Here is a 56,002-nt window from a genome sequence, read left to right as displayed (position 1 = left end):
GTAGGCGGTCATCCCGGGCCTCCTCTTTCCGTTTCTCCGTGCGGGATCGGCTTGTCGTTCCGATCCTGCCCGCCGCCGGCCCCGGAGGCGATTACCTCCGGGGTCATCGGCGGGCGGCCGGACGGGCGGACGGGCGGGCGGGCGGGCCCGGAAGCCCCCGCCCTGTCCGTCAATGGTGCGCGACAGCAGCGGAGTTGGGCTGGAAGGTGCGCCGGTAGGCGATCGGGGAGATGCCGAGTGCGGAACGCATGTGCTGGCGCAGCGAGTTCGCGGAACCGAAGCCCGAGCGGTGGGCCACCAGGTCGACGGGGAGGTCGCTGGACTCCAGCAAATGGCGTGCCAGCTCCAGGCGTTGACCGGTGAGCCACTGCACCGGGGTCATGCCGACCTCGTCGCGGAAGCGCCGGGTGAAGGTGCGCAGGCTCATCCGGGCATGGGCGGCGAGCTCGGCCAGGGTGATCGGCTCGGTGAGGCGCTCCAGGGCCCAGGCCCGGGTGGCGGTGGTGGTGGCGACGGTGGGTTCGGGGACGGGCCGCACGATGTACTGGGCCTGCCCGCCGTCGCGCCACGGCGGGACCACGCACAGCCGCGCGGCGAGGTTGGCGACGGCGCTGCCGTGGTCGGCGCGGACCAGGTAGAGCAGCAGGTCGATGCCGGCGGCGACGCCGGCCGAGGTGAGGATGTCGCCGTCGTCCACGAAGAGGACGTCCTCGTCGAGGTCGACCCGCGGGAAGGCGCGGCGGAACTCCGGCGCGTGGATCCAGTGGGTGGTGGCGGGCCGCCCGTCGAGCAGCCCCGCGGCGGCGAGCACCTCGGAGCCGGTGCAGATCGACACGATGCGGGTGCCGGGGCGGATCCGGGCGAGGGCGTCGGCGAGGGCCCGCGGCAGCGGCTCGCCGCGCAGGAGCCCGGGCAGGGAGTGGGTGGGCGGGATGATCACGGTGTCGGCCTCGGCGAGGGCCTCGGGCCCCGCGCCGACACCGATGGTGAACCCCGCGTCGGTGGCCACGGGCAGGCCGTCCGGGGTGCAGACGGTGACCTCGTACAGGAAGCTCCCGCCCTCGCCGCGGGCGTTCCCGAAGACCCGCGAGGGCATGCCGAGCTCGAACGGGGCGACGCCTTCGAGGGCGAGTACGGCTACACGGTGCATGGCCAGATTCTGTCACATGGTGGCCAAACGGTCAGCACCATGCGGGCCCGCGCGCGGCCAAGCTGGTGCCATCGGCCGGGGAAACCGGCAGGTGAGAGCAGATCGAGAACAACCAGGGAGACATTCATGCGCGCCATCGTCGTCAGCCAATGGGGCGGACCCGAGGTACTGACCGAGACCGAGCTGGACCGGCCGGAGCCGGGCCTGGGCGAGATCCTGGTACGGGTCCACGCGGCCGGGGTGAACCCGGTCGACTGGAAGACCCGCGCCAGCGGCGCCCTCATTCCCTGGGGGCCCGTCCCGATGGTCGGCTGGGACGTGTCGGGCACGGTCGAGGCCGTTGGACCGGGTGTGACCCTGTACCGGGCCGGCGACGAGGTGTACGGGATGCCCCGCTTCCCGGAGCAGGCCGGCGGGTACGCCGAGTACGTGACCGCGCCCGCCCGGCACTTCGCCCGCAAGCCCGCCTCCCTGGATCACGTCCAGGCGGCGGCCCTGCCGCTGGCGGCCCTGACCGCCTGGCAGGCACTGGTGGACACCGCCGGGGTGTCGGCCGGACAGCGGGTGCTGGTGCACGCGGCGGCCGGCGGGGTCGGCCATCTGGCCGTGCAGATCGCCAAGGCACGCGGCGCGTACGTGATCGGCACCGCCAGCGCGGCCAAGCACGGGCTGCTGCGCGAGCTCGGCGCCGACGAGGTGATCGACTACCGGACCGCGGACTTCGAGGACGCCGTCTCCGGCGTGGACATCGTGGTCGACGCGGTCGGCGGGGAGTACACCGCACGCTCGCTGAAGGTGCTCAAGCCGGGCGGCCACCTGGTCACGCTGCCGGGCCCGGACGGCATCCCGGCCGACACGGCGGGCGTGCACGCCGCCTGGCTCCTGGTGGAGCCGGACCTCGGCGGCCTGCGGGAGATCGCCGCCCTGGCCGACCGGGGCCTGCTGCGGCCGCTGGTCGACACGGTGCTCCCGCTGGCCGAGGCCGCGAAGGCCCACGAGATCGGCGAGCGGGGCCGCACCACCGGCAAGATCGTCCTGACGGTGGTCTGACCGGGCGGCCCGGGCGGGGCGGCCCGGCTAGGCCGTGACGGGCGCGGGCGCCGTGGCCCGGGTGGTGGTGGCGATGGTGGCGGAGCCGACCACGCGGGTGCCGTCGTAGAGGACGATCGCCTGGCCGGGGGCCACACCGCGGACCGGCTCGCCGAAGCGGACGCGCAGTTCGCCCTCCACCAGCTCCGCGAAGACCTCGGTCTCGCCGCCGTGGGCGCGCAGCTGCGCGGTGTACGTGCCCGGGGCGGCGGCGGTGGAACCGCACCAGCGGGGGCGGATCGCGGTCAGCGCGGTGACGTCGAGCGCCTCCACCGGTCCCACGGTGACGGTGTTGTTCACCGGGGAGATGTCGAGGACGTAGCGCGGCTTGCCGTCGGGGGCCGGGTGGCCGATCCGCAGGCCCTTGCGCTGGCCGATGGTGAAGCCGAAGGCGCCCTCGTGGGTGCCGACCTTCTCGCCGGTCGCCTCGTCGACGATGTCGCCCTCGGCCTTGCCCAGGCGGTTCGCCAGGAAGCCCTGGGTGTCGCCGTCGGCGATGAAGCAGATGTCGTGGCTGTCGGGCTTCTTCGCGACGGCCAGGCCCCGCTCCTCGGCCTCGGCGCGGATCTCTTCCTTGGTGGTGAGGGTGTCGCCGAGCGGGAACAGCGCGTGGGCGAGCTGCTTCTCGTCGAGGACGCCGAGGACGTACGACTGGTCCTTGGCCATGTCGGAGGCCCGGTGCAGCTCGCGCGTGCCGTCCTCGTTCAGGACGACGGTGGCGTAGTGGCCGGTGCAGACGGCGTCGAAGCCGAGCGCGAGGGCCTTGTCGAGCAGCGCCGCGAACTTGATCTTCTCGTTGCAGCGCAGGCAGGGGTTCGGGGTGCGCCCGGCCTCGTACTCGGAGATGAAGTCCTCGACGACGTCCTCGCGGAAGCGCTCGGCGAGGTCCCAGACGTAGAACGGGATGCCGATGACGTCGGCGGCGCGTCGGGCGTCGCGGGAGTCCTCGATCGTGCAGCAGCCGCGGGCCCCGGTCCGGAAGGACTGCGGGTTCGCGGAGAGGGCGAGGTGGACGCCGGTCACGTCGTGCCCGGCTTCGACCGCGCGGGCGGCGGCGACGGCGGAGTCCACACCGCCGGACATGGCGGCCAGGACGCGGAGGGGGCGGGGGACGCTCGGCAGGTTCTGAGTCATAGCACCGTCCAGGGTACGGGGGAACCGCGCGGGCTCACAGCGCGTTCTCGGTGGCAGGGGGTGGATCACATGGGGAGTACGGGCGACAAGGGCGGTACGGCGGGCCAACGGCCCGGCCGGACCCGCAGGGCGGTGCTGTTCGGCGGGCTCGGGGTGGTGGCGGCCGCGGCGGTCGCCGGGCGCGATGAGATCGGGCGGGCCTGGTGGCTGGTGCCGGGGGTGTCCAAGCCGCGGAAGGAGGGCGAGCTGGACCACGCGGGGGCTTCCTGGACGGCGGCCTCTCCGGCGAACTGGCGGCTGGCGGACCGGCCCGCGGACTACCGCGTGGACCGGATCGTGGTGCATGTCACGCAGGGCGGCTTCAAGTCCTCGGTGGACGCCTTCAAGAATCCGTTCCACCGGGCGTCGGCGCACTACATAGTCGGCCAGGACGGCCACATCGAGCAGATGGTGCGCGAGCTCGACGTCGCCTTCCACTCGGGCAACCGCTCCATGAACGAGCGCAGCATCGGCATCGAGCACGTCGGCTTCATCGACCGCCCCAAGGACTTCACGGACGCGATGTACGCGGCTTCGGCGCGGCTCGCCGCCGACGTGTGCAGGCGGTACGGGATACCCGCCGACCGCAAGCACTTCCTCGGCCACTCCGAGGTACCGGGAGCCGACCACACGGACCCGGGCCCCCACTGGGACTGGGACCGCTACCTCCGCATGGTCGACGAGGCCGGCGCGGCGGCCGCCAAGACGGCCTGACGGCCTGAGGGGCTGAGGGGCTAGCTCAGCCCCGCCGTGCGGGCGCGGGCCACGGCCGGGCCGATGGCGGCGGCGACCGCGTCCACGTCGGCCTGGGTGGAGGTGTGGCCGAGGGAGAAGCGCAGGGTCCCCCGGGCCAGGCGCGGGTCGGTGCCGGTGGCCAGCAGCACGTGGCTGGGCTGCGCCACTCCGGCCGTGCAGGCGGAGCCGGTGGAGCACTCGATGCCCTGGGCGTCGAGCAGGAGCAGCAGGGAGTCCCCCTCGCAGCCGGGGAAGCTGAAGTGGGCGTTGGCGGGCAGCCGGCCGTCCGGGTCCCCGCCCAGGACCGCGTCGGGGACCTCGTGGAGCACGGCGGCGACGAGCCGGTCGCGCAGCGCGCCGATCTCGGTGGCGAACCGTTCGCGCCGCTCGGCGGCGAGGACGGCCGCCACCGCGAAGGCGGCGATGGCCGGGACGTCGAGGGTGCCGGAGCGCACGTGCCGCTCCTGGCCGCCGCCGTGCAGGACGGGTACGGGGCTCTGGTCGCGGCCGAGCAGCAACGCGCCGATCCCGTACGGCCCGCCGACCTTGTGGCCGCTCACGGTCATGGCGGCGAGACCGCTGTCGCCGAAGCGGACGTCGAGCTGCCCGAAGGCCTGGACGGCGTCGGAGTGCAGCGGGATGCCGTACTCGCGGGCCACCGCGGCCAGTTCGGCGACCGGCATGACGGTGCCGATCTCGTTGTTGGCCCACATGACGGTGGCCAGCGCGATGTCGTCGGGGCCGCGCTCGACCGCTTCGCGGAAGGCCTCGGGGTGCACGCGCCCGTAGCGGTCCACGGGCAGGTACTCGACCTGCGCCCCTTCGTGCTCGGCGAGCCAGTGCACGGCGTCGAGGACGGCGTGGTGCTCGACGGGGCTGGCGAGGACGCGGGTCCGGGCGGGATCGGCGTCGCGGCGGGCCCAGTAGAGCCCCTTGACGGCGAGGTTGTCGGCCTCCGTGCCGCCGGCGGTGAAGACCACCTCGCTCGGACGGGCCCCGAGTGCGTCGGCGAGGGCCTCGCGGGCCTCCTCGACGGTGCGGCGGGCGCGGCGGCCGGCGGCGTGCAGGGAGGACGCGTTGCCCGTGGCGGCGAACTGCGCGGTCATCGCCGCGGCGGCCTCCGGCAGCATCGGGGTCGTGGCGGCGTGGTCGAGGTAGGCCATGATCCCCCGATTCTACGAGTCCCCCGCCGCCGCGATCCCCGCCGGTGCCGTGCAGCCTCGCGGACACCGTCCGAGCCCTTGCGGCTCCGCCCCCGGAGCCGGTGCTGCGCCGCTGCGCGGGGCTGGGTCCCCTACCCGCCCTTCCACCGTTCCCCGGGCGCTGCCCGGACCCCGTTCGCCACGTGCGGCGCCGTCCCCGGGGGCCAGCCCCCGGACCCCCGCTCCTCAAACGCCGGAGGTGCTGAGATCGCCTGAGGCGCGGGGTCCGGGGCGCAGCCCCAGGGGGGTCCGGGGCGCAGCCCCGGGGAACGGGCGAAGGGCGGGTAGGGGACCCCGCCCCGCAGGGACCACCCACCCGCACCCGCCCACCGACCCCGAGCCGGACCGCCAGTGGCCCCGGCACCGACCCGCCACCGCCGGACGGAGTCCGGCGCAGCGACACGAAGCCCGCGCAGCGGTGCGAGCGGCGCGTCAGGAAGGGGAGCGGCGCGTCAGGAAGGCGCCACCCGCGGAGCGCTCGCCAGTTGGCGGGACTGGGCCACCAGGCGGTCCGTCGAGTCCCAGACCTCCGCGTCCTCCTCCAGGAAGCCCCCCGCCAGGTTCCGCGTGGTGATCGACACCCGGAGCGGACCGGGCGCCGGACGGTGGCGGATGTGGGTGGTGAGTTCCACCGTCGGGGTCCAGCCGAGCAGGCCGAGGTCGAAGGAGGTCGGCGGGAGCGCGTCGACCGCGAGGAGGAGGGAGAAGGGGTCCGCGTCGCGCCCGTCCGCGAGCTCGAACCAGGCGCGCATCTCCCCCTTGCCCGAGGGCTGCCCGACGGCCCAGCCGGCCGTCGCCGGGTCCAGGCGGAGCCGGAGCCGGTCCACGATCGCGGAGCTGCCGGGGATCGGGGCCGGGCCGGCTTCGGGGCCGAGGCAGTGCTCGTAGGCCGGGATGGCGGGCGGGAGGGCCGTGGTGTGGACGGAGTCCGGGAGCGCGGCGAGGTCCCCGTAGGAGGCCAGGACGCGGATCCGCTCGATCTCGGCGCCGTTCTCGTCGAACTGGAAGAGGGAGGCCTGTCCGGTGGAGAGCGTGCGGCCGACCCGTACGACCTCGGTGCGGATCACGGCGGGGCCGGGGACCGAGGAGGTCAGGTAGTGCGCGGACACCGTGAAGGGGTCCGGGTGCGGCAGGGCCGACGACAGGGCGCGGCCGACGAGGGCCAGCAGGTATCCGCCGTTGACGGCGGTGATGATCGTCCACCCGGCGGAGAGGTCCGCGTCGTACACACCGGGCTCGCCCGCACGGGCGGTGACGGTGGTGTCGCGGTCGAACTCGCTGTCGCCGATGGAGGCCTTGGCAGCTGCGTGTGACATGGAACGACCGTACACCGGGACCCTACTGAGCGGTAGCTTTGCCTGGTGTGGCGGCCGCTACGGCTCCTCCGCCACCGACGAGCGGCGGTTCCAGGCGAGGGGCGCGCGCAGGTGGTAGCGCATGGCCAGCAGCCGCAGGACGAAGGTGGTGACGATCGCCAGCGCCGTCGTGACGGCGTTCAGGTTGTCGAAGCTGATGAAGAGCGCCACCATCGAGGCGCCGACGAGCGCCGGCACGGCGTACATCTCGCGGTCGCGCAGCAGCGAGGGCACCTCGTTGACGAGGACGTCGCGCAGGACGCCGCCGCCGACGGCGGTGGCCACGCCGAGCGCGGCGGAGGCGGTGAGGCCCAGGCCGTACTCGTAGGCCTTGGTCGTGCCCGTCACGCAGAACAGTCCGAGCCCGGCCGCGTCGAAGACGTTGATCGCGCGGTTGATGCGCTGGACCTCGGGGTGCAGGAAGAAGACGAGCGCGGCGGCGATCAGCGGCGTGACGAAGAACCCGAGGTCGCTGAAGGCGGCGGCCGGGGTGGCGCCGATGACGATGTCGCGGAACAGGCCGCCGCCGAGGGCGGTGACGAGGGCGAGGACGACGATGCCGAAGACGTCGAAGTTCTTGCGTACGGCGAGCAGGGCGCCGGCCGTGGCGAAGACGAAGATGCCCGCGAGGTCCAGACCGTGCTGGACTCCGGGCGGGAAGAGATCGTGGAGCACGGGGTCATTCTGCCGGTCGCCTGCGGCGTGCTCGAACGTGTGTGGCGCGGCCACGGCTCCGAAGGGGCGGCACGGCCCTGCCGGGCCGGGGCCGCACCCGGTGGGGCCCCGGACCGCGGCCGGGTGCGGCGGCGCCGTCAGGGGCTCCGCCCCCGAACCCCCGCGCCTCACACGCCGGCGGGGCCGCGAGCAGTCGGCCGGCAGGAGCCGCACGACCGCCTCGCGCCGCCCGGGGCAGCCGGCCGGCACGGCCGCCTCGCGGCGCCGCGCGCCGTCGGCCGGCGCCGGCCGACGGGTGCCGGCGGGGCGGATACCACCCCACCGGCGTCTGTCAGTGCGCTCGGTCCGGCGTCCCTCAGTCCGTCGGCTTCGCCACGGTCTCCGCCGCGCCCGGCAGGGCCGGGTCGCCCGGGGCCTGGTCGGGGGCGTTCTCCGGGTGGTGGCAGGCCACCTGGTGGCCGGTCTTCAGCGCGAGGAGCGGGGGCTCCTGCGTGGTGCAGACCTGGGTCGCCTTCCAGCACCGGGTGTGGAAGCGGCAGCCGGAGGGCGGGGAGATCGGCGAGGGGACGTCGCCCTTGAGCAGGATGCGGCCGCTCTTCGCTCCGCGCCGGCGCGGGTCCGGTACCGGGACCGCCGACATCAGGGCCGTGGTGTACGGGTGCATGGGCGCCGTGTACAGGGACTTGTTGTCGGCCAGTTCGACGATCTTGCCCAGGTACATGACCGCGATGCGGTCCGAGACGTGCCGGATGACCGACAGGTCGTGGGCGATGATCACGTACGTGAGGCCGAGCTCCTCCTGGAGGTCGTCCAGCAGGTTGACCACCTGGGCCTGGATGGAGACGTCCAGGGCCGAGACCGGCTCGTCGGCGACCACGAGCTTCGGCTTCAGGGCCAGGGCGCGGGCGATGCCGATGCGCTGGCGCTGACCGCCGGAGAACTCGTGCGGGTAGCGGTTGTAGTGCTCCGGGTTGAGGCCCACCAGGGACAGGAGCCGCTGGACCTCCGCCTTGAGGCCGCCCTCGGGCTCGACGCCCTGCAGCTTGAACGGGGCGCCGACGATGGTGCCCACCGTGTGGCGCGGATTCAGCGAGCCGTACGGGTCCTGGAAGATCATCTGCACGTCGCGGCGCATCGGGCGCATGCCGGACACGCTCAGGTGCGTGATGTCCTTGCCCTCGAACTCGATCTTGCCGCCGGTCGGTTCGAGCAGCCGGGTGATCAGCCGGCCCATGGTCGACTTTCCGCAGCCGGACTCGCCGACGATGCCGAGGGTCTCGCCGGGGTGGACCTCGAAGTCGATGCCGTCGACGGCCTTCACGGCCCCGACCTGGCGGCGCAGCAGCCCCTTGGAGATGGGGAAGTGCTTGACCAGTCCGCTCACCCGCAGCAGCGGCTCCGGGGAGGCCACCGCCTGGGCCGGGACGGTGACGGTCCCGGCCTTCTCGTTCCCACTGTCATGGGGCACAGTCATGTCGCTCACAGCTTCGGCGCAATCTCTTCGGTCCAGATCCGGTCCCGCTGCTCCGGGGAGAGGTGACAGGCGGCCCAGTGCCGGCCCGCGCCCTCCGCGGCGGTGTCGACCAGGGACAGCTCGGGCCGTACGGTCCGCGTGACCTCGCCCTTGGGCAGGTCGGCGTACGGGCACCGGGGGTTGAAGGCGCAGCCGCTCGGGATGTTGATGAGGCTGGGCGGCGAACCCTTGACCGGGATGAGGCGCTCGGTCTGCTCCCGGTCGATGCGCGGCATCGAGCCGAGCAGGCCCCAGGTGTAGGGGTGCCGGGGTTCGTAGAACACCTTCTCCGCGCTGCCCCGCTCCACGCACCGGCCGCCGTACATCACGAGGAGGTCGTCGGCCATCTCGGCGACGACGCCGAGGTCGTGCGTGATCATGATGACCGCGGAGCCGAACTCCTTCTGCAGGTCCCGGATCAGGTCGAGGATCTGCGCCTGGACGGTGACGTCCAGGGCCGTCGTCGGCTCGTCCGCGATGAGCAGTTCGGGGTTGTTGACCAGCGCCATCGCGATCATCGCGCGCTGGCGCATGCCGCCGGAGAACTCGTGCGGGTAGCTGTCGACCCGCTTGTGCGGCTCGGGGATGCCCACGCGGTCGAGGAGCTCGATCGCCCGCTTGCGGGCGGCCTTCTTGTCGGCCTTGTTGTGGACCCGGTAGGCCTCGGAGATCTGCTTGCCCACGGTGAAGTAGGGGTGCATCGCCGACAGCGGGTCCTGGAAGATCATCGCGATCTCCCGGCCGCGCAGCTTGCGCACCTCCTCCTCGGGGCTGGAGAGGAGCTCCTTGCCGTCGAGCCAGATCTCGCCGGAGATCCGGGCCCGCTGGCGGCCGTACTGGCCCACCCGGTGCAGGCCCATGATGCCCAGCGAGGTCACCGACTTGCCGGAGCCCGACTCGCCGACGATGCCGAGGGTCTTGCCCTTCTCCAGCGTGAAGGAGAGCCCGTCCACGGACTTGACCAGGCCGTCTTCCGTGGGGAAGTGGACCTTGAGGTCGCGTACGTCGAGGAACGCGGTGCCGGGGGCGCCGGCGGCGACGGGCTCGTTCAGTGCGCCCGTCACGGCGGGCGTCGTCGAATCGGTCATGACAGCCTCACTCGGGGGTCGATCACCGCGTACAGGAGGTCGACGACGAGGTTGGCCGCGACGACGAAGAAGGCGGAGATCAGGGTGATGCCGAGAATGACCGGCAGATCGTGCTCGCTGATGGCACGGACGGCGCTGTAGCCGAGTCCGTGCAGCGAGAAGGTGTACTCGGTGAGGACCGCGCCGCCCATCAGCGCGCCCAGGTCGAGGCCCAGGACGGTCAGGATCGGCGTCATGGTCGAGCGCATCGCGTGCTTGCCGATGACGACGGGTTCCGTCAGCCCCTTGGCGCGCGCGGTGCGGATGTAGTCCTCGTTGAGCACTTCCAGCATGGTCGCGCGGGTGAGCCGCGCGTACATCGCCGCGTAGAGGAAGGCGAGCGAGATCCACGGCAGGACCATGCCGTTGAACCAGGTTCCCGGATCCTCGGCGAAGGTCTTCTCCGGCCGTCCGAACCAGCCGAGCTGGTCGGAGAAGAGGGCGATGGCCAGCATGCCGGTGAAGTAGATGGGGAGGGAGACGCCGGCGAGGGCGAGGCCCATCGCCGAACGGTCCAGGACCGTACCGCGCTTGAGGGCGGAGATGACGCCGGCGGCGACACCGCCGATCACCCAGAGCACGACGGCACCGGCGGCGAGCGAGAGGGTGACGGGCAGCCAGTCGGTCAGCAGCGGCCACACCTCCTGCTCGCTCTTGAAGGAGTATCCGAAGCAGGGCGCGGCGCAGTGCGTGACGTCGTTGCCGTTGGCGTACGTACGACCCGCCACCAGCCCGACGACGAACTTGCCGAACTGGACGAGGATCGGGTCGGCGAGACCCATCTTCTGCCGGATGCCCTCGATGGCGGCGGGGTCGGACTGCTTGCCGACGAAGTACAGGGCCGGGTCCGTCCCGATCATCTTCGGGAAGAGGAAGAAGATTCCGAAGGTCACCAGCGTGATGACCAACAGCATGACGATGACGGCGAAGATCCGCCGGATGAGATATGCAAGCACTGCGCTCGGCCTGACCGCGGCCCGGGAACGCCCTCTTCTGGAGAGCGTCCCCGAGCCGCCGCCGCGGCCATCACCTGCCCTTCGTGCCTAGCGGGTGTGGCACTGGAACTGAAACGGACGGTTTGTCTACTGGACGCCGAGCGAGGCGTAGTCGTAGCGGCCGTTGTACGCGTCGGAGGTGTAGACGTTGGTCAGACGGCTGCTGCGCCACGAGATCGTCTTGTCGTAGACGAAGGGCAGGTAGACCGCGGCCTCGGAGACCTTCTGGTTCATCTGCTTGTAGATGTCGCCGGCCTTGGCCGGGTCCGTCTCAGCGATGGCGTCGTCGAACAGCTTGTTGATCGCCGGGTCGTTGAGCTCGGAGAAGTTGTTGTTGCCGCTCTGCAGGATGAAGCGGCCGTCGACCAGCGGCTGGGAGAAGCCCTGACCGGTCGGGAAGTCGGCGCCCCAGCCCATGATGATGATGCCGTAGCCCTTCTCCTTGACCACCTTCGGCGAACCGATGATGCCGGAGGTCTGGGCGCCGTCGAACTGGTCGACGTCGGCCTCGATGCCGACCTGCTTCAGGGCGTTCTGCAGGGAGACGGCCGTGGCGACCTCGACCGGCTTGTTGTTGCGGACCGCGATGGTCGTCTTGAAGCCGGTCTCCTTGCCACAGGCCTTCAGCGCGGCCTTGGCCTTCTCGACGTCCGGCTTGCCGTCGTTCGTCAGCACGCCGTACGGGTCGTACTTGCCGTCGGAGCCCTTGATGCCGAGCGGGAGCATGTTGGGGGCGATGTCGCCACCGGCCTGCGGGCCGCCGCGGGCGGTCTGCAGGGACTTGTGGTCGGCCGCGTAGATGACGGCCTTGCGGCACTCGATGTTGTCGAACGGCGCGACGGTCTGCGGCATGACGGCGTACCGGATGAAGCCGGTCTGGCCGTTGTCCAGGTTGTCCTTGTGGTCCTTCAGCGCGGTGGCGCGGGCCGCCTGGCCGATGCCGGTCGCGTTGATGTCCAGATCGAACTCGCCGTTCATCAGGCGCTTGTCCATGTCGTCCGCGTTCGCCATGAACGTGACCGAGATGGAGTCCGGGAGCGCCTTGCGGATCGTGTCCGACTCGGGCTTCCAGTTCGTGTTGCGCGAGAGCTTCATGCTCTTGTTGGGCTCGTACGAGTCGATCTTGTACGGGCCGTTGGAGAAGGGCTTGAGGCCGTACTTGGCCGCAGTGTCCTTGTCCTGCTTGACCGGGCTGGCGGCCGGCATGGCCAGCATCTGCTCGAAGTCACCGTTGGGCGCGGGGAGCTTGAAGATGATGGTCTTCGCGTCCGGGGTCTCGATCTGCTTGAGGCCGAGCTTGTCCGGGCTGGTGTCCTTGTACGGGCCCTTGTACTCGGTCTTCGGGTCGAGGACCTGCATCAGGTAGACCGGGCCGCCGGAGATGACGTCCTGGGCCCAGGTGCGCTCGATGCCGTACTTCACGTCCTGGGCGGTGACGGGGGTGCCGTCCTCCCAGGTCACGTTGTCCTTGAGGGTGTACTTGTAGGTCTTGCCGCCATCGCTGATCTCCGCGTTGGCGGTGGCCAGGTCCGGGACGAGCTCGGTGCTCTTGGTGCCCGGCTCCGCCTTGAAGCTGACGAGCTGGCGGGCGTAGTAGCGGGAGAAGTCCCACATGAAGCCGTAGTAGCCGCGCTGCGGGTCCCACGAGTCGGCTTCCTGGGTACCGACGAACTTCAGCTCGCCGCCCTTCTTCGTGGAAGCGTTGGCGACCTTGCCTATGGCGGCGTTGAAGCCGCCCGAGGCGGCCGGCTTGCCCTCGTCCTTCTTGCCGTCGTCTCCGCCACAGGCGGTCGCGGACAGCATCGTCGCGAGCACGACGGCCGTGCCGGCGACGAGCCTGCGCTTGGACATGCGATGGGTAGTCACGATGCTCGCAACCCTCCGTTGTGATTCCGGTTCGAAGCCGGGTTCCGGTGTGCCCTGCGGTTCTGGCCTGCGGGTGCCCTGCGGGATGACCTGCGGGGACGGCTAACGGGAGCCCTTCGGGTCGAGGGCATCGCGGACGCCGTCGCCGAAGAGGTTGAAGGCCAGCACGGTGATGAAGATCGCCGTGCCGGGGAAGATCATGAAGAGCGGATCGTCCTCGTAGGTCCGCACGGCCGTCGAGAGGGTCTCGCCCCAGGACGGCGTGGGCGGCTTGACGCCGACGCCCAGGAAGCTGAGCGCGGCCTCGGTCAGCACGTTGGTGGGGATCATCAGCGTCGCGTAGACGGTGATCGGCGCGACCAGGTTCGGGAGCAGCTCGCGGAAGAGGATGTACATCCGGCCCGCGCCCAGGCTCCGCGCGGCTTCGACGTACTCGCGTTCGCGCAGCGAGAGGGTCTGTCCGCGGACGATGCGGCCGATGTAGGGCCAGCCGAAGAAGCCGATCACCAGGACCAGTACGGCGATCCGCAGCCCCGATCCCTCGAAGCCCCAGAGCTTGGCCGGGACGACCGAGACCAGCGCGATGATGAAGAGCAGCTGCGGGAAGGCGAGCAGCAGGTCCATGACGCGGCTGATGGCCGCGTCGACCCAGCCGCCGAAGTAGCCGGCGACGATGCCGAAGAAGGTGCCCAGCGAGACCGCCACGAAGGCGGACAGGAAGGCCACCAGCAGCGAGATGCGGGCGCCGTAGACGATGCGGCTGAAGACGTCGCGGCCGTTGACCGGCTCGACGCCCAGCAGGAAGTCGCCGCTCATGCCGCCGTAGTTGCCGGCCGGCAGACCCAGCAGCGGGTCCAGCATGTCTTCGTGCAGTTCCTCCGGGGGGTGGCCGAACGCGCTGACGATCAGCGGCGCGAAGAGTGCGACGAGGATCAGCAGGAGCACGACGAAACCGCCGGCCAGCGCGACCTTGTCGCGCTTGAGCCGCATCCAGGCGATGCGGCCGGGCGAGCGGCCTTCGATGGCCTTGGCGGGGACGTCGGCTACGGACACGGGTGCGGGTGTCTCCGCGCTCATGTCGTGCAGTGGTGCCGTCATCGTGGTGGGGACCCCTCTCGGCCGACGGGTGGGCCGGCCCATGCCCGCCGCTGTGGCGGCGTTGGTGCGGAGTGGCGCTCGGAGTGCGAGGTACGGATGCGTTCCGCGGAACCGCGGAACGGGGTGGTGCTGGTACTGGTGCTGGTGATGCGCGTGGTGCTGTGCGAAACAACAGGCGAAGTTCCCGTGAGCGGATCGCCTTTGGAGGACTCACCCGCTCTTGGGTGGGGAGTCTTCATCGGGCGCTCGATCAGCCGCCAGACCCGCAGGTGAATGGATGCGCAACCGTGATCTGAGGGTCGAGTTCCCGTTATCCGGACTTCGCTGTCACCTGAGCGGAGCAAGACGTCCTGTTCGGTACGGAATCGGACATGGCGCCCAACTCGGCCTACGAGCATGCCTATTGGGCGTACATCAGCGTCGAAATCAGGACAACGCAAAGGCCGCGCGGAACGGGCGTTCCGTGCGGCCTTCGGTGGCTGAATGCCGATGTCTCAGTAGGCGGGCGCCTGTCCCTCGCGGTCGTAGAAGGGCCTGGTCTGCGCCCGGAGCCACATCGCCACCGGGTCGTGCTCGTCCGCCAGCGCGACCGTGCACACCGGCACCCCCTCGGGGACCGCGCCGACGGACTGGCGCATCATTTCCCGCACCGATTCCAGGGCGTGCGCGGAGGCGTCGTACAGGTCGAGCCCGACGGCGAGGTACGGGGACCCCAGCGCGGGCTGCACCCAGGCGCGGCGCAGCGAGCGGACGGCGGGCGTGCGGTGCGCGTGCTGCGTGAGCAGTCCGTAGAACTGCGGCAGCTCGATGGCGGGCTCGGACAGCCGCAGCGGGCCGGCCGGCATCCGCTCCAGCCCGGTGGCGATCCGGCGGAGGTCTGCCCAGGGCAGGCCGACGCCGCCGCCCTGGGCGTGCGGATTGAGCCACAGCCCCCAGCGGTCGGGGTAGAGGGCGCGGGCGATGTCCCGGCCGGTGACCACCTCGTACCCGCGGTTCCAGCCGCTGGCGGCCAGTTCCTGCGGGGAGGTCACGCAGGGCGCGTACCCGAGGCCCTCGACCTCCATGCCGCCGTACTGGGCCTCCGGGGAGCCGGGCCGGCCCTGCCAGAGGAGCATCCACAGCCGTCCCTCGGCCAGGGCGTGCAGGAGAGACTCGTAGCTCTCGTAGCGCCCGGGAGTCACCTGGCGCAGCATGTGCTCGACCTGCCCGACCGCGGCCGTGCCTGACGCACTCACCCGGTACCCCTCTTCGTCTGTTCGTCCGCCCGTCGTCCACGCGTGTCGGCCACCAGCTTAAGCGTCACTACGGCAGGTAGAAGGGGCGTACGCGCGTGACGATGAAGTCGACGACCGGGTCGTCGGCGGCGTCGAGCAGGATCAACTGCACCGGCCAGGGCGGCGGTACGCGGGTCAGGGCGCGGCCGAGCGCGTCCATCGGGGCGTTTCGCATCCCGGGCTCCCATCCCAGCAGGTGGACGCCGACGTAGAGTTCCGGCGCGCCGCCCTCGACGCTGGCGAGGCAGCGGTGCGCGGAGGCGACGACCCCGGTGGCGCGGAACTCCTCCGCGGCGGCGCTCAGGAACTCGACCGGGTCCTCCTGCCAGTCGGGCTCGTAGAGCCGGACCCGGCCACCGCCGGCCGGCCCGTCGAGCGGGCTGCGGCCGGTGCGGCACAGTTCGGCGACGGCCTGCGGGGGCAGCGGCACGCCGACGGATCCCTCCGGGTTGACCGCGACGCCGAGCTGCGGGGGCAGGCCCCGGGCGAAGTCCGCGGCGGGGGCGACGGCGAAGTCCATGCCGGGGCCGACGCAGGCGCGGAACTGCTCCTCGGAGCTGTAGACGGGCACGTAGGCGGCGCCGTCGATGTCCATCGTGGGCAGGCTCAGGCTGTTCACCCCGCCCGGCAGCGGGATCCACAGATCGCTCCGCCCGAGGACCTCCAGGATCCGCCCCCCGGCGTCCGCCTGTCCGAGCGCCGCCCCGAGCACCTGCTCCAGCTCGTTACCCGGCCACATGTACGTCTCCACTCGCTTGCCTTGGTCTCGGCCCGGGGTTCCCGGCCCGAGCGTCCCGAGATTAACGGGCGCCTGCGACACCCCCGCCGGGGGCCGCCCGCACGGCGGCCCGGACTGCCTTCCTCGTACGGCTTCCTCGTACGGCGCCCCCGCGTGCCCGTACGAACCGCGCCGCTAGCGGAAGCCGATCGACGTCAGCCGCGACGCCGCCGGGCGGTCCAGCAGGGTCACCGACGCGCAGCCGGCCGGCGGGCGGCCCGCCTCGGCCTCGCGCAGCAGCCGGGCCACGGCGCCGCGGTGCCGGGCGAAGGCGTACGCCGACACCCCCCGGCCCCGCGCGGCCTGCCCGGCCCGGGCCTCCTCGGGGGTGGTGTCCAGCAGCACCAGGTGCAGCACGCGGCCGCGCCGCCGGGCCGCGGAGGCCAGCAGCGCCCGGACCCAGCTCTGCGTACCGCAGTCGTGGACGACGGCCGGGGCCCCGGAGCGCAGCACCCGCCACAGGCCCCAGTAGTGGGCGATCCGGACCGCGGGCCGGTACACCGCGTAGGGCAGGGCGGCCGGCATCCGGCGCTCCCACCGCTCGCGGGCGTCCTGGGAGTCGATGCCGCCGCCCTCCGCGGCCCGCTTGATCAGGGTGCTCTTGCCGCCGCCGGGCAGTCCGGAGACCACCACGACGTCCCCCGCGGCGAACCGGAGCCGCCGGGGGCCCTCGGCCCCGCGCAGGTCCCGTACCGCCCCGGGCTCCGCCGGCGTCCCCGCCGCCGGATCCCGTACGGCCCCGCGCTGCGGCGGCACGCCGGCCACCGCGTCCTCGACGGCCGCGGTGCCCGTCGCCGCCAGTACTCCGAATCTCCGCACAGTGCTCGCCTCCCCTCCCCCGCCCCGGGCCGCCCGGACCCGTTCCCCCTGAGTGTAAAGAGACGGTAATCCGGGGCCCCCGGTTCCGCTCCGGGCCCGCTCCGGCTCCGTTCCCCGCCCGCTCCCGGTCCGCCCCACCTGCCGCCCCCCTCCCCCATTCGGCCGCACCTCGTGCAATGATGTGCGCCATCTGGACACCTAACTGCATACCGGCCGCTTGAATCCGCGCGGGAGAGTCCCGGCACGCCGCAAGGCGGTGCCCGGGCGCCGAAGGAGCAAGTACCTCCCTTGAATCTCTCAGGCCCCGTACCGCGTGGATGAGGCAGATCTGAAAAGCGAGCCGCGCAGGCGCCCCTGAGGGCCCCGGCGACGGTTCCACCCAAGGTGCAAGTCGATGGCCTCCCCTGGAAGCGGGGAACTCTCGGCGAACCTCTCAGGTTCCGATGACAGATGGGGAGGAACTCCTCCTCGTCATGTCATGCCCTGGGACCCGGGAGCCACACCCATGAGCACTGCCCCCCGCCTGACCGCCCTCGATGCGCTGCACCGTTCCCTCGGTGCGACCATGACCGATTTCGCGGGCTGGGACATGCCCCTGCGGTACGGGAGCGAGCGCGACGAGCACAACGCCGTCCGCACCAGCGCCGGACTCTTCGACCTCTCCCACATGGGCGAGATCACCCTGACCGGCCCGGAGGCCGTCAAGGTCCTGGACTACGCGCTGGTCGGCAACATCTCCACCGTCGGCGTCGGCCGTGCCCGCTACACGCACATCTGCCAGGAGGACGGCGGGATCCTCGACGACCTGATCGTCTACCGCCTGGGCGAGACCGAGTTCATGGTCGTCGCGAACGCCTCCAACGCGCAGGTGGTCCTGGACGCGATCACCGAGCGCGCCGCCGGCTTCGACGCCGAGGTCCGCGACGACCGCGACGCGTACGCGCTGCTCGCGGTGCAGGGTCCGCAGTCCCCCGGCATCCTCGCCTCCCTCACCGACGCCGACCTGGACGGGCTGAAGTACTACGCCGGCCTGCCCGGCACGGTCGCCGGGGTGCCCGCGCTGATCGCGCGTACCGGCTACACCGGTGAGGACGGCTTCGAGCTGTTCGTCTCGCCCGAGCACGCCGTGGAGCTGTGGCAGGCGCTGACCAAGGCGGGCGAGGGCGTCGGCCTGGTCCCGGCCGGCCTGTCCTGCCGCGACACCCTGCGCCTGGAAGCGGGCATGCCGCTGTACGGGCACGAGCTGACCACCTCCCTCACCCCGTTCGACGCGGGTCTGGGCCGGGTCGTGAAGTTCGAGAAGGAGGGCGACTTCGTCGGCCGCGCCGCCCTGGAGGCCGCCGCCGAGCGCGCCGCCTCCAAGGCGCCGCGCAAGCTGGTCGGCCTGATCGCCGAGGGCCGCCGCGTTCCGCGCGCCGGCTTCGCCGTGACCTTCGACGGCCAGGTCGTCGGCGAGGTCACCTCGGGCGCCCCGTCACCGACGCTGGGCAAGCCGATCGCGATGGCCTACGTCGACGCGGCGCACGCCGCGCCCGGCACCTCCGGCGTCGGCGTGGACATTCGCGGTACGCATGAGGCGTACGAGGTCGTGGCCCTGCCGTTCTACAAGCGGCAGAAGTAGCCCCGTACCGCACTCGTACCGCGCCTGACCGCCGGCCGGGGCTTCGCGCCGGTCCCGCACGACCACCGTTCGTATCCACTCCCCCGCATCCAGGAGAATCAGGTCATGAGCAACCCCCAGCAGCTGCGTTTCAGCAAGGAGCACGAGTGGCTGTCGGACGCCGTCGACGGCGTCTCGACGGTCGGCATCACGGAGTTCGCGGCCAACGCGCTCGGTGACGTCGTCTACGCCCAGCTTCCCGCCGTCGGCGACACCGTGACCGCGGGCGAGACCTGCGGCGAGCTGGAGTCGACCAAGTCGGTCAGCGACCTGTACTCCCCCGTCACCGGCGAGATCACCGAGTTCAACCAGGACGTCGTCGACGACCCGGCGCTCGTGAACTCGGCTCCGTTCGAGGGCGGCTGGCTCTTCAAGGTACGCGTCACGGAGGAGCCGGCCGACCTGCTCTCCGAGGACGAGTACGCCAAGCTCACCGCCGGCAACTGACCCAGGGAACCCTGATGTCTGTACTGAACACTCCCCTCCACGAGCTCGACCCGGACGTCGCCGCCGCCGTCGACGCCGAACTCGTGCGCCAGCAGTCCACCCTGGAAATGATCGCGTCGGAGAACTTCGCTCCGGTCGCCGTCATGGAGGCCCAGGGCTCGGTCCTGACCAACAAGTACGCCGAGGGCTACCCCGGCCGCCGCTACTACGGCGGCTGTGAGCACGTCGACGTGGTCGAGCAGATCGCGATCGACCGCATCAAGGCGCTCTTCGGCGCCGAGGCCGCGAACGTGCAGCCCCACTCGGGCGCGCAGGCCAACGCGGCCGCGATGTTCGCGCTGATCAAGCCGGGCGACACGATCATGGGCCTGAACCTGGCCCACGGCGGTCACCTGACCCACGGCATGAAGATCAACTTCTCCGGCAAGCTCTACAACGTGGTCCCGTACCACGTCGACGAGACCGGCGAGGTCGACATGGCCGAGGTCGAGCGCCTCGCCAAGGAGTCCAAGCCGCAGCTGATCGTCGCGGGCTGGTCCGCCTACCCGCGCCAGCTCGACTTCGCCGCCTTCCGCCGCATCGCGGACGAGGTCGGCGCGTACCTGATGGTCGACATGGCGCACTTCGCCGGCCTGGTCGCCGCGGGTCTGCACCCGAACCCGGTGCCGCACGCCCACGTCGTCACCACCACCACGCACAAGACCCTCGGCGGTCCGCGCGGCGGTGTCATCCTGTCGACGCAGGAGCTGGCCAAGAAGATCAACTCCGCGGTCTTCCCGGGTCAGCAGGGCGGCCCGCTGGAGCACGTGATCGCGGCCAAGGCCGTCTCCTTCCTCGTGGCGGCCTCGCCCGAGTTCAAGGAGCGCCAGGAGCGCACCCTGGAGGGTGCCAAGATCCTCGCCGCCCGTCTGGTCCAGGACGACGTCAAGGCCGTGGGCGTGGACGTCCTGACCGGCGGCACCGACGTGCACCTGGTCCTGGTCGACCTGCGCAACGCCGAGCTGGACGGCCAGCAGGCCGAGGACCGCCTCCACGAGGTCGGCATCACGGTCAACCGCAACGCCGTCCCGAACGACCCGCGGCCCCCGATGGTCACTTCGGGTCTGCGGATCGGTACGCCGGCGCTGGCCACCCGCGGTTTCGACGCCGAGGCCTTCACCGAGGTCGCCGAGATCATCGCGCAGGCGCTGAAGCCCGCCTACGACGCGGAGGACCTGAAGGCGCGCGTCTCCGCGCTCGCCGCGAAGTTCCCGCTGTACCCGTCGCTCTAGGCGCCGGCTCGAGGGGCCCGGCCTTGTTGTGCACAGGGCCGGGCCCTTTCATGACCAAAGCCCCAGGCGGATGCGACCTCTTGCCGCTGATTCATCCAATAAATGGCAAATAGGCTCCGAATAAGGAACGACCGCACCCCTGGCAGGACGGACAGCACACCCCATGGACATGAGCGCAGCGAACAAGAAGGGACTCAGTCTCTTCGCCCTGATCATGATCGGCCTCGGCTCGATCTTCGGATCGGGGTGGCTGTTCGGAGCAGGCCAGGCGGCGGCGGTCGCGGGGCCCGCGGCGATCATCGCCTGGGTCATCGGCGCCGTCTTCATCGGCATGATCGCCATGTCCTACGCGGAGGTGGGCGCGGCCTACCCGCTGCCCGGCTCGATGGCCCGCTTCGGCACCATCTCGCACGGGCCGGTCCTGGGCTTCATCACCGGCTGGGCGGTCTGGATCGCCATCGCCGCGCTGATCCCGATCGAGTCCATCGCCGGTACGCAGTACATGTCCTCCTGGAACTTCGGCTGGGCCAAGGGCCTGGTCGAGAACGGCGGCCTGACCACCTCCGGCATGGCGATGGCCCTGTTCCTGACCGTGGCCCTGTGGCTGGCCTGCTACTGGTCGGTCGCGCTGCTCGCCAAGGCGAACAACCTCCTCACCCTGGTCAAGTTCGCCATCCCCGTCCTCGCCGTGATCGCCCTGATCGCCTCCGGCTTCCACACCGGCAACTTCACCGACCACGGCGGCTTCGCGCCCAACGGCTGGTCCGCGGTCATGACCGCCGTCACCACCTCGGGCGTGGTCTTCGCCTTCAACGGCTTCCAGGCCGTCGTGAACCTCGGCGGCGCCGCCAAGAACCCCGGCCGCGCCATCCCGCTGGCCCTGGTCGGCGCCCTCTCCCTCGGCCTGGTGATCTACCTGGCCCTGCAGATCGCCTTCATCGGCGGCGTCCCGCCCGAGAAGCTCGCCGAGGCCGGCGGCTGGAACGGCATCAACTTCGCCTCGCCGTTCGCCGACCTCGCCAAGATGCTGATGCTGCACTGGGTCGTCACGATGCTCCAGTTCGGTGCCTTCATCTCCCCGTCCGGCGCCAACATCGGCAACGTCGCCTCGGCCTCGTACATGGCGCAGAACCTCGCGGACACCGGCTTCTTCCCGAAGAAGATCCGCGAGGTCCACCCGAAGTACGGCACCGCGCGTCCCGCGATGTGGCTGAACCTCGGCTTCTCGGTCCTGCTGCTGGTCACCGTCGGCCACAGCTGGGAGGCCCTGGCCAGCGTGGTCTCCGCCGCGATGGTGGTCTCGTACCTGATCGGCCCGATCGCGGTGGGCGTCTTCCGCAGGACCAAGCCCGAGCTGCCCCGCCCCTTCCGCCTGCCGGCGGCGAGCGTCCTGTGCCCGGTCACCTTCGCCTTCGCCGCCTGCGCCCTGTACTGGTCCAAGTGGCCGGACACCGGCAAGGTGGTGCTGCTCACCCTGGTGGCCGCCCCGATCGCGGCGATCGTGCTCAAGCGCAAGGGCGAGAAGAACCTGGCCGGGCAGTTCGCCCCGGCCTGGTGGATGATCGCCTTCCTGCTGTGGCTGGGCACGCTGTCGGCACTCGGCAGCAAGGAGTTCGGCGGCCACGGAATCATCCCGGGCGGCGTGGACATCGCCCTGGTGGGCGTCTCCGCCCTGGGCTTCTACTTCTGGGCCGTACGGTCCGGGGTGAAGGCCCACTACGCGGGCCTGCCGGGCCCGGACCCCGTCCTGGACGCCCCCGCCGAGGAGGCCGCCGCGGCAGCCGCACCGGAGCGCGAACTGAGCCACGCCTGAGCGTCCCCCTCCCGACCCGTCCGGCGGCCGAGCCGTTCACCTCACCGCGTTAAGCTCGGCTGCCGGACAAAATCCGCAGATCCCCACCGATCAACCCGCTCAACCCGATCAACCCGATCGCATCGCTCCACCAGCTCCTGCCCACGCTTCCCACCCACGAGCAGACATAGGAGTCCGCAACCGTGGCCATCTCCGTCTTCGATCTCTTCTCGATCGGCATCGGTCCCTCCTCCTCCCACACCGTCGGACCGATGCGCGCCGCGCGCATGTTCGTGACCCGGCTCAAGAAGGACGGCGTCCTCGCCCAGACCGCCTCGGTCCGGGCCGAGCTCTTCGGCTCGCTCGGCGCCACCGGGCACGGCCACGGCACCCCCAAGGCGGTCCTGCTGGGCCTGGAGGGCCACTCCCCCCGCACCGTGAACGTGGAGACCGCCGACGCCGAGGTCGAGCGCATCCGCACGACGGGCCGCCTGCGTCTGCTGGGCACCGAGATAGGCGATGGCCACGAGATCGCCTTCGACGAGCCGAACCAGCTGATCCTGCACCGCCGGCGCTCGCTCCCGTACCACGCGAACGGCATGACGCTCTTCGCCTACGACGAGGCCGGCACCCCGCTGCTGGAGAAGACCTACTACTCGGTCGGCGGCGGTTTCGTCGTGGACGAGGACGCGGTCGGCGAGGACCGGATCAAGCTCGACGACACCGTGCTGAAGTACCCCTTCCGCAGCGGCGACGAGATGCTGCGCCTCGCGAACGAGACCGGCCTGTCGATCTCCTCGATGATGCTGGAGAACGAGAAGGCCTGGCGCACCGAGGACGAGATCCGCGAGGGCCTGCTGGAGATCTGGCGCGTCATGCAGTCCTGCGTCGCGCGCGGCATGTCCCGCGAGGGCATCCTCCCCGGCGGCCTGCGGGTCAAGCGCCGGGCCGCCTCCACGGCGCGCCAGCTGCGCACCGAGGGCGACCCGATGATGCACCGCAGCGAGTGGGCGACCATCTACGCGATGGCGGTCAACGAGGAGAACGCGGCCGGCGGCCGGGTCGTGACGGCCCCGACGAACGGCGCCGCGGGCGTCCTGCCGGCGGTCCTGCACTACTACATGAACTTCGTGCCGGGCGCCGACGAGGACGGCGTGGTCCGCTTCCTCCTCGCGGCGGGCGCGATCGGCATGCTCTTCAAGGAGAACGCCTCGATCTCCGGCGCCGAGGTCGGCTGCCAGGGCGAGGTCGGCTCGGCCTGCTCGATGGCGGCCGGCGCGCTGGCCGAGGTCCTGGGCGGCACCCCGGAGCAGGTCGAGAACGCGGCCGAGATCGGCATGGAGCACAACCTCGGCCTGACCTGCGACCCGGTCGGCGGCCTCGTCCAGATCCCGTGCATCGAGCGCAACGGCATGGCGGCGGTCAAGGCCGTCACCGCGGCCAAGATGGCGATGCGCGGCGACGGCAGCCACAAGGTCTCCCTCGACAAGGTCATCAAGACCATGAAGGAGACGGGCGCCGACATGAAGGTCAAGTACAAGGAGACCGCCCGCGGCGGCCTCGCGGTCAACGTCATCGAATGCTGATCCCCACCGTCTGACCGGTGAAGGCCCCGACGCGCGGCGTCGGGGCCTTCGTCGTTCCCTGCGTCGTTCCCTGCGTCGGCCGTGCGCCGCTCACCGCGCCGCCTCCCGAGCCGGGCAGGTGGGTTACGCCAGTAACTTCGTTCGAGATTGGGGGGTATATGAGGTTTGGCAGGAGCTTGGTCACGCTTGAGGGGGAACAAGGCGGTCTGAGCTGGTTTCTTGATGATCACCTGCGCCAGGGTGGGGGCACGACGTCGCGTCCACACCCCCGGCGGTTCGGCCAACCGTCTTGGACCACAGCCGTTTTGCTTAACTGGAGGACTTGAAACATGGCAAGCACCCGCAGCATCCGCGTGATGACGGCCGCCGCATCGCTCCCCCTCGCCTTCGCGCTCCTCACCGGTGTCGCGCAGGCCGACAACGGGGCCGGTGCGGCCGGGACCGCGTCGAACGCGGCCCTGGCCGGCGTCCTCGGCAGCGGGGTCGGCGGCAGCAACACCGGAAACTCCTCCACCGCCCAGCAGGTCGCCTCGGGCTTCGGCGCCTCCAACCAGAACAACGGCGCCCAGGCCAACGGCTCGGGCTTCACCGCGATCGGCCAGTCCAACGCGCACGAGTCCTTCATCTACAACCCGCTCCCGTAGTTCCGGCCGGGGCCCCGCCCCGGCCGCGCACGCCCTTCCACCGAGCCCCGCCCTCCCCCCGGAGGGCGGGGCTCGGCGCGTCGGGCGAAGAGGGGCCGAGCGGCCCGGGCGAAGGGGACCTTCGGCCTCGGAAAGGCGGCCCGGGGGTGGGCTAGCTTGCCCGAGTGGGCATGTCGCGCGCGTGCGCCGGCGGGACCCACCCCGAGAGAGAGGCGCCCGCATGGCCGGCACCGAACACCGCGTCCTCGCACTCCGCCTGGAGGCCGCGCCCGCGCCCGTCCCGGTGCGGGGCGTCTTCGTGTACCGCACCGATCGGCCCTACGAGATCTCCCTCGACTTCGAGGGCGCCGGGATGCACCTCGCCCACTGGGTCTTCTCCCGGGAGCTGCTGCTCGACGGCCAGGTCTGCGCCACCGGCGAGGGCGACATCCAGGTGTGGCCGCGCTGGAAGGGCACCGAGCCGCGGGTGTTCCTGGCCTTCAGCAACGGCACGCAGTCCTGCGTGGTGTCCGCCCGGGCCAAGGACGTACAGGCGCTGTGCCGCCGGATGACCGAGCTGGTGCCGCGCGGCCAGGAACACCGGCACTACGACCTCGACGCCGAGCTGAGCGCCCTCCTTCCCAGCTGAATCCGGCGAACCCGGTGAACCCGGTGAACCCGGTGCAACCGCCGCCGTGGCGGACGCGTCCTCACGGATGACACCGTTCCCCGTCTCTCGGAATCGAGGGGACGCCATGAACCGTCCACGCCGCCGGCAGGCCGTCGCAGTGGGGGCGGGCGCACTGCTCGCCGCCGCCCTGGCCTTCGCCGCACCGGCCTCCGCCGCGGCCACCACGGCCGCCTCCACCACCAAGGCCACCCAGACTCCGCTCGTCGTCAATGCCCGCTACGGCGGCCACTGCACGTACGACCGGGTGGTCGTCGACCTCCAGGGGTCCGTCCCCGGGGTCACCGTCACCCCCGTCCCGAAGCTGGTCTACGACGGGTCCGGCAAGCCCGTCCCGCTGGCCGGGACGTACTTCCTGGAGATCCGCCTGCACCCCGCCGCCGGACACGACGACGCGGGCCGCAACGTCTACCGCGGGCCCAAGCTCGTCACGATCGGCCTGCCCAAGCTGAAGGGCCTCGCCCTGACCGGCGACTACGAGGGGTACGTCACCCTCGGCGCCGCCTTCGACACCAAGCCCGCCTACAGCTCGTTCACGCTGCACGCCCCGGAGCGCTTCGTCCTGGACGTCGCGCACCCGAACGTCTGCTGAGCGCACACCCGCCGGCGGGAGACGGGGCCCGGCTACCGGTGCTCGGGGTTCGGGAAGTCGAAGCGGCAGCCCGCGTCCCACAGGGAGCGCTGGTTGCCGTGCGCCGGCATCCCGCCGGACCGCTTGAGCAGGGCCGCCAGGTGCATGAGGTTCCAGCTCATGAAGGCCGTGTTCCGGTTGGTGAAATCGTTCTCGGGACCGCCCGATCCGGGGTCCAGGTACGAGGGCCCGGGCCCGGCCTCGCCGATCCAGCCGGCGTCGGCCTGCGGGGGGATCGCGTAGCCGAGGTGCTGGAGGCTGTAGAGGACGTTCATGGCGCAGTGCTTGACCCCGTCCTCATTGCCCGTGATCAGCGCCCCGCCCACGCGCCCGTAGTAGGCGTACTGGCCCTGGTCGTTCAGGATCGAGGAGCAGGCGTAGAGCCGCTCGATGACCTGCTTCATCACCGAGCTGTTGTCCCCGAGCCAGATCGGGCCGCACAGCACGAGGATGTCGGCGTCCATGATCTGGCTGTAGAGCACCGGCCACTGATCGCTGTCCCAGCCGTGGTCGGTCATGTCGGGCCAGACACCGGTGGCGATGTCGTGGTCGACGGCCCGGATGAGCGAGGTCCGCGCCCCGGCCGCCTCCATCACCGCGCGGCTCTTGTCGATCAGGCCCTCGGTGTTGCTGGGCTCGGGCGATCGCTTGAGCGTGCAGTTGACGTACACGGCGGTGAGGTCGGAGTAGTCGAAGGCGGGCGCGGCATCGGATTCGGCGGTCACCGCACCAGCGTCGGCGCCACGGGGCGGGGCCGCCAGCGGACCGCACCCGTCCGGGCGCGCGGCCCCCGTACGGAACGGCGCGGAGCCGCGGATCGCCCGGCCACCCGCGGCGGCGGGCCCGCGGAACTCCCCCTCGGGTCCGCGCCCTTGGGCGTCACACCGGGCGACCGGCTACGGAGCGTCACGGCCAAGCGGAATCCGGAAGGCGGCCGGCGCGATTGGGGCGGGTTGTTACCGGTCCGTGCGGCCGACTAGGGTCAGCGGGCCTTGGTGTTCGGGAAACCGGTGGGAAACCGGTGCGGCCCTCGCCACTGTGATCGGGAAGTCCGGCTCCACTCCTGCGGGAAAGCCACTGGGCTGCGCGGGAGGTTCCGCGCTGCCCGGGAAGGCGGGGCATGGACGTCAACCCGTGAGCCAGGAGACCGGCCGGGGCGCGTTGTCCATCCACGAGGTGCTGGAGAGGTCTCCCTACTCATGCATATAGCCGAGGGGTTCCTGCCCCCTTTGCACGCGGTCGCCTGGGGCGCCGCGTCCGCTCCCTTCGTCGTCCACGGCGTCCGCGCGCTCACCCGCGAGGTGAAGGCCAACCCGGAGAGCACGCTGCTGCTCGGCGCGTCCGGGGCCTTCACCTTCGTCCTGTCCGCCCTGAAGATCCCTTCGGTGACCGGCAGTTGCTCGCACCCCACGGGCACCGGACTCGGGGCGATCCTGTTCCGGCCGCCGATCATGGCGGTGCTGGGCACGATCACCCTGCTGTTCCAGGCCCTGCTGCTGGCGCACGGCGGGCTCACCACCCTCGGCGCCAACGTCTTCTCGATGGCCATCGCCGGCCCGTGGGCGGGCTACGCCGTCTACCGGCTGCTGCGGAAGGCCGGAGCCCCGCTGATGGTGACCGTGTTCTTCGGCGCCTTCTTCGCCGACCTGGTCACCTACTGCGTCACCAGCGTGCAGCTCGCGCTGGCCTTCCCCGACCCGGCCTCCGGGTTCATCGGCTCGCTCGCGAAGTTCGGGGGGATCTTCGCGGTCACGCAGATCCCGCTGGCCGTGAGCGAGGGGCTGCTGACCGTCCTGGTGATGCGGCTGCTGATGGCGTCGAGCAAGTCGGACCTGGTCCGCCTCGGCGTCGCGAAGCTGACCGGCACCCGTACCGAAGAGAGGGCGGCGGCCTGATGAGCGGGATGCCGAAGAACACGAAGATGTCCAGGAACGCCAAGATCAACGCTCTGCTGCTGCTCCTGGTGGCGGCGCTGGCCGTGCTCCCGGTCGCCCTGGGGATGGGCGACCACAAGGAGGAGCCCTTCGCCGGCGCCGACGCGCAGGCCGAGACGGCGATCACCGAGCTGAAGCCGGACTACGAGCCCTGGTTCTCCCCCCTCTACGAGCCCCCCTCCGGCGAGATCGAGTCCGCGCTGTTCGCCCTGCAGGCGGCACTGGGCGCGGGCGTGCTCGCGTACTACTTCGGCGTCCGCAAGGGCCGCCGCCAGGGAGCGGCCGCCGCCGCTGCCGCCGCCTCCCCCACCACCGCCCCGGAGGCGTAGGCGGTGCTGCCGATCGACGTGGCCGCGCACAGCAGTCGCTGGCGGGGCCGGCACCCGCTGGAGAAGGCCGTGCTCGGGATCGGGCTGACGGTCACCGCCGTGTGCCTGCCGCCCTGGCCGGGCGGGCCGCTGGTGGCCGCCGCCACCCTCGCCGTGCTGCTCGGGCCGGCCGGGGTGGCCGGCCGGCAGCTCTGGCGGGCCTTCCGGATCCCGCTCGGCTTCTGCTTCACCGGGGCGGTGCCGCTGCTGTTCGCGGTCGGCGGCCCGTCGGGGCCGGTCTCCCTGGCCCCCGACGGCCCCCGGGCCGCCGCCGAACTGCTGCTGCGCACCTCGGCGGCCTCGCTCGGACTGCTGCTGTTCGCCTTCACCACCCCGGTCTCCGACGTACTGCCCCGGCTGGTGCGGGCCGGGGTGCCGGCCCCGGTGGTGGACGTGGCGCTGGTCATGTACCGGATCGGCTTCCTGCTGCTCGACTCCATGGCCCAGGTCCGCCGGGCCCAGGCGGCCCGCCTCGGGCACACCGGCCGGGCCGCGGTGTGGCGCTCCCTCGCGGGGCTCGCCGCCACCTCCTTCGTACGGGCCTTCGACCGCGCGGCCAAGCTCCAGTCGGGGCTGGCCGGGCGCGGCTACGACGGCGCGCTGCGGGTCCTCGTCCCGGAGGCGGCCCTGTCGTGGCGCTTCCTGACGGCCACCGCCGGCCTGCTGGCGGCCCTGATCACCCTGACCCTCACCCTGAAGGGGCTCTCCTCGTGAACCCGGTGACGACCCCCCTGGTGGAACTGACCGGCGCCGGCTACGCCTACGAGGACGGCCCCGCCGTCCTGACCGGCGTCGACTTCGCCATCGCGCCGGGCCGGGCGCTGGCCCTGCTGGGCCGCAACGGCAGCGGCAAGACCACCCTGATGCGGCTGCTGAGCGGCGGCCTGCGGCCCGGCGCGGGATCGCTGCGGCTGGACGGCACGCGGGTCTCGTACGACCGGGCCGGGCTGACCCGGCTGCGCACGTCCGTGCAGCTCGTGGTGCAGGATCCCGACGACCAGCTGTTCGCGGCCTCGGTCGAGCAGGACGTGTCCTTCGGCCCGATGAACCTGGGGCTCCCCGCCCCGGAGGTCCGCGCCCGCGTGGACGCGGCCCTCGCCGCCCTGGACATCACCCCGCTCCGGGACCGCCCCACCCACCTGCTCTCCTACGGCCAGCGCAAGCGCGCGGCGATCGCGGGGGCGGTGGCGATGGCGCCGCGGGTGCTGATCCTGGACGAGCCGACGGCCGGCCTGGACCCGGACGGCCAGGAGCGCCTCCTCGACGTCCTGGCGGGCCTGCGGTCGTCCGGCACCACGGTGGTCATGGCCACCCACGACGTGGACCTGGCGGTCCGCTGGGCCGACGACGCGGCGGTCCTGACCCCGCAGGGCATCCGCTTCGGCCCGGCCGAGCCCCTCCTCTCGGACCCGGCCCTGCTCACCTCGGCGGGCCTGCGCCCGGCCTGGTCCCCGGCGGTGGCCGCGCTGCTGCGGGCCCACGGCCTGCTGGCGGCGGACGCCCCGGGCCCCCGCGATCCGCAGGCCCTGGCCGCCTGGGGGCAAATCTAGGATGGCCGCATGTCGCTGCCGCACGCCATCCTCACCGCCCTGCTCGAGAAGCCCTCGTCGGGGCTGGAGCTGACCCGGCGGTTCGACAGGTCGATCGGGTACTTCTGGTCCGCGACGCACCAGCAGATCTACCGGGAGCTCGGCCGGCTGGAGGAGGGCGGGCTGATCCGGGCGCTGCCCAGCGAGGGGCCCGTACGCGGGCAGAAGAAGGAGTACGAGGTGCTGCCCGCCGGGAGCGGGGAGCTGGCGCGGTGGGTCGGGGAGCGTCAGGATCCCAAGCCGGTGCGCGATCCGCTGCTGCTGCGGATCCGGGCGGCCGCGGTCGTGGGGCCGCAGGGGCTGGCGGCCGAGCTGCGGCGGCATCTGGAGCTGCACCGGGCCCAGCTGGCCGTGTACGAGGGCATCGAGGAGAGGGACTTCCCGGTGGGCCGGGACTCCGGCGAGGACCGGCTGCGGCGTGTCGTGCTGCACGCGGGAACCGGGCTGGAGACGTTCTGGCTGCGCTGGCTGGAGGAGGCCCTCGCCGAGGTGGAAGGCATGGCCGGCGGGGTCCCCCGGGACGTGGCCGGCGGACAGCGGCAGACCTGACGCGCGCCCCGGCCCGGCGGGGGCCGGGGGCGTCGCGGGGGCTTACTTGTTCAGGGAGGCCCAGAACTCGTCGAAGCTCAGCAGGCCGTCGTCGTTCGCGTCCTTGGCGGCGATCACGGCCTCCGCGACCGGGCCGGTGACGAACGGGTCGCCCATCGCCGCCATCGCCGAACGGAACTCGTCGGCCGTCACGAAGCCGTCACCGTTCACGTCGAACTTGCCGAACGTCGTCCGTGCGCTCTCGATGTCCGCCACTGGGTCCACCCCTTCTTGGTGCTTGTTGACCGGCTCAGGGTAGCGGCACGCCCGCCCCCCTCACGCCCCGGGTCCCGTTCGAGCGGCAGATAGAAATTCAATTACTCTTCCGTAGTGCGGAAGTGATAATTCCAGCCAACAATTCAAGCCCCCACTTGTCACGCTCCGGGACCACGGCATAACGTAGCGACATTGCCGCCACACCGGGAGCGCAGGGCTCCCAGGGACAAGCGGCAACAAGGGCGATCACACAGGTGACGATCACAGCTGACGCATCATTCGAAGTTCTGCCCTTCACCCGCACGTGCCACCACATCTGGGAAGACGGCGACCATGTGCTCATCGGAGTGAGTCCTGGAAACAGCTACTTCAGCTCCGAGCGCATATCCGACCTCGCCCGATGGGCCACGACCCGCTTCGCGCAGGTCGACTTCGTCTACGCAGACCTCCACGTGGACAGGATGTTCGCCGCCTTCGGCTACACCCGGGAACACGCGGAGAAGCGTGCGACGAAGGAAATCAAGGCAGTCCGGCGAAGGATTCTCAAGGGTGTGGAGGAATCAGGACCTCCGCACGCGGAAATCCGAGTGAGGGCACTGTCGGAGTTCCAGACGAACCCCGTCTACCAACTTCTGCACCGACGCGTGCTCCATTTCCTGGAGACCGACGACGAATTTCGCAAGGGCTGCGAGGAAATGGCCCTGCACTTTGTCGGCTCCAAGTTGCCGGAAGGTGAATCGATCACCGACGCACAGTTGCAGGTGTGTTTCGATTACATGGCAGCCGAGCTGCCGTTCTTCATCGACACCCCGAGCATCCTCGACGTGCCGTCCTCGGTGGCGGCCTACCACGTCAAGATGCCGATGACCGACGTCCTCTTCGCCCGCGGTGGGGGACTGCGCGCGACGAGGAACCAGGCCTACGCCGTGGTCCGCCCGGAGGCGGCCGGCCGGCCACGGAGCGACCCGGACCACCCGGACGCGAACCCGAACCCGCACGCGAACACGCACACCGCACCAACCGAAGGGACCGTCGATGAGCGTCGAGCAGCTTGAGGGCACCGGCCGGACCGCCGAGCCCCTCATCGACTTCCCCCTCTCGCGGCGCGGTGACGTGCTCCCCGAGGAATGCACCTGGCTGCGCGAGAAGGCGCCCGTCGCGAAGGTCCGTACCCTCACCGGGGACCCGGCCTGGCTGGTGAGCAGCTACGCGCTGGCCAAGCAGGTGCTGGAGGACGAGCGCTTCAGCCTCAAGGACACGGCCAATGCCGGCGTCCCGCGCCAGTACGCGCTGACGATCCCGCCCGAGGTCGTCAACAACATGGGCAACATCAACAGCGCCGGACTGCGCAACGCGGTCATGAAGGCGCTCAACCCGCGCCAGAAGGGCCTGCAGGACTGGCTGCGGGCCAAGGCCGGCGAGCTCATCGACCAGCTCGTCGCCGAAGGCGGGCCCGCCGACCTGCGGGCCTGTTTCGCCGATCCCTTCTCGGCGGCCATGCACTGCCAGGTGCTGGGCGTGCCGTTCGAGGACTGGCGCCGGCTGATGTCGGGGCTGGACGTCGCGTTCATGACCGCGCGCGAGCCGTTCGCCGACTCCGCGCTCAACTGGTACAAGGACGTCGGCTACTTCGAGCAGCAGCTGAAGGCGCAGCTGGCGCTGCCCGCCGAGGAGCGTACGGGGCTCCTCGGCAGGTTCGCCGAGCTGAAGGAGGCGGACCCGGAGTCGGCGCACCTGACCGACGACATGTTCGCCACCGTCGCCGTCTCGCTCTTCGGGGCCGGCGCCGTCTCCACCTCCGCGTTCCTGACCCTGGCCGTCCTGGCGCTGCTGCAGAGGCCCGAGCTCATCGGGTACCTCGGCAAGCACCCGGAGCGCATGGGCAAGGCCGTGGACGAGCTGCTCCGCTGGAACCTGTCCGTCGGCGACGGCCTGCCGCGCATCGCGCTGGCGGACATCCAGGTCGGGGACGTGCTGGTCAGGGAGGGCGAGCTGGTGCTCGTCCTGCTGGAGGGGGCCAACTTCGACCCGGAGGCCTTCGAGAACCCCGACGAGCTGGACCTGGAGCGCGAGAGCTCCCACGCCCACCTCGCCTTCGGCGCCGGCCGGCACTTCTGCCCGGCTTCCGCGCTGGGCCGGGCGCACGCCGAGATCGCGCTGGAGGTGCTGGTCGAGCGGCTGCCCGAGCTGCGTCTCGCGGTGCCGGCGGAGAACCTCGTGTGGCGGACCGGCTTCATCAAGCGGCTTCCCGAGCGGCTCCCCGTCGCCTGGTGAGGAGGCGTCGGTGAGCGGTCCACGGTGCCCCGGGAGCTGTGCGAGCTCCCGGGGCACACCCCTGTCCGCGTACGGGCGCGCTCGCGGCCTACCGGAAGATGCCGGTGTGGCCGAGGGAGTAGCGGCCGGGCTGCGGGTAGACGGCGAGGCCGTGCGGTCCGCCGCCCACCGGGATCTTCGCGAGCTGCTTGCCGGTGGTGGTGTCGATGGCGTAGACCTCGGAGTTGTACCGGCCCGAGAGCCACAGCACCTTGCCGTCGGCCGAGACACCGCCCATGTCGGGGCTGCCGCCGTCGGGCAGCTCCCACTTCTTGGTCAGCTTGTTCTGGGTGAAGTCGAAGACGGAGATCGATCCCTCACCCCGGTTGGAGACGTACATCTCCTTGGAGTCGCGGCTGACGTACAGGCCGTGGCAGCCCTTTCCGGTGGGCAGCAGCTTGGGCGTCTCGAACTTGTCGCCGCCGAGCACCCACATGCCGTGCGCCATCATGTCCGCGACGTAGAAGGTCTTTCCGTCCGGCGAGACCTTGACGTCCTGCGGCATCGCGCCCTCGAAGGGGAGTTTCTGCTGGCCGACGACCTCCATCTTCTCGGTGTCGACCTTGAGCAGTTCACCGGAGAACTCGCAGCTCACGATGAAGTAGCGGCCGTCCGCGGAGAAGTCCGCGTGATTGACGCCGAAGCAGGTCACGGGGACGGTCTTCACCCGGTCCATCGTGTGCGGGTCGCGGAAGACCAGCTCCTTGTCCATGGAGGCCATGACCACCGCGTACTTGCCGTTGGGCGTGAAGTACAGGTTGTACGGGTCGTGCACCTCGACGGGCTTGCCGGCCTCGCCGGTGGCCGGGTTGATCGGGGTGAGCGTGTGGCCCCGGTTGTTGTTGACCCAGAGGGTCTTCATGTCCCAGGAGGGGACCACGTGCTGGGGCTGGACGCCGACGGGGATGGTGTCGATGACCTTGTACGTCACCGGGTCGATGACGGACACCGTGTTGGAGGTGGTGTTCGGGACGTAGACGCGGGACGGGAAGTCCTTGACCACCGGGGAGAGCTTGTTCGGCCGGTCGGCCGCGTAGACGTCGTTCGGATCGAGGAGCGGCGGCATGCCGGCGAGGCCCGGCGGTACGGCCGGTACGGCCTTGACGGGCGCGACGGGCCCCTTCGTTCCGAGGGCCTCGGCAGGCCCCTTGTCGGCCGCTCCGCAGCCGGCGAGGGCGGCGAGGACCAGGCCGGCCAGCAACGCGGTGGCCTTCCGGGGAAGGCGGGTGGTCGTCATGGGGTCAGCAGCTCCGTGGTGGTCACCGCGCGCAGTTTGCGGCGTGCGAGTTCTTCGAGGAGGGGCGGCATCGCGTCGACCGTGTCCGCGTAGCCGAAGTGCAGGCTCACCACCGATCCGCCTTGGATCGTGCCGGTGACGGTGCGGATGACGGCCGCGGCACCGGGCGAGGTGAAGTCGAGGGAGTCCACGTCGTACGAGAGGACGTGCGGGTATCCCGCCCGCTGGGCCAGCGTGCGCACCAGGGGGGTGGCGTACTGGGTCTGGGACGGGCGGAACCAGGTGCCGATGGACCCGGTCAGCCGTTTGAGCCGGTCGGCGCAGCCGGTGATCTCGGCGTACGCCTGCTCCTCGGGCATGGTGTTGATCGCGAGGTGGCGCTGGGTGTGGTTGCCGAGCTCGTGGCCGCCGTCCAGGATCCGGCGGGCCATCTCCGGGTGGGCGTCGAGCCAGGCCCCGATGGCCAGGACGGTGACCCGGGCGCCCGCCCGCTCCGCCTCGGTGAGCACCGCCTTGGCGATGGCGGGGTCGCCGTTGCCGTGGAAGGTGAGCGCGACGCCGGTCCCGCCGCGGGGGCCGTGCGCGATCTCCACGGGCTGGCCGGGAAACCGGCGCGGGGCGGGGGCCGCCTTGACCGGGGCCGCCTTGCCCGGCGCCGCCGGTCTGTCCGGGGCGGCCTTGGCCGGGGCCGCGGGGCCGGCGGGGGCACTACAGGCGGCGGCGAGGGCGCCGGCGGCGACCGCCGCGCCGGCACGGAGAGCGGATCGGCGGTCCGGGTAGCAGAGCACCCGCCCATTTAAGGGGTGGATGCCCGTCTAGGTATTGATTGACCCCATTCGGGACCATCGGCCGAACCGGTACCACGCGGCGACTGTCCACTATGTGATCAACGATTCACTCAGAGCGGTCGATCTTTATGCACTGATTACGAGGCTCGTGGCCCATCTCACCTAAGATTTAGGTAGAAAGTCTTAGGATATGCACACTTATGTCCAACTTGGGACTTTTGGCATTTGGTCCCTCGTCTGCCATAGTCGGAATCACGGCTTCCCGTTGACCCGAGCGAAGTCCTTGCCGAGGATCACACCCCCTTCGATCCTCGGCACACCCATGAAACCCCCGCAGCGCCCCACAACGGCGACAGGGGGTTTCTGGCATTTCTAGCGGTCGGCCACCCGCATCTCGAACCAGGTGATCTTTCCGCGCGGCAGCAGGTCCGCGCCCCAGCGGTCCGAGAGCTTGTCGACGAGGAACAGCCCCCGGCCGGTGGTGTCCATCTCGTGCACCGGCATCAGGCAGGGCAGCCCGCGCGAAGGATCGCGCACCTCCACGCGGATCCAGCCGCGCCGCCTGAGCATCCGTAAACCGAAGGACCGGGCCCCCGTGTGCCGCACGGCGTTGCCCACGAGCTCCGAGACCAGCAGGACCGTGTGTTCGGCGATCTGCGGCGAGAGCCCCCACAGGCGGACGACCACGCACTGCGTGAGCCGGCGGGCGGTGCTCGCCGACTCGGGCATCGATGGCAGCGTCACTTCCGCCTCGGCCGGATTCCCGTACAACTCCAGTGCTTTGAGGCCCAGTTCGTCCTCCAGGGCCGCCGTGAGCCGTACGGCGGAAGCGCTACTGCGCTGCCGCGGCTGTTCCACACCCTCCAGACCCGCCATGGACCCATCATGGAGGGCCGGTACGGCCGTTCGGGCCGTTCCGCAGGAAAAGACCCCCCGGGATCATCGATTCCGAGGGGTCCTCCCGGCATATGCGACTGGCAATCCGGAGCCCATCGCACGCCCCTGACCTGCGGTGACACACCGCGAAGCGGTGATCACCCAGAGTGGATCACCCGGTCCCCTTAAGGCTCCCTTAAGGCCTGGCTAATCCACCCGCAGGGAGGATCCGCACGCCCGCCGGCACGCGTACGGCTCGCCTACGAGAACTTCGCCTTCCCCGGCCCCTCCTCGACGAAGCTGCGCATCCCGCGCTCGCGGTCCTCGGTGGCGAACAGGCCCGCGAACCAGCCCCGTTCGATGGTCAGCCCGGTGTCGATGTCGGTCTCCAGCCCCGCGTCCACGCACTCCTTGGCGGCGCGCAGCGCGAGGGCCGGGCCCTGCGCGAGCTTCGCGGCCCAGGCGTGCGCCTGCTCGTAGACCTCGGCGGCCGGTACGACGCGGTCGACGAGGCCGAGGGCCAGCGCCTCGTCGGCCTTGACCATGCGCCCGGTGAAGATGAGGTCCTTGGCCTTGGAGGGGCCGATCAGCCGGGACAGCCGCTGGGTGCCGCCCGCGCCGGGGATCAGGCCGAGCAGGATCTCGGGCTGGCCGAGCTTCGCGTTGTCGCCGGCGATCCGGTAGTCCGCGCACAGGGCCAGTTCGCAGCCGCCGCCCAGGGCGTAGCCGGTGACGGCCGCGACCACGGGCTTGGGGATCCGGGCCACGGCGGTGAAGGCGTCCTGCAGTCCGCGGGACCGGGCGACCATGGCCGCGTGGTCCATCGTCTGCATCTCCTTGATGTCCGCGCCGGCCGCGAACACCTTCTCGCCGCCGTAGAGGACGACGCTGCGGACGTCGGCCCGGTCGGTCGCCTCGACGGCGAGCTCGCGCAGCCGGTCCTGGGTGGCGATGTCCAGGGCGTTCATGGGCGGCCGGTCCAGCCGGATGACGCCGACGCCTTCGGAGACTTCGAGAGAGATGGTCATACGGGAAGGTTAGCGCCGGTTAACGCCGAGTGGCCCGGTGCTGTGGGTCACAGCACCGGGCCACCGGAACTACGTACGGGAGGGTGTTACTTGATCCACTCCGCCCAGTCCATGTTCCAGCCGTTGAGGCCGTTGTCGGGGGCGACGGTCTTGTCCTTGGAGTTCTTCACGACGACCACGTCACCGATGATCGACTCGTCGAAGAACCAGGCGGCGGGCTGGCTGCCGTCACCGGCGCCGCGCACGTCCTTCAGGCCCACGCAGCCGTGGCTGACGTTCTCGGAGCCGAACGTGCCGGACGAGGCCCAGTAGTTGCCGTGGACGAAGGTTCCGGAGGTGGTCAGCCGCATCGCGTGCGGAACGTCGGAGATGTCGTACTCCCCGCCGAAGCCGACGGTGGCGCCGTTCATCCGGGTCACCTTGTACTTCTCGCTGATGACCATCTGCCCGTTGTACGTGGTGTTCGCGGGGGCGCCGGCGGTGATCGGGATGTTCTTGATCTCCCCGCCGTCGCGGACCACGCTCATCCGGTGCGCGGCGGCGTCGACCGTGGTGACCTGCGAGCGGCCGACCTTGAAGGTGACCGTACGGGTCTGCTTGCCGTAGACCCCCGGGCGGCCTTCGACTCCGTCGAGCGCCAGCTTCAGGGTGACCTTGGTGCCCGCGGCCCAGTACTTCTCGGGGCGGAAGTCGAGGCGGTCGTTGCCGAACCAGTGGCCCTCGACCGGGACGGCGGGATCGGCCGTCACCGTGATCGCCTTCTCGACGGCCTCGGGGTTGGTGATGCCGCGGGAGAAGTTGATCGAGACCGGCATGCCCACGCCGACCGTCGATCCGTCCTCGGGGGTGTACTGGCCGATGAAGGTGTTGGCGGGCGTGAGGGTCGTGAAGGTGGTGTCCTTCGCGGACTCGCGGCCGGCCTCGTCCTTGGCCACCGCGTGCACCTTGTACTCGGTGGCGGAGGCGAGGTTGCGGGCGGGCTCCCAGCTCGCGCCGTCCGCGGCGAGCTTGCCCTCCACCGCGTTGCCCTTGGTGTCGGCGACCGTCACCGTGGTGAGCTTGCCGCCGGTGCTGGTTATCTTGAGGATGCCGCTCGTCGCGACCTCCTTGGCCCCGTCGTCCGGCTTGACGCTCACGACGGCCTTCGACGCCTCGGTACCGGTCGTGCCGGTCACCCCGTCTCCGCCACCGCTCCCGTCGTTGCCGCCCGCGTTTCCGCCACCGCTGCACGCGCTGGTGAACAGCAGGGCCGCGCCCAGCAGGAGGGCCGGCAGGCCGGTGCGGGCGCGGCCGCGTATCGGCTGCAGGTTCACTCTCGTTCTCCCCATGTCCCCCGCGCGCGGACAGTCGCGCGCTTATTCGCCAGGAAATCACATGGTGGATCACGAGACAGTACGGTCGTGTCACCGTTCCGTCCCAAGAGTGGTGCGGGGAGCGGGAGTCAGTCCTCCGTGCCGGGCTTGGCGCCCCAGACGTAGACGGCGTCGCCCTCGGTGAGCAGGTCCCACAGCCTCCGCGCGTCGGGGACGGTGAGGTTGACGCAGCCGGCCGAGCCGCCGTGGGCGTACAGGTCGCCGGGGCGGCCGTGCAGGGCCTGGCCCGCGTCGAAGAACTGCGCGTAGGGCATGGGCGCGTCGTCGTAGAGCGTGGACACGTGGTCCTCGCTGCGCCAGTAGATCTCGTGCCAGCCGGGACGGGTCTCCTCCTCGTCGCGTCCGGTGCGGACGGGCACGGGCGGGAAGACCACGGTGCGGCCGCGCTGCACCCACAGGAGCTGGCGCTCCAGGTCCACGCAGGTCACCCGGTGCGAACGGACCGGGCAGTCGCCGGCGGCGTTGGGGTTCGCGCGGGCGGCGACGGCGATCATGGTGCGGAAGGTGGCCAGGCCGGCGTAGCCGTCGGCGGGCCGGATCCCGTGGGCGCGCTGGAAGGTGCGGATCGCCTCGCAGTCCCCGGCGTCCTGCGTCCCGTCGGCCGCCCGGCCCACGTGGCCCTCCAGCTCGCGCTGGTAGGGGCCGGTCCCGGCGGTGCACGCCCGCGCTTCCCCGGCCGGGGACGACGCGGCCGGGCCGGGCGTGGGCGCCGGAGCCGCCGCGGCTGCCGCCGACGGCGGGGCGAGGGCGGTCACCGCGAGGAGCGCGGCCGTCGCGGCCGCCCTGCCGATCGCGCCCGTGGCGGCCGCCTGGTCCCCTGTGCGCATACGGGCCTCCTCGCGCCCGCCGGCCGGGCCGTCGGATCCGAGCCAACCGGACCCGCCCGGCCCCGTCGCGCCGGGTGGGCCGGCAGGGTCACCGGCCCACCCGGGCGGGCTACTCGGGCGGGCTACTCGGCGGGCCGCTTCGGGCTGTTGCCCTTGCCGCCCTTGTCGCCCTTGCCCTTGCCGCCCTTGCCCTTGCCGTGGTCGTCCCGCTTGTTCTCCAGGGTGATGATCACCCGGTGGTCCGGGGTGTTCCCGTCCAGGCGGAGCGGACCCGTGACCCGGTTCCGCGGCAGGACGTAGCCCTCCGGCACGGCCGTCTCGACCACGTAGTACGAGCCGTCGTCCAGGCCCGGGAACGCGCAGACCCCGTCCCGGTCGGTCGCGCAGCCCTGCGTCACCTTGCGGTCCGGGTTGATGCCCCGCGTCTGGAGGCCGGTGGTGCCGTTGGTCTCCTTCCACACCTCGAACACCGCACCGCGCAGCGGACGCTTGGTCTTCGCGTCCTTCTTCATGACCTCGATCGAGCGGTCCTCCTCGGGGTCCTCGCTCCGCTCGTCCGTGACGCCGACGACGAGGCCCGTCGTCACGTGGCGCTCGTCGAGGTCGAACGGCGTGACCGGGTCCGCCGGCAGGTCGTAGCCGGCCGGGGGCTGCGTCTCCCGCCAGTAGTACCGCTCACCGACGGGGAGCTGGACGGTGCAGCTTCCCTGTGCGTCGGTGGTGCAGGACCCGGCGAGCTGCACGTCGGGGTCCGCTCCGGTGGTCTGCAGGCCCGTGACGCCGTTGGCCTCGCGCCACAGCTCGAAGCGGGCGCCGGGCAGCAGGGCCCCGCCGTCCGCGTCGGACTTGCGCAGCACCACCTCGGCGCTGCCCGGGAGCTTCGCGTTGCTCATCTCCGCGTTCACGCCGGCGGTGGCGTTCTCCTCGGTCAGCGTCAGTTCGGCGACCGGGTCGCCGGACAGCTGGTAGCCGTCCGGGGCCTTCGTCTCGCGCCAGTAGTACGTGCCGAGCGGGACGGTGCGGGAGCAGACGCCGCTCGCCGGGGTCACGCAGTCGGCGACCTTCGTGTCCCCGCCGGGGCTGGTGAACTGGGCTCCGGGGGTGTTGTTGGTCTCCCGCCACAGCTCGTACGTGGCTCCGGCCAGCAGGTTGTCCGCGTCGTCCCGCTTGGTGACGGAGACGGCGCCCGTGACTGGGCCCGGGTTCCCGCAGTCGGGCAGGTCCCCGTCGAAGGGGTACGCGTGGAACTCCTGGCCGCCGCCCCCGCTGCTGGTGTGGACGAGCTCGCCGGTGGTGAAGAAGCGGCCGTTGGTCCCGGGCAGGGTCACGGTGGTGCGCGAGGCCTGCTCGCCGACGAGCACGCTGCCCTGGAACTGTCCGGTGCCCGCCAGCTGGACGGCGGTGGCGTCGGGGAAGTTCCACAGGAGCCGGGTGCGGTAGCCGTTCCAGGGGTCCGCGCCGGGTCCGGTGTCGACGATGCTGCCGCCGTAGGTGTTGATCGTGCGGCCGGCGCCCAGGACGTTGACCAGGACGGTGGCGCCGGCGGGGATCCGGTCGAAGCGGATGCCGATGGCGCCGCCGCTCCCGCTCACCATGTCGAAGTCCACGGTGAAGACCTGGAGCGGGGAGGTGTTGTCCCCGGTGAAGACGGTGGTGCCGTCCTGGTTGACGGCGGTGCCCGTGGCCGGGCGCGGGCTGCCGTCGACCCGGGCGTAGCACCGGCTGGCCGAGGTGAGCTGGTCGCGCAGGCCGGCGTACGGGGTGACCGCGGCCGGGTCGGACACGAGCGTGCCGGTGACCGTGCCGGGGCCCGGGGCGGTGCCCGCGTGCCGGACGACGCCGCCGTCGGAGATCAGCCGCTGGTTGGCGGCGATGGTGACGTTGCCTCCGGTGGTGAGGAAGTCCGATCCCGCCGGGGGCCTCACCAGCGAACCCGCGCCGACGACCCCGATGTTGTACCCGCCGCCGCCCGCCGCCAGGTTCTTGTTCTGGTCGAAGCTGCCGAGGACGACGACCTTGCCCTCGGCCTCGGCGGCGCGCTCGCGGACGAGGAAGTCGGCGCCGACGAAGATGTTGATGCCCTCGTCGTAGCCGTTGGGGTCGGTGCCGACCTCGATCGGCGGGAACGGGTCGGGGCAGCCGGCCCCGATGCAGGGGCCGAGCCCGCCCGGCAGCGGGGCCCGCAGGGCCGCGGCGGCCTGCCGGGGCTGTACCGGCTGCTGCCCGCCGGGGCCCGGCGCGGCCGGCGCCGCCAGGGCCGCCGGGGCTCCTGCGGCCAGTACGGCCCCGAGGGCGAGCCCCAGGGGTCCGAGGGTCCACTTCCTTGCTGACATGACGCTCCGTCCGTTGCCCGCCGCCGCGTGCGGGCGGGCCCGTACAGGCTGGCGGCGGGCTCCGGCGAGCCGGACGGACCGACACTCCCCCGCTACGGCATTCCGGTACGACAATCACTCGACTGGGGTGTCGGGTGCGGGGAACGCCGGGTGGAGGGGGACATGACGGCAGGTCAGCCGATCGCGGAGCCCGCGACCCAGGCGGGCCAGGACATGTTCCAGCCGCCCAGTCCGTTGTCCGGAGCGACCGTCTTGTCCTGCGAGTTCACGACCTCCACCACGTCGCCCACCAGGGTCCGGTCGAAGAACCAGCCGGCCGGGGTGTCGGAACCGCCGCCCTTGTTGTCGCGCAGGCCGATGCAGCCGTGGCTGACGTTGGTGGAGCCGAAGGTGTCGGGGCTGGCCCAGTAGTTGCCGTGCAGGAAGGTCCCGGAGCGGGTGAGGCGGATGGCGTGCGGCACGTCGGGGATGTCGTACTCGCCGCCGAAGCCCACGGTCTGCCCGTTCATGCGGGTGACGTCGAAGAGCTCCATCACCACCATCTTCCCGTTGTAGGTCATGTTCTTGGGGGCCCCGGCGGTGATCGGCACGGTGGACAGCAGCTCACCGTCGCGCCGGACCTCCATGGTGTGCGCGGCCGCGTCGACGGTGGAGATCTGGGAGCGGCCCACGGTGAAGCGCAGGGTCTTGTCCTGGATGCCGTAGGAGCCGGGCGCTCCCTCGACGTCCCGCAGGCCGATCTTGACGGTGACCTCGGTGCCGGGCTTCCAGTAGGCCTTGGGCCGGAAGTCCAGGCGCTCGTCGCCGAACCAGTGGCCCACCACCTCCACGGGCGGGTTCGAGGTGATCGTGATGGCCCGCTCCACGTCGGCGCGGCGTTCGACGGACCGGCTGAACCCGAAGGAGATGATCATTCCGGTGCCGACGGTCGAGCGGTTCTCGGGCTTGAAGTAGCCGATGAACCGCTCCTCGGGAACGTAGGTGGTGAAGGTGGTGTGCCGGGCCTGGCGGCGGTTGTGCCCGTCGAGCGCGACCGCGTCCACGGTGTACTTGGCCGCGAGCGAGAGCCGGCCCTGCGCCGGGTCGGGGCTCCAGCTGAGCCCGTCGACGGCGATGGCGCCGGGCACCTGCTCCTGCTGCGCGTCCTCCACCTTCGTGACCACGACCCGCTCCAGGCGCCCCTCGGGCACCGTGACCGTCAGCGGGCCCTCGGCCGGCACCCCCTTCGCGTTGTCGTCGGGGGTGATCCTGATCGCCTCGTCCGGTGACCGGGGTTTGCCGGGCAGCTGGATCTCGATCGGGGAGCCGCCGTTCCCGGTGCATCCGGCCAGGCCTCCGAGGAGGCCCGCCCAAACCGCCACGGCGGCCAAGCCCGCCCCTGCCCGCCTCGTCAGAAAAGTCACGCAACTCCAACGACCGGGCCCCTCCGGGGGAAACGTGGGCGCGGCCCACGTTCCAGGCAGGACAGTCCGGGCAGAACAGTGGGAAGGACCAGACGGGGGCGGGCCCCGGCCGGGACGCCGGGGCCGCATCTCCCCCACCCCCGCAGGTACCGAGAGCCGTGGAGGCGGGCAGTGTCGAGCGCAGCCGAGCAAGAGGCGGAGGCCCTGGCCGGGGTCGAGACCGGAACCGGGGCCGGCCACGGGACGGGGAACGGCAACGGGACGGGACACGGCAACGGAAGCGGGCCGGGAGCCGCCAACGGGAGCGGGCACCCGGCCGGACAGCCCTTGGGGCTGATGGAACCGCAGGTCAGAGGCCATGCCGTGGTGAGCCGGGGGCTGCCCGGGCCGCCCGTGTGGCCCGGGTCCTCACATCCGCTGGGGGCCCGGTTCCACCAGGGTCCGGACGGCACGGCCGGGACCAACTTCGCGCTGTGGGCCCAGGGCGCGGAGGCGGTGGAGGTCTGCCTGTTCGCGGAGGACGGCTCCGAGAGCCGCTGCGCGCTGACGGAGCTGACCCACGAGATCTGGCACGGCTTCCTGCCGGGCGTGCGCCCCGGGCAGCGGTACGGATTTCGGGTGCACGGGCGCTGGGACCCGTGGACGGGGGCCCGGCACAATCCCGCGAAGCTGCTCCTGGATCCGTACGCGCGGGCCGTGGACGGGGAGTTCCTGCTGCCGCCCGAGGTGTACGGGCACGTCCGCGACTGGCCCCAGCAGTACATCGCGGACACCGTGCGCGACGACCGCGACTCGGCCCCGCACGTCCCCAAGGGGGTCGTGGTCCACGATGACGACGACTGGGCGGACGACGTCCGGCCGAAGACCCCGTGGGCCGATTCGGTCATCTACGAACTGCACGTGCGCGGGTTCACGATGCGTCACCCGGGCATCCCGGAGCACCTGCGCGGTACGTACGCGGGCCTCGCGCACCCGGCGGCGATCGAGCACCTGACCGGGCTCGGGGTGACGGCGGTGGAGCTGCTGCCGGTCCATCAGTTCGCCCACGAGGACCACCTGCTGCGCCGGGGCCTGCGCAACTACTGGGGCTACAACTCGATCGGCTACTTCGCCCCGCACGCGGCGTACTCCTCCAGCGGGACGGCCGGCCAGCAGGTCGGCGAGTTCAAGCGGATGGTCAAGGCGCTGCACGCCGCCGGGATCGAGGTCATCCTCGACGTGGTCTACAACCACACGGCGGAGGCCGGCGAGCTGGGCCCGACGCTGTCGCTGCGCGGGATCGACAACCGGGCGTACTACCGGCTCCAGTCGGACCAGCGGCGGTACGCCGACTACACGGGCTGCGGCAACACCCTGCACGCCGGGCGGCCGCACGTGCTGCGCCTGATCACCGATTCGCTGCGGTACTGGGTCACCGAGATGGGGGTGGACGGCTTCCGCTTCGACCTGGCGGCGGCCCTGGCCCGCTCGATGCACGACGTGGACATGCTCTCGCCGTTCCTCGCGGTGATCGCCCAGGACCCGGTGCTGCGGCGGGTGAAGCTGATCGCGGAACCCTGGGACGTGGGCTCGGGCGGGTACCAGGTGGGGGCGTTCCCGCCGCTGTGGACGGAGTGGAACGACCGCTACCGGGACGCCGTTCGGGATTTCTGGCGCGGCGCGCTGCCCGACGTACGGGACCTCGGGTACCGGCTGTCGGGATCGAGCGACCTGTACGCGTGGGGCGGGCGGCGGCCCTACGCCTCGGTCAACTTCATCACCGCGCACGACGGTTTCACCCTGCGCGACCTGGTGTCGTACGAGTCCAAGCACAACGAGGACAACGGCGAGGCGGGCCGGGACGGGACGAACGACAACCGGTCCTGGAACTGCGGGGTGGAGGGCGAGCCCGAGGAGGGCACGGATCCGCGGATCGCGGCGCTGCGCCGGCGCCAGCTGCGCAACCTGCTGACCACGCTGCTGCTGTCGACCGGGGTGCCGATGCTGGTGGCGGGCGACGAGTTCGGCCGCACGCAGGGCGGCAACAACAACGCGTACTGCCAGGACAACGAGACGAGCTGGGTGGACTGGTCGCTGCTTCAGGACCCGTCCTGGCAGGCCCTGCTCGCACTGACCCGGCGGCTGCTGGCGCTGCGCCGGGCCCATCCGGTGCTGCGCCGCCGGGCGTTCTTCTCGGGGCGCTCGCAGGGGGCGGACGGGCTGCGCGACCTGGCCTGGTTCACCCCGGCGGGGGTGGAGATGACCGAGCGGGACTGGTACGCCCCGGCCGGGTCGGTGGGTCTGTACCTGTCGGGGCAGGACATCCCGGGCCGTGACGAGCGCGGGCGCCAGGTCACGGACGAGAGCTTCCTCGCCCTGCTGCACGCCGGGGACCGGCCGGTGTCCTGGACCCTGCCGGGGCCGCCGTGGGGCCGGGCGTACGAACTGGTCCTGGACACCTCCCGGGAGGACCAGGCGGCGGCGCCCGCCACCGTGCACCGCGGGGGCGGGAGCGTGACGGTGCCGGCCCGCGCGGTGCTGCTGCTGAAGGTGGTGGGCGGGGGCGCGTAGCGCGTCGGGGGCGGTTCCCCGGGCTCCGCATCGGGCGGACCCGGGGCCGGAGCCGTCGGACGCCCTGCGATGATGTGCCCTTCGTACGCACGCACACATAGACGGATGTTCGAGGGGTTGTGTCGATGGCGAGTGTCGGGACCGCGCTGCGGGAGCTGCGCGGGGCGCAGAAGTCGGCGAAGGGGGTGTCGCTCTACTCCCGGTTCGTCAACCGGCCCGTCGGGCGGTACCTGGCCGCCGGATCGTACGCGCTCGGGCTCACCCCGAACCAGGTGACGCTGATCAGCGCCGCTCTGAGTTTCGCGGGCGCGGCCGCCGTCGCCCTGGCCTCGCCCTCGTGGGGGCTGGGGATCGCGGTGTGGGCCCTGCTCGCCGTCGGCTTCGCCTTCGACTCCGCCGACGGGCAGCTCGCCCGGCTCCGCGGGGGCGGCAGTGCGGCGGGCGAGTGGCTGGACCACGTCGTGGACTGCGCGAAGCTCACCGCGCTGCACACCTGCGTGCTGATCGCCTTCTACCGCTTCCCCGAGGCCTACGGGGTCGGCGGCGGGGCGCACGGAGCCGCCTCGGCCGGCTGGCTGCTGGTGCCGCTGGGCTTCCAGCTCGCCGCGGTGGTGACCTTCTTCGGGGGGCTGCTGACAGAGAAGCTCAAGCCGAAGCCCGCGCCGGGCAGTGCGGCCGCCGCGCCGTCGAACCTGCGTGCGGTGGCGCTGCTGCCCGTGGACTACGGGGTGTTCTGCCTGGTGTTCATGCTCCTCGGCGGGGGCGCGGCGTTCCGCTGGGCGTACGCCGGAGCGGGCGTGATGGCCGCGCTGTTCCTGGTGGCGTTCCTCGCGAAGTGGTTCCGGGAGCTCAGCGCCGTACCGAGGTGAGCGAGGTGACCGGGGCGGGCGCCCGAAGCGGTGTCGCCGCCGGGCCGCGGCCGGGCCCGCGGCCCGGCTCCGGCCCCGCTCAGCCCCGCTGTTCGGTGGCGAGCTGTTCGGTGGCGAGCGGCTGGGACAGCACGTCCAGGGCCCGGCGCAGCTGGGTGCTGGAGGTGTGGACCGTGTACGGGAAGTAGACGACCTCGACCCCGTGCACGGCGAAGTCCTTTTCCAGCTGGTCGCCCTTGGGGGTGCCGCGCCAGTCGTCGCCCTTGAATATCACGTCGAAACGGACTTGTTTCCACGTTTCGACCTTGTCCGGGACGGTCTCCACGAAAGCCGCATCCACGTACTGGACGCTGCGGACGATCTCCAGCCGCTCGACGAGCGGAATCACCGGGCGGCGCCCCTTGGCGAGTTCCGCCATTTCGTCGGACACGACCCCCGCCACCAGGTAGTCGCACTGACTCCGGGCATGGCGAAGGATGTTGAGGTGTCCGATGTGGAAGAGGTCGTAGGCACCCGGCGCGTAACCGATTCGGTGAGGTCTACGCCCACCCTCGACAAATTCGGACATATCCTTCTCCGTCACGTGATATCCCCCAGAAGCCGCACACCTCGGTGTGGCGGATTAGCAGACAATAGCGTGCACGTTCCCTGTGTTGCCGGTGAACGAATAGGGTGACGTGCGCATCATCCTGGTGAGAGGGGGACGTCCAGTGTCGAAATCCGGTCAGCGGCGCCTACTGCTGGTTTCCACGAATTACGCCCCTGAGCACACGGGCATCGGCCCGTACGCCACTCAGATCGCGGAGCACTGGGCGGATCTCGGTCACGAGACCCACGTCCTGGCGGGCATGCCCCACTACCCGGCGTGGTCCGTCGAGCCGGAGTACAAGGGGGCGCTCCGGCGCACGGAACAGCGCGCGGGCGTGACCGTGCACCGGCGCGCGCACACCGTTCCCCCGCGCCAGACCGCCGTCCGCCGGGCCCTTTTCGAAGGATCGATTCTCCTCCACGGCTCCGTGGCCCCGCCCCGGATGGGGAAGCCGGACGCGGTCCTCGCGCAGATGCCGAGCCTGGCGGGCGGCCTGCTGGCCGCACGCCTCGCGGCGCGCTGGAAGGTCCCCTTCGTCCCGGTCGTCCAGGACCTGATGGGCGCCGCCGCCGCGCAGAGCGGGATCAGCGGCGGGGACAAGGCGGCCAAGTACGCCGGGCGGGCCGAGGCCCACGCCCTGAAGCGGGCCGCCCTCGTCGGTGTGATCCACGAGACATTCGTCGACCGGGTCGTCGGCATGGGCGTGGACCCCGGCCGGATCCGGCTCGTCCCGAACTGGTCCCACGTGGCGCTGCCCACCAAGCCGCGCGGCCGCACCCGCCACCACCTCGGGTGGGCCCCCCACCAGACCGTCGTCCTGCACTCCGGGAACATGGGGCTCAAGCAGGGGCTGGAGGTCCTCGTCGGCGCCGCCCGGCTGGACCCGAGCGTCCGGTTCGTCCTGATGGGTGACGGCAGCCAGCGCTCCGCGCTGGCCGACCTGGCGGCCGATGTTCCCAACCTCGACATCATCCCCCCTGCCGCGGACGGAGAGTTCCCCGATATCCTCGCCGCGGCGGACGTGCTCGCGGTCACGCAGCACGCCGCCGTGATGGACATGAGCGTGCCGTCCAAGCTCACCTCGTACTTCCAGGCGGGCCGTCCCGTCGTGGCCTCCGTCGCGGCACTGGGCGGAACCGCCCAGGAGGTCGAACGCTCGGGCGCCGGGGTGCTCGTACCGCCGGAGAACCCGGAGGCCCTGCTCAAGGCCGTACGGGCGCTGGCCGAGGACCCCGCCGGCGCGGACGCGCTGGGGGCGGCCGGACCGCGCCACGTGGCGGCGCACCTGAGCCGTGAGGCGGGCCTGGCCCGCATCGACGCACTGATGGACGAAGCACTTGGGGGTCCCCGGCCGTGATCGAGACCAACCGCCCGGCAGCGGCTCCGGCCGAGGACGAACCGGACCTCCTCCGGGATCAGTTCAAGCAGCTCCTGCGCTACCGCCGGCTCCTCGCCGCGGGCGTGGGCATCGGCCTGCTCGGCGGGGTCTACCTCGGCGTCTCCACGGCGGACACCTACGTGGCCACCGCCGACATCGTGCTGCGCGCGCCCACCGACGACCCCTTCAACCCGAGCCTCGCCCCCGACAAGGCGATCAACATCGGCTCGGAGCGGCAGGTCGCGCTCTCCAGCTCCATAGCCAACGAGGCCGCGAAGAAGCTCGGGGTCTCGGCCGCCGACTTCTCGGCCCTGCGCGCCGGTCTGCAGGTGACCAACCCCCCGCAGACGATGGTGCTCCGCTTCACCTACACCGCCGCCACCCCCGCCGAGGCCGCCACGCGCGCCAACGCGATGAGCGAGGCCTACCTGCTCAAGCGGCAGGAGGCGCTCGACGTCACCCGCGACAAGATGGTCAAGGGCTACCAGGAGCAGCGCGACCCGGTGGCCAAGCAGCTCGAAGACCTGACCAAGCAGACCGCCGGCATGCCGGCCGGTCCGGCGCGGGACGCCGCGTACGCCGCCAAGACCGACCAGCAGAGCAAGATCAACACGCTCAACGGCAACATCGCCAAGCTCAAGGCCCTGGACATGACCCCGGGCCGGGTCACCAGCACCGCCGTCCCGCCGCACGGGGCCGACGGCCCCGGCATCGCCATGTCGCTCGCGCTCGGCGCCGCCGTGGGCCTGGCCCTCGGCCTGCTCGGCGCCTGGGTGCGCCTCGTCTTCGACCCGGCTCCGCGCTCCGAGGGCGACGTCGCCCGCGCCCTGCGCGCTCCCGTACTGGGCTCCCTGCCGCGGGGCAAGGCCGACGGCGGGCCGCTGCTCGCCGCGGGCGAGGAGGACCCCCGGCTGGCCGAGGAGTTCCGCTCGGTGGCCTTCCGGCTCGCCTACGACGCCCGGTTCGCGGACCGGCGCCGCCTCCTGGTGGTCGCCCCGCGCGGCAGCAGCGAGATCGCCGCCGCCGTGGCGGTGAACCTGGCCGCCTCCTTCGCGGAGACCGGCAAGGACGTGCTCCTCATCGAGGCCGACCTGCGCACCCCGGTGCTGGCCAGCCAGCTGCCCACCGACGCCTCCGGCCGGCCCAACTGGAGCAAGTCCAAGGGGGGCACGGCCGCCCAGCACGCGGAAACCGAGTGGCCCGACGGCCGCCAGCTCCTGGTGGACGCCGGGGAGTCGGGCACCTTCGACCTGATCCCGGGCGAGCGGGTGCGCAACGTGCCCCGCGCCCTGACCTCGCAGCGGGCCACCCGGCTGATCTCCGAGGCCGACTCCCCCAACTCCACCGTCGTGGTGCTCGCCCCGCCCGTGCTCTCGTACGCCGACGCCCTCGCGCTCGTCGACCGCGTCGACGGGGTCCTGGTGGTCTGCAACCCCGGCGCGGTGCGCCGCACCGACCTCTCCCGCATCCGCGAGCTGATCAGCGGGGCCGGCGGCACGGTGCTGGGCGCCGTCCTGCACGCGCCGCTGCCCGGCGAGAAGAAGCGCGGCCTGGGCCGCAGCCCCAAGGGCGGCGGCCCCGCCGCCGAGGACCCCCGGCCCGCGTCCTCCCCGCCCCCGCCCTCGCCCCGCTCGCGCGAGCCGCAGCCGATCCCCTACGAGGTGGCCGCCGCCGACGCCTCGCAGCACATCCCGGGCGACGGGACCGACACGGTCGCCCTGCGGACGGTCCGCACGGGCCGGCGGTGAGCCGGCGCTCCCTCGCCGCGGTCGCCTCGGTACTGGACCAGGCCGCGTCCAGCGCCACGAACATCCTGGTCCTGGTGCTGGCCGCCCGGCTCTCCTCGGCGGCCGGCTTCGCCGACTTCTCCATGGTCTACGTGACCTTCACCGTGCTGCTCGGCCTGAACATGGCCTACGTCGGCCAGACCCTGGTGCTGGAGAAGGACGACCGCGGCACCGGCAGCCTCGCCACCGCCTGCCGCTCGGGCCTCGCCTTCACCGGCGCGGCCTCGGCCGCGGTGGGAGCCGCACTGGCCCTCCTCGGCCTGCTGCTGCCCGGGGCGACCGGGTGGGCGTTCCTCGCGCTGGGCCTCGTCCTGCCCCTGGTGCTGCTGCAGGACGGGCTGCGCTACTGCTTCTCCGCCCTGCGGGCTCCCGGCCGGGCCCTGGCCGCCGACGCGCTGCGCCTGGCCTGCGTGGTGACCGCGCTGCTGCTCCAGCCCGAGGGCTCGCCGGCCGGGCGGCTGGTCCTGGTGTGGGGGGTCTCCGCGCTGCCCGCGCTCGCGCTCGGCCTGTGGCTGCTGCGGCCCTCGGTGCGGGGCGCCGCCACGGAGCTGCGGCCCTATCTGCGGCGCGGCTATCTGGGACAGCGCTTCGTGGTCGAGTTCGCCGTGGGCAACGGCTCCAGTCAGCTCGCCGTCCTCGGGCTCGGCGTCTTCGCGACCCCGCTGGCCGTGGGCGCGCTGCGCGGCGCCACCACCCTGTTCGGGCCGCTGAACGTGCTGTTCAACTCCGCGAACTCCTTCGGCCCGCCCGTCGTCGGCCGGGCCTCCGGCAAGCGGGGCGTGGTCCGGCTGACCGCCCTGATGGGCGGCGTGCTCGCGGTGACCGGCGCCGCGTGGGGGGCCGTGCTGTACGCGCTGCCGGAGCGGGCCGGGCGCGCACTGCTCGGCGACACCTGGCGGGCGGCGGCCGCGCTGCTGCCCGCGACGGGCGCGCAGTACGCCGTCATGGGGCTGGGCACCTGCGCGCTGCTGACCCTGCGGGTGCTGAACCCCAGGGCCACCCTCTCGCTCCAGGTGGTCTTCTCGCTGCTGTCGGTCGGGCTGCTGCTGGGCGGGTACGCCGTCTGGGGCGTGGCCGGGGCCGCGTGGGGCCTCGCCCTCGGCTCCGCCGCGAAGGCCGCGGCGGCCTGGCTGCGCGTGGCCCGGCTGCCGGCCCCCGAAGCGGCCGCGCCCGCCGGCGCCGCCGAGGTCCGGGCGGCCTGAGGCACCGGGCCCGGGGCGGGCCCCCGGCGGGCTCCTGCGCGGGCCGGCTCAGGCCGGGGTGTCGCCGAAGCCCGCTTCGATCAGGCCGAACAGGTCCAGCATGGCCTGCCGCTGGTCCTCCTGGCCGCGGATCAGGCTCGCGGTGTCCATCACGAAGCGGGCCAGCGCCGCGGACCTGAGGTCGCCCTCGGGGGCTCCGGCCTCGGCCGCGATGGCGGCGGCGAGCGCGAACTCGTGGCGCCGCCACATCCGGTCCCAGTACTCCACCAGTTCCGGCGTCTCCCGCACCAGGGTGACGTGGGCGATCACCGCCGGGTCGTCGATCCGGCGGGCCGCCCGGGTCTCCACGAAGTGCTCGCGCAGGGAGTGCAGGACCGACTGCCCGGGCGCGCGGTCCCGTACCGCCGAGACGAGCGCGGCCTCGACGTCCTCGTCCTCGTCGAAGACCAGGGCTTCCTTGCTCGGGAAGTGCTTGAAGAGCGTGGTCACCGAGACGTCTGCCTCCTCCGCCACGTCGCGGACGCCGACCTTGTCGTACCCGCGCTCCAGGAACAGGCGCAGCGCGGCATCGGCCAGGGCCTTGCGCGTCTGGGCCTTCTTGCGTTCGCGGCGCCCCACTGTCTCGGTCATGGGACCACTGTACCGAGGGCACGTACTCGATGCACAAGTTGAGCTGCTGCACTTGCGGAGCGGTTACACGAACAGCCCCCGGCGTCAGCGCAGGGTGGTGGCCCGGTCCTGCCGGTACGTGGCCACGAGCGCCAGGCACATCCCCGCGATGGCGATCCGCCCCGAGGCCTGGAGCAGCGGCCCGCGCAGCAGGATGAAGGAGTACCCCGCGACCAGCGGGACCACCGTCGAGATCAGACTGCCCGGCGGCGAGCTGCGCCGCGCGCGCTTCGCGTAGCGCCGGTCGACGCGGGCGGCGGCGTACCCCATCCCCAGCAGCCCCGCCCCCATGCCCAGCGGCCCGAAGTCGATCCACAGCTCGGCCCAGATCGGGGAGGACAGGTTGGTGTTGACCGTGCCCATCCACTGGCCGACCATCACGCCGGTGTCGCGGGGCTTGCCCGACCACACCGAGCGCGGCACCGCGAAGAAGACCGATCCCGCGAGCTGGCGCCCGTAGGAATGGCCGGGACCGGAATCGGAGAAGGTGATGGTGTTCGCGAACATGCCGATCTGGTCGTAGTCCTTGAGCGCCATCGGCTCCAGGAACGAGGTCGTCTCGACCGGCTTGTAGTTCTTCTCGTCGTAGCGGAAGCGGTCCGCGAACGGGAAGACGAGGAGGGCGATCACCACGGCCATGGACAGCGCCACCCGGTACATCGCGGCGCTCACCGGGAAGACGGTGAAGAGCATCGCGAACATGACCGTCAGGAACCAGTAGCGCGGGTTCGAGATCGGATTGTTGACGATCAGGTTGAGGACCATGAGCGCCGACCAGGTGACGATGATCGACACCTTGCGGCGGGCGAACTTCGAGGTGATCAGCCACCGCGTGTACAGCAGCAGGGCCAGCAGCGCGGGGACCGTGCCGAAGCCGCGCAGCAGCGCCTGGCCCGCCTGGCCGTCCTGGGAGACGCCGGCCTCCTCGATGCCCGCGATGATCTCCTGGCGGCTGGAGAAGAACACCGCCGGGCCGCCCAGCTTCACGATCAGCGCCGCGCTGCCCAGGAAGGCCACGCCGGTCAGCAGGTACAGGCGCCGCCGGTGCGCCATGACCGGGCGCGGCTCCTTCAGCGAACCGCCCGCGCGGCCCGCCGGCCGGTGCCGGGCCAGCAGCACGCCCACGTCGAAGGCGGCGCAGCCCAGCAGGACCAGGCCGATGGCGGCGGTGAGGTCGGAGCGCGGTCCGACGACGGGGGTCGGCACCTGGCCGAGGACGGCCTGGGCGAGGGGGGCCACGCCCATGGCCATGTAGACGAAGAGCCAGAAGGAGCCCTGGAGCAGCTTGCGGCGGCTGGTCAGGACCATCGCCGAGAGCCGGGCGCCCGCGTACATGGTGAGCAGGAGCTGGAGCCAGAAGGCCGCGTCGTGCTGCCCGGCGCCGTCCTGCACCGCGACGAACAGCGGCAGGAAGACGGTGAACCCGAGGGCCAGCGGGACGGAGAGCGCCCGCGAGAGCAGCGTCCGCGGGGTGGTGACCCTGCCCCAGCTCTTCTCGTCGCCCGGCCCCGGCGGCACCGGCCGGGCGACGGTCGTGCGTATGTCGGTCGCCACGCTTGCCCCCACCCCCTGTGCCTGATTCGGGCGCAGTCTAGTCTGAGCGCTCGGGTGCCCGGGGAGGCGCCTTCGAAGGCGCCGTCGGGGGCCGGAGTTGCGAGGGGTTCCTGTGCGTGATCTTCCTGCCTTCACGCTGGCCGGATACGACAAGGGGCGCGGGCGGCTGACGCAGGCGCTCTGGTTCGCCGTGATGAACACGCTCTTCATGAGCTGGCTGTGCCCCGCCCGGCTGCGGGTCGCGCTGCTGCGCGCCTTCGGGGCGCGGATCGGCGAAGGGGTGCTGATCCGCCACAAGGTGCGGGTGCTGTGGCCCTGGAAGCTGACCGTGGGCGACCACGCGTGGATCGGCGAGGGCGCCTGGATACTCAACCTGGAGCCGGTGACGATCGGCGCGCACGCCTGCCTCTCGCAGGAGGCGCTGCTGTGCACCGGCTCGCACGACCACCGGGCCGCCGACTTCCGCTACCGCAACGCGCCGGTCACCGTCGGGGACGGCGCGTGGGTGGCCGTACGGGCCACCGTGCTGGCCGGCGTGACCATCGGGCGGTGCGCGGTCGCGGGCGCCGGGTCCGTGGTCCACAAGGATCTCCCCGCGCTGACCCTGCAGACCCAGGACGGGCACCGCCGCCCGGTCGAGGAGCCGAAGTGAGAGTCCTGCACGCCGTCACCCTGCACTCCCCCACGCACGCCTTCGGCGGGCCGGTACGGGTCGCGCTGAACCTGGCCAAGGGGCTGCGGGCCCGCGGGCACGAGGCGAACCTGCTGGCGCTGGGCGAGGGGTTCCCGGAGCCCTGGCCGACCTCGGTGGAAGGGGTCCCGGCGAAGCTGTTCCCCGCCCGGCGCCTGCTCCCCCTCGGCTTCAGCGGGATGACCTCGCCGGCCCTGCTGGCCTCCGCGGGCCGCCTGGTGCGGGGCGCGGACCTGGTCCACGTGCACCTGGCGCGGGACCTGGTCACCCTGCCCGTCGCCCTGGCGGCGCTGCGGGCCGGCACACCGCTGGTCCTGCAGACCCACGGCATGGTCGACCCGAGCGGGAAACTGCTGGCCAAGGTGCTGGACGCGCTGGCGGTACGCCGCCTGCTGCGCGGCGCCGACGCGCTGCTGTACCTGACCCCGCACGAGCGCGAGGGCCTCGACGCGGTGGTGGGGGCGCCGCCGCTCGCGAACACCGTCCGGCTCGTCAACGGCACCCCGGCCCAGGAGGAGCGGCCCGCCCTGTCCGGGCCCCCGCGGATCCTCTACTCTGCCCGCCTGCAGGCCCGCAAGCGCCCGGTGGACTTCGTGGACGCCGCCCCGGCCGTGCTGGCGGCGCACCCGGACGCGGAGTTCGTGGTGGCCGGCCCGGACGAGGGCGAGCTCGCGGCGGTCCGCGCCCGGATCGCGGAGCTGGGCCTGGACGCCCGCTTCACGGTCCCGGGCGCGCTGTCGGGCGCGGAGGTCCTGACGGAGCTGCGCCGCGCCCACGTCTACGTACTGCCCTCCGTGGAGGAGCCGTTCCCGATGTCGGTGCTGGAGGCCCTGTCGGTGGGCGTCCCGTCGGTGGTGACCCACTCCAACGGCCTGGCCCGCGACATCGCCCGCGCGGGCGCCGGCCGGGCGGTCGACCCGGGCCCGGCGGGCGTCGCGGAAGCGGTCCTGTCCCTGCTGGACCCGGCCGGGAACGCCACGTCCTCGAAGGCCGCCCGCGAACTGGCGGCGTCGGCCTTCTCGATGGACTCGGTCCTGGACACGCTGCTGGACGTCTACGAGGGCGCCCTGCGGCGGGGTTGACGCGCGGGGCCCGGCGTCGCGGGGCCGGGCTCAGAGCCCCCGGCGGGTTTCGTCGACCACCGGGAGGGCGCCGACGCGGCGGCGCTTGGCGATGCTCGCGTAGACCGCGAGGCCGATGACGCCCGCGACCATCATGATGACCCCGACCAGGTCGAGGTTGACGCTCTGCAGCTGCCAGTCGCTCGCGAAGGTGAGGATGGCCCCCACCACGATCAGGCCTATGCAACCGCTGATACCCCTCATGGGATTCGCCTCCACCATCGTGGACGGGGTACGGCCCCGCCCTGTGGAAGCGCGGATGCCCCCGATGCGGACACGAAAACGCCCCCGGTGCCCGGGAGTTCGGGCAGCGGGGGCGTTCGCGTTCGCGTCAGGGGCGTGCGCGTGGCGTCAAAGGCGTTCGCGTGGTGTCCGGGTTACGCCGGGATCCAGGCGTAGCAGCCGTTCGAGACGAACTGGGCCGTGCCGGCCGGGATCTTGGCCGTGATCCTGTCGCCCGGCTTCACCGTGGTCCCCGGGCCCGAGGCCAGGGAGGCGCCGTCCTTGCCCTTGGCCTCCCAGGTGCACGTCGCGCTCTGGGTCAGCGCACGGTAGGTGCCCGCCGCAGGGGACTGCTTCGTACCGTCCGGGAAGCCCTTCGACGCCGCGGCCAAGACGGGCTTCTGCTCCGGGCAGAGGTAGGTGATGGCGTCCTTCGCGCCCGGGATCTCCCCGGCCACCAGGGCGCCGACCGCCGCGTCCTTGTCCCGCTTCGCCGTGCGCTCCACCCGCTGGCAGGCCTCCTGGCCGCTCTGCAGGACGGCCGCCGGGTCCGTCTTCTCGGGGACGCGGCCGCTCAGGTACTGCTTCTGCGGCGCGGTGAAGCTGCCCGTCTTCGGGACGAGCTTCGTGTCCGGCAGGACGGGACCCGTCGGCTTCGCGTCCGCGGGCGGCTGCGACGGGGTGCCCGTCGCGTCGGCCGGGTCGGGCGCCGGGGAGGCGGCCGGCGGCTTGGGCGAGGCGGCCGCGGCTTCGGTCTTGCCGTCGCCGCCCGAACTGCAGGCCGTCAGCGTGAGGGCTGCGGCCAGCAGGACGGCCGCCGCCGCGGAGCGTCGGTACATGAGGTGGCTCCCGTACGTATGAAGAGGGGCGTAGGGGCCCGGCCGCCGCGGCGGCCGGGCCCCGTACTCCGTCAAGCGGTTACTTCGCGCCGAAGGTGAGGGTCAGCAGGG

At 72.0% G+C, this 56,002-nt stretch carries 53 protein-coding genes and 2 riboswitches (1 of these 55 cut by a window edge); of the genes, 24 read left to right on the top strand and 29 right to left on the bottom strand.

Annotated features, from left to right (window positions below; all coding sequences use genetic code 11):
• Both ACWCP2_RS23115 and ACWCP2_RS23110 read right to left on the bottom strand, forming a co-directional pair.
• Positions 1-12 carry the 5' end (the start) of a DUF1330 domain-containing protein gene (locus ACWCP2_RS23115; RefSeq protein ID WP_450910463.1) on the bottom strand. 333 nt of this gene lie to the left of the window's left edge, so the window shows 12 of its 345 coding nt (coding positions 1-12); the start codon lies at positions 10-12; its stop codon lies beyond the left edge, outside the window.
• Positions 13-169: 157 nt separating this feature from the next.
• Positions 170-1,150 (bottom strand): GlxA family transcriptional regulator, encoded by a 981-nt coding sequence (locus ACWCP2_RS23110; protein ID WP_450910462.1) that lies wholly within the window; start codon positions 1,148-1,150, stop codon positions 170-172.
• 126 nt (positions 1,151-1,276) lie between these two features.
• On the opposite strand from ACWCP2_RS23110, the gene ACWCP2_RS23105 reads away from it, so the two are divergent.
• Positions 1,277-2,200, top strand: a complete 924-nt coding sequence (locus ACWCP2_RS23105) for an NADP-dependent oxidoreductase (protein WP_450910461.1) — start codon at positions 1,277-1,279, stop codon at positions 2,198-2,200.
• A 27-nt stretch (positions 2,201-2,227) separates the two neighbouring features.
• On the opposite strand, the gene mnmA is transcribed toward ACWCP2_RS23105, so the two are convergent.
• The gene (mnmA, locus tag ACWCP2_RS23100) at positions 2,228-3,373 is read right to left on the bottom strand and encodes a tRNA 2-thiouridine(34) synthase MnmA (RefSeq protein ID WP_450910460.1); all 1,146 of its coding nucleotides are present in this window, start codon (positions 3,371-3,373) and stop codon (positions 2,228-2,230) included.
• 69 nt (positions 3,374-3,442) lie between these two features.
• Between mnmA and ACWCP2_RS23095 the strand changes: the two genes are divergently transcribed.
• Positions 3,443-4,126: an N-acetylmuramoyl-L-alanine amidase gene (locus ACWCP2_RS23095; RefSeq protein WP_450910459.1), complete on the top strand. Its 684-nt coding sequence runs from the start codon at positions 3,443-3,445 to the stop codon at positions 4,124-4,126.
• Positions 4,127-4,146: 20 nt separating this feature from the next.
• Here ACWCP2_RS23095 and ACWCP2_RS23090 read toward each other — a convergent pair whose 3' ends face one another.
• The 11 genes from ACWCP2_RS23090 to ACWCP2_RS23040 all read right to left on the bottom strand — a co-directional run bounded on the left by ACWCP2_RS23090 (position 4,147) and on the right by ACWCP2_RS23040 (position 16,849).
• A complete protein-coding gene (locus tag ACWCP2_RS23090) occupies positions 4,147-5,310 on the bottom strand; it encodes a cysteine desulfurase family protein (RefSeq protein WP_450910458.1) in 1,164 nt (387 codons plus the stop codon).
• Positions 5,311-5,801: 491 nt separating this feature from the next.
• Entirely contained in the window at positions 5,802-6,665 is an 864-nt protein-coding gene (locus tag ACWCP2_RS23085; protein ID WP_450910457.1) for a thioesterase family protein, read from the bottom strand.
• Between the two features lie 57 nt (positions 6,666-6,722).
• Positions 6,723-7,379 carry a trimeric intracellular cation channel family protein gene (locus ACWCP2_RS23080; RefSeq protein WP_450910456.1) on the bottom strand — a complete coding sequence of 219 codons (657 nt, stop codon included), beginning with the start codon at positions 7,377-7,379 and terminating at the stop codon, positions 6,723-6,725.
• Between the two features lie 355 nt (positions 7,380-7,734).
• Entirely contained in the window at positions 7,735-8,853 is a 1,119-nt protein-coding gene (locus tag ACWCP2_RS23075) for an ABC transporter ATP-binding protein (RefSeq protein ID WP_450910455.1), read from the bottom strand.
• A 5-nt stretch (positions 8,854-8,858) separates the two neighbouring features.
• Positions 8,859-9,980, bottom strand: a complete 1,122-nt coding sequence (locus ACWCP2_RS23070; protein WP_450910454.1) for an ABC transporter ATP-binding protein — start codon at positions 9,978-9,980, stop codon at positions 8,859-8,861.
• Positions 9,977-10,975 (bottom strand): ABC transporter permease, encoded by a 999-nt coding sequence (locus ACWCP2_RS23065; protein ID WP_327304419.1) that lies wholly within the window; start codon positions 10,973-10,975, stop codon positions 9,977-9,979. The genes ACWCP2_RS23070 and ACWCP2_RS23065 overlap by 4 nt, the downstream gene beginning before the upstream one ends.
• 126 nt (positions 10,976-11,101) lie before the next feature.
• A complete protein-coding gene (locus ACWCP2_RS23060; protein ID WP_450910453.1) occupies positions 11,102-12,880 on the bottom strand; it encodes an ABC transporter substrate-binding protein in 1,779 nt (592 codons plus the stop codon).
• Positions 12,881-12,982: 102 nt separating this feature from the next.
• On the bottom strand, positions 12,983-13,978 hold the full coding sequence (locus ACWCP2_RS23055) for an ABC transporter permease (RefSeq protein WP_450910452.1): 996 nt from the start codon (positions 13,976-13,978) through the stop codon (positions 12,983-12,985).
• A 494-nt stretch (positions 13,979-14,472) separates the two neighbouring features.
• Positions 14,473-15,213: an enhanced serine sensitivity protein SseB C-terminal domain-containing protein gene (locus tag ACWCP2_RS23050; RefSeq protein ID WP_450910451.1), complete on the bottom strand. Its 741-nt coding sequence runs from the start codon at positions 15,211-15,213 to the stop codon at positions 14,473-14,475.
• Positions 15,214-15,280: 67 nt separating this feature from the next.
• Positions 15,281-15,991 carry an enhanced serine sensitivity protein SseB gene (locus ACWCP2_RS23045; protein ID WP_450910450.1) on the bottom strand — a complete coding sequence of 237 codons (711 nt, stop codon included), beginning with the start codon at positions 15,989-15,991 and terminating at the stop codon, positions 15,281-15,283.
• Positions 15,992-16,165: 174 nt separating this feature from the next.
• Positions 16,166-16,849 (bottom strand): AAA family ATPase, encoded by a 684-nt coding sequence (locus tag ACWCP2_RS23040; protein ID WP_450910449.1) that lies wholly within the window; start codon positions 16,847-16,849, stop codon positions 16,166-16,168.
• A 218-nt stretch (positions 16,850-17,067) separates the two neighbouring features.
• A riboswitch (glycine riboswitch) is annotated at positions 17,068-17,171 on the top strand.
• Between the two features lie 183 nt (positions 17,172-17,354).
• Here ACWCP2_RS23040 and gcvT point away from each other — a divergent pair.
• From gcvT to ACWCP2_RS23000, 8 genes are all read left to right on the top strand, one after another.
• Positions 17,355-18,470: a glycine cleavage system aminomethyltransferase GcvT gene (gene gcvT, locus ACWCP2_RS23035; RefSeq protein ID WP_450910448.1), complete on the top strand. Its 1,116-nt coding sequence runs from the start codon at positions 17,355-17,357 to the stop codon at positions 18,468-18,470.
• 105 nt (positions 18,471-18,575) lie between these two features.
• Complete coding sequence (gene gcvH / locus ACWCP2_RS23030) at positions 18,576-18,956, top strand: glycine cleavage system protein GcvH (RefSeq protein WP_450910447.1); 381 nt, start codon at positions 18,576-18,578, stop codon at positions 18,954-18,956.
• Between the two features lie 14 nt (positions 18,957-18,970).
• Positions 18,971-20,227 (top strand): serine hydroxymethyltransferase, encoded by a 1,257-nt coding sequence (gene glyA, locus ACWCP2_RS23025; protein ID WP_450910446.1) that lies wholly within the window; start codon positions 18,971-18,973, stop codon positions 20,225-20,227.
• Positions 20,228-20,390: 163 nt separating this feature from the next.
• Entirely contained in the window at positions 20,391-22,040 is a 1,650-nt protein-coding gene (locus tag ACWCP2_RS23020; RefSeq protein WP_450910445.1) for an APC family permease, read from the top strand.
• A gap of 182 nt (positions 22,041-22,222) precedes the next feature.
• Complete coding sequence (locus tag ACWCP2_RS23015; protein ID WP_450910444.1) at positions 22,223-23,605, top strand: L-serine ammonia-lyase; 1,383 nt, start codon at positions 22,223-22,225, stop codon at positions 23,603-23,605.
• A gap of 329 nt (positions 23,606-23,934) precedes the next feature.
• Positions 23,935-24,249: a hypothetical protein gene (locus ACWCP2_RS23010; RefSeq protein WP_450910443.1), complete on the top strand. Its 315-nt coding sequence runs from the start codon at positions 23,935-23,937 to the stop codon at positions 24,247-24,249.
• Positions 24,250-24,469: 220 nt separating this feature from the next.
• Complete coding sequence (locus tag ACWCP2_RS23005; protein ID WP_450910442.1) at positions 24,470-24,877, top strand: SsgA family sporulation/cell division regulator; 408 nt, start codon at positions 24,470-24,472, stop codon at positions 24,875-24,877.
• A gap of 106 nt (positions 24,878-24,983) precedes the next feature.
• Complete coding sequence (locus ACWCP2_RS23000; protein ID WP_450910441.1) at positions 24,984-25,508, top strand: AMIN-like domain-containing (lipo)protein; 525 nt, start codon at positions 24,984-24,986, stop codon at positions 25,506-25,508.
• A 32-nt stretch (positions 25,509-25,540) separates the two neighbouring features.
• Here ACWCP2_RS23000 and ACWCP2_RS22995 read toward each other — a convergent pair whose 3' ends face one another.
• Complete coding sequence (locus ACWCP2_RS22995) at positions 25,541-26,272, bottom strand: flavodoxin family protein (RefSeq protein WP_450910440.1); 732 nt, start codon at positions 26,270-26,272, stop codon at positions 25,541-25,543.
• Positions 26,273-26,523: 251 nt separating this feature from the next.
• Positions 26,524-26,717, top strand: a riboswitch (cobalamin riboswitch).
• Positions 26,718-26,746: 29 nt separating this feature from the next.
• Here ACWCP2_RS22995 and ACWCP2_RS22990 point away from each other — a divergent pair.
• Genes ACWCP2_RS22990 through ACWCP2_RS22970 form a run of 5 tightly spaced genes read left to right on the top strand, consistent with a single transcriptional unit; the run spans position 26,747 to position 29,987 of the window.
• Positions 26,747-27,442 carry an energy-coupling factor ABC transporter permease gene (locus tag ACWCP2_RS22990; RefSeq protein ID WP_450910439.1) on the top strand — a complete coding sequence of 232 codons (696 nt, stop codon included), beginning with the start codon at positions 26,747-26,749 and terminating at the stop codon, positions 27,440-27,442.
• 8 nt (positions 27,443-27,450) lie between these two features.
• Positions 27,451-27,810: an energy-coupling factor ABC transporter substrate-binding protein gene (locus tag ACWCP2_RS22985; protein ID WP_450910438.1), complete on the top strand. Its 360-nt coding sequence runs from the start codon at positions 27,451-27,453 to the stop codon at positions 27,808-27,810.
• Between the two features lie 3 nt (positions 27,811-27,813).
• Positions 27,814-28,563 carry a cobalt ECF transporter T component CbiQ gene (gene cbiQ, locus ACWCP2_RS22980; RefSeq protein ID WP_450910437.1) on the top strand — a complete coding sequence of 250 codons (750 nt, stop codon included), beginning with the start codon at positions 27,814-27,816 and terminating at the stop codon, positions 28,561-28,563.
• A 5-nt stretch (positions 28,564-28,568) separates the two neighbouring features.
• Positions 28,569-29,399 (top strand): energy-coupling factor ABC transporter ATP-binding protein, encoded by an 831-nt coding sequence (locus ACWCP2_RS22975; protein ID WP_450910498.1) that lies wholly within the window; start codon positions 28,569-28,571, stop codon positions 29,397-29,399.
• A gap of 9 nt (positions 29,400-29,408) precedes the next feature.
• Positions 29,409-29,987, top strand: coding sequence for a PadR family transcriptional regulator (locus ACWCP2_RS22970; RefSeq protein ID WP_450910436.1), 579 nt, complete (start codon positions 29,409-29,411; stop codon positions 29,985-29,987).
• A 42-nt stretch (positions 29,988-30,029) separates the two neighbouring features.
• Here the strand turns inward: ACWCP2_RS22970 and ACWCP2_RS22965 are convergent, their stop codons facing one another.
• A complete protein-coding gene (locus ACWCP2_RS22965; RefSeq protein ID WP_450910497.1) occupies positions 30,030-30,242 on the bottom strand; it encodes an EF-hand domain-containing protein in 213 nt (70 codons plus the stop codon).
• A 254-nt stretch (positions 30,243-30,496) separates the two neighbouring features.
• Between ACWCP2_RS22965 and ACWCP2_RS22960 the strand changes: the two genes are divergently transcribed.
• Positions 30,497-31,297, top strand: a complete 801-nt coding sequence (locus tag ACWCP2_RS22960; protein WP_450910435.1) for a tRNA-dependent cyclodipeptide synthase — start codon at positions 30,497-30,499, stop codon at positions 31,295-31,297.
• The gene (locus tag ACWCP2_RS22955) at positions 31,278-32,516 is read left to right on the top strand and encodes a cytochrome P450 (protein WP_450910434.1); all 1,239 of its coding nucleotides are present in this window, start codon (positions 31,278-31,280) and stop codon (positions 32,514-32,516) included. The genes ACWCP2_RS22960 and ACWCP2_RS22955 overlap by 20 nt, the downstream gene beginning before the upstream one ends.
• Before the next feature lie 88 nt (positions 32,517-32,604).
• Here ACWCP2_RS22955 and ACWCP2_RS22950 read toward each other — a convergent pair whose 3' ends face one another.
• From ACWCP2_RS22950 to ACWCP2_RS22915, 8 genes are all read right to left on the bottom strand, one after another.
• Positions 32,605-33,792 (bottom strand): YncE family protein, encoded by a 1,188-nt coding sequence (locus ACWCP2_RS22950; RefSeq protein WP_450910433.1) that lies wholly within the window; start codon positions 33,790-33,792, stop codon positions 32,605-32,607.
• Positions 33,789-34,580: a polysaccharide deacetylase family protein gene (locus ACWCP2_RS22945; protein WP_450910432.1), complete on the bottom strand. Its 792-nt coding sequence runs from the start codon at positions 34,578-34,580 to the stop codon at positions 33,789-33,791. The genes ACWCP2_RS22950 and ACWCP2_RS22945 overlap by 4 nt, the downstream gene beginning before the upstream one ends.
• A gap of 372 nt (positions 34,581-34,952) precedes the next feature.
• Positions 34,953-35,456, bottom strand: a complete 504-nt coding sequence (locus ACWCP2_RS22940; RefSeq protein ID WP_254384318.1) for an ATP-binding protein — start codon at positions 35,454-35,456, stop codon at positions 34,953-34,955.
• A gap of 260 nt (positions 35,457-35,716) precedes the next feature.
• Complete coding sequence (locus tag ACWCP2_RS22935; RefSeq protein ID WP_450910431.1) at positions 35,717-36,484, bottom strand: enoyl-CoA hydratase/isomerase family protein; 768 nt, start codon at positions 36,482-36,484, stop codon at positions 35,717-35,719.
• An 86-nt stretch (positions 36,485-36,570) separates the two neighbouring features.
• Entirely contained in the window at positions 36,571-37,812 is a 1,242-nt protein-coding gene (locus ACWCP2_RS22930; RefSeq protein WP_450910430.1) for a L,D-transpeptidase, read from the bottom strand.
• 113 nt (positions 37,813-37,925) lie between these two features.
• Positions 37,926-38,684 carry a L,D-transpeptidase family protein gene (locus ACWCP2_RS22925; RefSeq protein WP_450910429.1) on the bottom strand — a complete coding sequence of 253 codons (759 nt, stop codon included), beginning with the start codon at positions 38,682-38,684 and terminating at the stop codon, positions 37,926-37,928.
• Between the two features lie 122 nt (positions 38,685-38,806).
• A complete protein-coding gene (locus ACWCP2_RS22920) occupies positions 38,807-41,017 on the bottom strand; it encodes a choice-of-anchor A family protein (RefSeq protein WP_450910428.1) in 2,211 nt (736 codons plus the stop codon).
• A gap of 173 nt (positions 41,018-41,190) precedes the next feature.
• Positions 41,191-42,387, bottom strand: coding sequence for an Ig-like domain-containing protein (locus ACWCP2_RS22915; RefSeq protein ID WP_450910427.1), 1,197 nt, complete (start codon positions 42,385-42,387; stop codon positions 41,191-41,193).
• Between the two features lie 369 nt (positions 42,388-42,756).
• On the opposite strand from ACWCP2_RS22915, the gene glgX reads away from it, so the two are divergent.
• Together glgX and ACWCP2_RS22905 are read left to right on the top strand one after the other, a co-directional pair.
• The gene (gene glgX / locus ACWCP2_RS22910; RefSeq protein ID WP_450910496.1) at positions 42,757-44,970 is read left to right on the top strand and encodes a glycogen debranching protein GlgX; all 2,214 of its coding nucleotides are present in this window, start codon (positions 42,757-42,759) and stop codon (positions 44,968-44,970) included.
• A 125-nt stretch (positions 44,971-45,095) separates the two neighbouring features.
• A complete protein-coding gene (locus tag ACWCP2_RS22905) occupies positions 45,096-45,839 on the top strand; it encodes a CDP-alcohol phosphatidyltransferase family protein (protein WP_450910426.1) in 744 nt (247 codons plus the stop codon).
• A gap of 79 nt (positions 45,840-45,918) precedes the next feature.
• On the opposite strand, the gene ACWCP2_RS22900 is transcribed toward ACWCP2_RS22905, so the two are convergent.
• Positions 45,919-46,407 carry an adenylyltransferase/cytidyltransferase family protein gene (locus tag ACWCP2_RS22900; RefSeq protein WP_450910425.1) on the bottom strand — a complete coding sequence of 163 codons (489 nt, stop codon included), beginning with the start codon at positions 46,405-46,407 and terminating at the stop codon, positions 45,919-45,921.
• A 172-nt stretch (positions 46,408-46,579) separates the two neighbouring features.
• On the opposite strand from ACWCP2_RS22900, the gene ACWCP2_RS22895 reads away from it, so the two are divergent.
• The 3 genes from ACWCP2_RS22895 to ACWCP2_RS22885 are packed head-to-tail and all read left to right on the top strand — an operon-like array spanning position 46,580 to position 50,795.
• On the top strand, positions 46,580-47,785 hold the full coding sequence (locus tag ACWCP2_RS22895) for a glycosyltransferase family 4 protein (RefSeq protein ID WP_450910495.1): 1,206 nt from the start codon (positions 46,580-46,582) through the stop codon (positions 47,783-47,785).
• Positions 47,782-49,554: a lipopolysaccharide biosynthesis protein gene (locus tag ACWCP2_RS22890; protein ID WP_450910424.1), complete on the top strand. Its 1,773-nt coding sequence runs from the start codon at positions 47,782-47,784 to the stop codon at positions 49,552-49,554. The genes ACWCP2_RS22895 and ACWCP2_RS22890 overlap by 4 nt, the downstream gene beginning before the upstream one ends.
• Positions 49,551-50,795, top strand: a complete 1,245-nt coding sequence (locus ACWCP2_RS22885) for a hypothetical protein (protein ID WP_450910423.1) — start codon at positions 49,551-49,553, stop codon at positions 50,793-50,795. The genes ACWCP2_RS22890 and ACWCP2_RS22885 overlap by 4 nt, the downstream gene beginning before the upstream one ends.
• A gap of 48 nt (positions 50,796-50,843) precedes the next feature.
• Here the strand turns inward: ACWCP2_RS22885 and ACWCP2_RS22880 are convergent, their stop codons facing one another.
• Entirely contained in the window at positions 50,844-51,425 is a 582-nt protein-coding gene (locus ACWCP2_RS22880; protein ID WP_450910422.1) for a TetR/AcrR family transcriptional regulator, read from the bottom strand.
• Between the two features lie 84 nt (positions 51,426-51,509).
• The gene (locus ACWCP2_RS22875; protein WP_450910421.1) at positions 51,510-53,018 is read right to left on the bottom strand and encodes a hypothetical protein; all 1,509 of its coding nucleotides are present in this window, start codon (positions 53,016-53,018) and stop codon (positions 51,510-51,512) included.
• Between the two features lie 112 nt (positions 53,019-53,130).
• Here ACWCP2_RS22875 and ACWCP2_RS22870 point away from each other — a divergent pair, with 112 nt between their 5' ends.
• Together ACWCP2_RS22870 and ACWCP2_RS22865 are read left to right on the top strand one after the other, a co-directional pair.
• Entirely contained in the window at positions 53,131-53,670 is a 540-nt protein-coding gene (locus ACWCP2_RS22870) for a WcaF family extracellular polysaccharide biosynthesis acetyltransferase (RefSeq protein ID WP_450910420.1), read from the top strand.
• Complete coding sequence (locus ACWCP2_RS22865; RefSeq protein WP_450910419.1) at positions 53,667-54,791, top strand: glycosyltransferase; 1,125 nt, start codon at positions 53,667-53,669, stop codon at positions 54,789-54,791. The genes ACWCP2_RS22870 and ACWCP2_RS22865 overlap by 4 nt, the downstream gene beginning before the upstream one ends.
• Before the next feature lie 30 nt (positions 54,792-54,821).
• Here the strand turns inward: ACWCP2_RS22865 and ACWCP2_RS22860 are convergent, their stop codons facing one another.
• Together ACWCP2_RS22860 and ACWCP2_RS22855 are read right to left on the bottom strand one after the other, a co-directional pair.
• Positions 54,822-55,034: a hypothetical protein gene (locus ACWCP2_RS22860; RefSeq protein WP_450910418.1), complete on the bottom strand. Its 213-nt coding sequence runs from the start codon at positions 55,032-55,034 to the stop codon at positions 54,822-54,824.
• A gap of 173 nt (positions 55,035-55,207) precedes the next feature.
• A complete protein-coding gene (locus tag ACWCP2_RS22855) occupies positions 55,208-55,891 on the bottom strand; it encodes a hypothetical protein (RefSeq protein WP_450910417.1) in 684 nt (227 codons plus the stop codon).
• Positions 55,892-56,002 lie beyond the last annotated feature (111 nt).

Source organism: Streptomyces sp. NPDC002104, from assembly GCF_053593795.1.
This window is presented reverse-complemented; position numbering and strand designations above follow the sequence as displayed.

What these genes read in the sequence shown, in the direction of transcription:
- ACWCP2_RS23110 (WP_450910462.1), bottom strand. Translation starts at nt 1,150, where the DNA reads ATGCACCGTGTAGCCGTACTCGCCCTCGAAGGCGTCGCCCCGTTCGAG.
- ACWCP2_RS23105 (WP_450910461.1), top strand. Translation starts at nt 1,277, where the DNA reads ATGCGCGCCATCGTCGTCAGCCAATGGGGCGGACCCGAGGTACTGACC.
- mnmA (WP_450910460.1), bottom strand. Translation starts at nt 3,373, where the DNA reads ATGACTCAGAACCTGCCGAGCGTCCCCCGCCCCCTCCGCGTCCTGGCC.
- ACWCP2_RS23095 (WP_450910459.1), top strand. Translation starts at nt 3,443, where the DNA reads ATGGGGAGTACGGGCGACAAGGGCGGTACGGCGGGCCAACGGCCCGGC.
- ACWCP2_RS23090 (WP_450910458.1), bottom strand. Translation starts at nt 5,310, where the DNA reads ATGGCCTACCTCGACCACGCCGCCACGACCCCGATGCTGCCGGAGGCC.
- ACWCP2_RS23085 (WP_450910457.1), bottom strand. Translation starts at nt 6,665, where the DNA reads ATGTCACACGCAGCTGCCAAGGCCTCCATCGGCGACAGCGAGTTCGAC.
- ACWCP2_RS23075 (WP_450910455.1), bottom strand. Translation starts at nt 8,853, where the DNA reads ATGACTGTGCCCCATGACAGTGGGAACGAGAAGGCCGGGACCGTCACC.
- ACWCP2_RS23070 (WP_450910454.1), bottom strand. Translation starts at nt 9,980, where the DNA reads ATGACCGATTCGACGACGCCCGCCGTGACGGGCGCACTGAACGAGCCC.
- ACWCP2_RS23055 (WP_450910452.1), bottom strand. Translation starts at nt 13,978, where the DNA reads ATGACGGCACCACTGCACGACATGAGCGCGGAGACACCCGCACCCGTG.
- ACWCP2_RS23045 (WP_450910450.1), bottom strand. Translation starts at nt 15,991, where the DNA reads ATGTGGCCGGGTAACGAGCTGGAGCAGGTGCTCGGGGCGGCGCTCGGA.
- gcvT (WP_450910448.1), top strand. Translation starts at nt 17,355, where the DNA reads ATGAGCACTGCCCCCCGCCTGACCGCCCTCGATGCGCTGCACCGTTCC.
- gcvH (WP_450910447.1), top strand. Translation starts at nt 18,576, where the DNA reads ATGAGCAACCCCCAGCAGCTGCGTTTCAGCAAGGAGCACGAGTGGCTG.
- glyA (WP_450910446.1), top strand. Translation starts at nt 18,971, where the DNA reads ATGTCTGTACTGAACACTCCCCTCCACGAGCTCGACCCGGACGTCGCC.
- ACWCP2_RS23020 (WP_450910445.1), top strand. Translation starts at nt 20,391, where the DNA reads ATGGACATGAGCGCAGCGAACAAGAAGGGACTCAGTCTCTTCGCCCTG.
- ACWCP2_RS23010 (WP_450910443.1), top strand. Translation starts at nt 23,935, where the DNA reads ATGGCAAGCACCCGCAGCATCCGCGTGATGACGGCCGCCGCATCGCTC.
- ACWCP2_RS23005 (WP_450910442.1), top strand. Translation starts at nt 24,470, where the DNA reads ATGGCCGGCACCGAACACCGCGTCCTCGCACTCCGCCTGGAGGCCGCG.
- ACWCP2_RS23000 (WP_450910441.1), top strand. Translation starts at nt 24,984, where the DNA reads ATGAACCGTCCACGCCGCCGGCAGGCCGTCGCAGTGGGGGCGGGCGCA.
- ACWCP2_RS22990 (WP_450910439.1), top strand. Translation starts at nt 26,747, where the DNA reads ATGCATATAGCCGAGGGGTTCCTGCCCCCTTTGCACGCGGTCGCCTGG.
- ACWCP2_RS22985 (WP_450910438.1), top strand. Translation starts at nt 27,451, where the DNA reads ATGCCGAAGAACACGAAGATGTCCAGGAACGCCAAGATCAACGCTCTG.
- ACWCP2_RS22970 (WP_450910436.1), top strand. Translation starts at nt 29,409, where the DNA reads ATGTCGCTGCCGCACGCCATCCTCACCGCCCTGCTCGAGAAGCCCTCG.
- ACWCP2_RS22955 (WP_450910434.1), top strand. Translation starts at nt 31,278, where the DNA reads ATGAGCGTCGAGCAGCTTGAGGGCACCGGCCGGACCGCCGAGCCCCTC.
- ACWCP2_RS22950 (WP_450910433.1), bottom strand. Translation starts at nt 33,792, where the DNA reads ATGACGACCACCCGCCTTCCCCGGAAGGCCACCGCGTTGCTGGCCGGC.
- ACWCP2_RS22940 (WP_254384318.1), bottom strand. Translation starts at nt 35,456, where the DNA reads ATGGCGGGTCTGGAGGGTGTGGAACAGCCGCGGCAGCGCAGTAGCGCT.
- ACWCP2_RS22935 (WP_450910431.1), bottom strand. Translation starts at nt 36,484, where the DNA reads ATGACCATCTCTCTCGAAGTCTCCGAAGGCGTCGGCGTCATCCGGCTG.
- ACWCP2_RS22930 (WP_450910430.1), bottom strand. Translation starts at nt 37,812, where the DNA reads ATGGGGAGAACGAGAGTGAACCTGCAGCCGATACGCGGCCGCGCCCGC.
- ACWCP2_RS22925 (WP_450910429.1), bottom strand. Translation starts at nt 38,684, where the DNA reads ATGCGCACAGGGGACCAGGCGGCCGCCACGGGCGCGATCGGCAGGGCG.
- ACWCP2_RS22920 (WP_450910428.1), bottom strand. Translation starts at nt 41,017, where the DNA reads ATGTCAGCAAGGAAGTGGACCCTCGGACCCCTGGGGCTCGCCCTCGGG.
- glgX (WP_450910496.1), top strand. Translation starts at nt 42,757, where the DNA reads ATGGAACCGCAGGTCAGAGGCCATGCCGTGGTGAGCCGGGGGCTGCCC.
- ACWCP2_RS22905 (WP_450910426.1), top strand. Translation starts at nt 45,096, where the DNA reads ATGGCGAGTGTCGGGACCGCGCTGCGGGAGCTGCGCGGGGCGCAGAAG.
- ACWCP2_RS22900 (WP_450910425.1), bottom strand. Translation starts at nt 46,407, where the DNA reads ATGTCCGAATTTGTCGAGGGTGGGCGTAGACCTCACCGAATCGGTTAC.
- ACWCP2_RS22880 (WP_450910422.1), bottom strand. Translation starts at nt 51,425, where the DNA reads ATGACCGAGACAGTGGGGCGCCGCGAACGCAAGAAGGCCCAGACGCGC.
- ACWCP2_RS22860 (WP_450910418.1), bottom strand. Translation starts at nt 55,034, where the DNA reads ATGAGGGGTATCAGCGGTTGCATAGGCCTGATCGTGGTGGGGGCCATC.
- ACWCP2_RS22855 (WP_450910417.1), bottom strand. Translation starts at nt 55,891, where the DNA reads ATGTACCGACGCTCCGCGGCGGCGGCCGTCCTGCTGGCCGCAGCCCTC.